Annotated in this window: 47 protein-coding genes (2 of these 47 only partly in view); 26 read left to right on the top strand and 21 right to left on the bottom strand. The window is 73.5% G+C overall.

The annotated features are described in order from the left end of the window. Positions 1 to 52: the 5' end (the start) of an RDD family protein gene (locus ACZ60W_RS08420; RefSeq protein ID WP_469754598.1), read on the bottom strand. Its footprint begins 416 nt before the window's first position; only the first 52 of its 468 coding nucleotides appear in the window; the start codon lies at positions 50 to 52; its stop codon lies beyond the left edge, outside the window. Positions 53 to 285: 233 nt separating this feature from the next. Here ACZ60W_RS08420 and glnA point away from each other — a divergent pair, with 233 nt between their 5' ends. Beyond that, positions 286 to 1,710 carry a type I glutamate--ammonia ligase gene (gene glnA, locus ACZ60W_RS08415; protein ID WP_469754597.1) on the top strand — a complete coding sequence of 475 codons (1,425 nt, stop codon included), beginning with the start codon at positions 286 to 288 and terminating at the stop codon, positions 1,708 to 1,710. Between the two features lie 89 nt (positions 1,711 to 1,799). On the opposite strand, the gene ACZ60W_RS08410 is transcribed toward glnA, so the two are convergent. Next, positions 1,800 to 2,075 (bottom strand): hypothetical protein, encoded by a 276-nt coding sequence (locus tag ACZ60W_RS08410; protein ID WP_469754596.1) that lies wholly within the window; start codon positions 2,073 to 2,075, stop codon positions 1,800 to 1,802. A gap of 149 nt (positions 2,076 to 2,224) precedes the next feature. Here ACZ60W_RS08410 and ACZ60W_RS08405 point away from each other — a divergent pair, with 149 nt between their 5' ends. Both ACZ60W_RS08405 and pdxR read left to right on the top strand, forming a co-directional pair. Further along, the gene (locus ACZ60W_RS08405; RefSeq protein WP_469754595.1) at positions 2,225 to 2,584 is read left to right on the top strand and encodes an arsenate reductase family protein; all 360 of its coding nucleotides are present in this window, start codon (positions 2,225 to 2,227) and stop codon (positions 2,582 to 2,584) included. Between the two features lie 31 nt (positions 2,585 to 2,615). Then, entirely contained in the window at positions 2,616 to 4,061 is a 1,446-nt protein-coding gene (gene pdxR / locus ACZ60W_RS08400; protein ID WP_469754594.1) for a MocR-like pyridoxine biosynthesis transcription factor PdxR, read from the top strand. Positions 4,062 to 4,180: 119 nt separating this feature from the next. Here the strand turns inward: pdxR and ACZ60W_RS08395 are convergent, their stop codons facing one another. Beyond that, positions 4,181 to 5,101 carry a Gfo/Idh/MocA family protein gene (locus ACZ60W_RS08395; protein ID WP_469754593.1) on the bottom strand — a complete coding sequence of 307 codons (921 nt, stop codon included), beginning with the start codon at positions 5,099 to 5,101 and terminating at the stop codon, positions 4,181 to 4,183. A 347-nt stretch (positions 5,102 to 5,448) separates the two neighbouring features. Here ACZ60W_RS08395 and ACZ60W_RS08390 point away from each other — a divergent pair, with 347 nt between their 5' ends. From ACZ60W_RS08390 to ACZ60W_RS08370, 5 genes are all read left to right on the top strand, one after another. Next, complete coding sequence (locus ACZ60W_RS08390) at positions 5,449 to 6,858, top strand: hypothetical protein (RefSeq protein WP_469754592.1); 1,410 nt, start codon at positions 5,449 to 5,451, stop codon at positions 6,856 to 6,858. Further along, positions 6,855 to 8,024 carry an ARPP-2 domain-containing protein gene (locus ACZ60W_RS08385; protein WP_469754591.1) on the top strand — a complete coding sequence of 390 codons (1,170 nt, stop codon included), beginning with the start codon at positions 6,855 to 6,857 and terminating at the stop codon, positions 8,022 to 8,024. Before ACZ60W_RS08390 ends, ACZ60W_RS08385 begins: the two co-directional genes overlap by 4 nt. A 157-nt stretch (positions 8,025 to 8,181) precedes the next feature. Further along, positions 8,182 to 9,213: a glutamine synthetase gene (gene glnII, locus ACZ60W_RS08380; RefSeq protein WP_469754590.1), complete on the top strand. Its 1,032-nt coding sequence runs from the start codon at positions 8,182 to 8,184 to the stop codon at positions 9,211 to 9,213. 142 nt (positions 9,214 to 9,355) lie between these two features. Then, entirely contained in the window at positions 9,356 to 9,541 is a 186-nt protein-coding gene (locus ACZ60W_RS08375) for a hypothetical protein (protein ID WP_469754589.1), read from the top strand. Between the two features lie 105 nt (positions 9,542 to 9,646). Further along, a complete protein-coding gene (locus ACZ60W_RS08370; protein ID WP_469754588.1) occupies positions 9,647 to 10,210 on the top strand; it encodes a winged helix-turn-helix domain-containing protein in 564 nt (187 codons plus the stop codon). A gap of 12 nt (positions 10,211 to 10,222) precedes the next feature. Here the strand turns inward: ACZ60W_RS08370 and ACZ60W_RS08365 are convergent, their stop codons facing one another. After that, a complete protein-coding gene (locus ACZ60W_RS08365; RefSeq protein WP_469754587.1) occupies positions 10,223 to 11,656 on the bottom strand; it encodes a PepSY-associated TM helix domain-containing protein in 1,434 nt (477 codons plus the stop codon). Between the two features lie 50 nt (positions 11,657 to 11,706). Further along, the gene (locus tag ACZ60W_RS08360; RefSeq protein ID WP_469754586.1) at positions 11,707 to 12,600 is read right to left on the bottom strand and encodes a hypothetical protein; all 894 of its coding nucleotides are present in this window, start codon (positions 12,598 to 12,600) and stop codon (positions 11,707 to 11,709) included. Positions 12,601 to 12,733: 133 nt separating this feature from the next. On the opposite strand from ACZ60W_RS08360, the gene ACZ60W_RS08355 reads away from it, so the two are divergent. From ACZ60W_RS08355 to ACZ60W_RS08335, 5 genes are all read left to right on the top strand, one after another. After that, the gene (locus ACZ60W_RS08355; RefSeq protein WP_469754585.1) at positions 12,734 to 13,738 is read left to right on the top strand and encodes an NAD-dependent epimerase/dehydratase family protein; all 1,005 of its coding nucleotides are present in this window, start codon (positions 12,734 to 12,736) and stop codon (positions 13,736 to 13,738) included. Positions 13,739 to 13,901: 163 nt separating this feature from the next. Continuing rightward, complete coding sequence (locus ACZ60W_RS08350) at positions 13,902 to 14,702, top strand: tyrosine-protein phosphatase (RefSeq protein ID WP_469754584.1); 801 nt, start codon at positions 13,902 to 13,904, stop codon at positions 14,700 to 14,702. Positions 14,703 to 14,841: 139 nt separating this feature from the next. Beyond that, on the top strand, positions 14,842 to 16,992 hold the full coding sequence (locus ACZ60W_RS08345) for a hypothetical protein (protein ID WP_469754583.1): 2,151 nt from the start codon (positions 14,842 to 14,844) through the stop codon (positions 16,990 to 16,992). Between the two features lie 272 nt (positions 16,993 to 17,264). Beyond that, positions 17,265 to 18,149, top strand: a complete 885-nt coding sequence (locus ACZ60W_RS08340) for a metal-dependent hydrolase (RefSeq protein ID WP_469754582.1) — start codon at positions 17,265 to 17,267, stop codon at positions 18,147 to 18,149. Beyond that, positions 18,149 to 19,210 carry a PDR/VanB family oxidoreductase gene (locus ACZ60W_RS08335; RefSeq protein WP_469754581.1) on the top strand — a complete coding sequence of 354 codons (1,062 nt, stop codon included), beginning with the start codon at positions 18,149 to 18,151 and terminating at the stop codon, positions 19,208 to 19,210. The genes ACZ60W_RS08340 and ACZ60W_RS08335 overlap by 1 nt, the downstream gene beginning before the upstream one ends. 9 nt (positions 19,211 to 19,219) lie before the next feature. Here the strand turns inward: ACZ60W_RS08335 and ACZ60W_RS08330 are convergent, their stop codons facing one another. After that, positions 19,220 to 19,735, bottom strand: a complete 516-nt coding sequence (locus ACZ60W_RS08330) for a hypothetical protein (protein ID WP_469754580.1) — start codon at positions 19,733 to 19,735, stop codon at positions 19,220 to 19,222. 37 nt (positions 19,736 to 19,772) lie between these two features. Between ACZ60W_RS08330 and ACZ60W_RS08325 the strand changes: the two genes are divergently transcribed. Next, positions 19,773 to 20,504, top strand: a complete 732-nt coding sequence (locus ACZ60W_RS08325; RefSeq protein WP_469754579.1) for a TetR/AcrR family transcriptional regulator — start codon at positions 19,773 to 19,775, stop codon at positions 20,502 to 20,504. On the opposite strand, the gene ACZ60W_RS08320 is transcribed toward ACZ60W_RS08325, so the two are convergent. After that, the gene (locus ACZ60W_RS08320; protein WP_469754578.1) at positions 20,489 to 20,821 is read right to left on the bottom strand and encodes a 5-carboxymethyl-2-hydroxymuconate Delta-isomerase; all 333 of its coding nucleotides are present in this window, start codon (positions 20,819 to 20,821) and stop codon (positions 20,489 to 20,491) included. The two genes, ACZ60W_RS08325 and ACZ60W_RS08320, sit on opposite strands and share 16 nt — an antisense overlap. Before the next feature lie 54 nt (positions 20,822 to 20,875). Between ACZ60W_RS08320 and ACZ60W_RS08315 the strand changes: the two genes are divergently transcribed. After that, positions 20,876 to 21,388 (top strand): GNAT family N-acetyltransferase, encoded by a 513-nt coding sequence (locus ACZ60W_RS08315; RefSeq protein ID WP_469754577.1) that lies wholly within the window; start codon positions 20,876 to 20,878, stop codon positions 21,386 to 21,388. 46 nt (positions 21,389 to 21,434) lie between these two features. Here the strand turns inward: ACZ60W_RS08315 and pulA are convergent, their stop codons facing one another. From pulA to ACZ60W_RS08280, 7 genes are all read right to left on the bottom strand, one after another. Next, positions 21,435 to 26,729, bottom strand: coding sequence for a pullulanase-type alpha-1,6-glucosidase (gene pulA, locus ACZ60W_RS08310; RefSeq protein ID WP_469754576.1), 5,295 nt, complete (start codon positions 26,727 to 26,729; stop codon positions 21,435 to 21,437). An 83-nt stretch (positions 26,730 to 26,812) separates the two neighbouring features. Beyond that, positions 26,813 to 28,543: a carbohydrate-binding module family 20 domain-containing protein gene (locus tag ACZ60W_RS08305; RefSeq protein WP_469754575.1), complete on the bottom strand. Its 1,731-nt coding sequence runs from the start codon at positions 28,541 to 28,543 to the stop codon at positions 26,813 to 26,815. A gap of 123 nt (positions 28,544 to 28,666) precedes the next feature. Then, on the bottom strand, positions 28,667 to 29,743 hold the full coding sequence (locus ACZ60W_RS08300) for a LacI family DNA-binding transcriptional regulator (protein WP_469754574.1): 1,077 nt from the start codon (positions 29,741 to 29,743) through the stop codon (positions 28,667 to 28,669). Then, positions 29,731 to 31,398: a glycoside hydrolase family 13 protein gene (locus ACZ60W_RS08295; RefSeq protein ID WP_469754573.1), complete on the bottom strand. Its 1,668-nt coding sequence runs from the start codon at positions 31,396 to 31,398 to the stop codon at positions 29,731 to 29,733. The genes ACZ60W_RS08300 and ACZ60W_RS08295 overlap by 13 nt, the downstream gene beginning before the upstream one ends. Positions 31,399 to 31,448: 50 nt before the next feature. After that, entirely contained in the window at positions 31,449 to 32,327 is an 879-nt protein-coding gene (locus tag ACZ60W_RS08290) for a sugar ABC transporter permease (protein ID WP_469754617.1), read from the bottom strand. Then, positions 32,321 to 33,331, bottom strand: a complete 1,011-nt coding sequence (locus ACZ60W_RS08285; protein WP_469754572.1) for a carbohydrate ABC transporter permease — start codon at positions 33,329 to 33,331, stop codon at positions 32,321 to 32,323. The genes ACZ60W_RS08290 and ACZ60W_RS08285 overlap by 7 nt, the downstream gene beginning before the upstream one ends. Before the next feature lie 29 nt (positions 33,332 to 33,360). Then, entirely contained in the window at positions 33,361 to 34,638 is a 1,278-nt protein-coding gene (locus ACZ60W_RS08280) for an extracellular solute-binding protein (RefSeq protein ID WP_469754571.1), read from the bottom strand. Positions 34,639 to 35,004: 366 nt separating this feature from the next. On the opposite strand from ACZ60W_RS08280, the gene ACZ60W_RS08275 reads away from it, so the two are divergent. After that, positions 35,005 to 36,039 carry a LacI family DNA-binding transcriptional regulator gene (locus ACZ60W_RS08275; protein WP_469754570.1) on the top strand — a complete coding sequence of 345 codons (1,035 nt, stop codon included), beginning with the start codon at positions 35,005 to 35,007 and terminating at the stop codon, positions 36,037 to 36,039. 75 nt (positions 36,040 to 36,114) lie between these two features. Further along, entirely contained in the window at positions 36,115 to 37,017 is a 903-nt protein-coding gene (locus ACZ60W_RS08270) for a phosphatase PAP2 family protein (RefSeq protein WP_469754569.1), read from the top strand. Here the strand turns inward: ACZ60W_RS08270 and ACZ60W_RS08265 are convergent. Together ACZ60W_RS08265 and ACZ60W_RS08260 are read right to left on the bottom strand one after the other, a co-directional pair. Then, positions 37,001 to 38,569: an amidohydrolase gene (locus ACZ60W_RS08265; protein ID WP_469754568.1), complete on the bottom strand. Its 1,569-nt coding sequence runs from the start codon at positions 38,567 to 38,569 to the stop codon at positions 37,001 to 37,003. The genes ACZ60W_RS08270 and ACZ60W_RS08265 overlap by 17 nt on opposite strands. After that, a complete protein-coding gene (locus tag ACZ60W_RS08260) occupies positions 38,479 to 40,017 on the bottom strand; it encodes an APC family permease (protein WP_469754567.1) in 1,539 nt (512 codons plus the stop codon). Before ACZ60W_RS08260 ends, ACZ60W_RS08265 begins: the two co-directional genes overlap by 91 nt. 105 nt (positions 40,018 to 40,122) lie before the next feature. Here ACZ60W_RS08260 and ACZ60W_RS08255 point away from each other — a divergent pair, with 105 nt between their 5' ends. Then, positions 40,123 to 40,731 carry a TetR/AcrR family transcriptional regulator gene (locus ACZ60W_RS08255; RefSeq protein ID WP_469754566.1) on the top strand — a complete coding sequence of 203 codons (609 nt, stop codon included), beginning with the start codon at positions 40,123 to 40,125 and terminating at the stop codon, positions 40,729 to 40,731. An 89-nt stretch (positions 40,732 to 40,820) separates the two neighbouring features. Here the strand turns inward: ACZ60W_RS08255 and ACZ60W_RS08250 are convergent, their stop codons facing one another. Then, positions 40,821 to 43,808: a bifunctional [glutamine synthetase] adenylyltransferase/[glutamine synthetase]-adenylyl-L-tyrosine phosphorylase gene (locus ACZ60W_RS08250; protein WP_469754565.1), complete on the bottom strand. Its 2,988-nt coding sequence runs from the start codon at positions 43,806 to 43,808 to the stop codon at positions 40,821 to 40,823. 299 nt (positions 43,809 to 44,107) lie between these two features. On the opposite strand from ACZ60W_RS08250, the gene ACZ60W_RS08245 reads away from it, so the two are divergent. Both ACZ60W_RS08245 and ACZ60W_RS08240 read left to right on the top strand, forming a co-directional pair. After that, the gene (locus ACZ60W_RS08245; RefSeq protein WP_469754564.1) at positions 44,108 to 46,159 is read left to right on the top strand and encodes a PIG-L family deacetylase; all 2,052 of its coding nucleotides are present in this window, start codon (positions 44,108 to 44,110) and stop codon (positions 46,157 to 46,159) included. A 46-nt stretch (positions 46,160 to 46,205) separates the two neighbouring features. Beyond that, positions 46,206 to 46,637, top strand: a complete 432-nt coding sequence (locus tag ACZ60W_RS08240; protein WP_469754563.1) for a VOC family protein — start codon at positions 46,206 to 46,208, stop codon at positions 46,635 to 46,637. Positions 46,638 to 46,643: 6 nt separating this feature from the next. Here the strand turns inward: ACZ60W_RS08240 and ACZ60W_RS08235 are convergent, their stop codons facing one another. Further along, positions 46,644 to 47,132, bottom strand: a complete 489-nt coding sequence (locus ACZ60W_RS08235) for a GNAT family N-acetyltransferase (protein ID WP_469754562.1) — start codon at positions 47,130 to 47,132, stop codon at positions 46,644 to 46,646. Between the two features lie 196 nt (positions 47,133 to 47,328). Further along, entirely contained in the window at positions 47,329 to 48,690 is a 1,362-nt protein-coding gene (locus ACZ60W_RS08230; protein WP_469754561.1) for a glutamine synthetase family protein, read from the bottom strand. Between the two features lie 247 nt (positions 48,691 to 48,937). On the opposite strand from ACZ60W_RS08230, the gene ACZ60W_RS08225 reads away from it, so the two are divergent. The 6 genes from ACZ60W_RS08225 (at position 48,938) to ACZ60W_RS08200 (ending at position 54,530) form a co-directional block, all read left to right on the top strand. After that, positions 48,938 to 49,321: a hypothetical protein gene (locus ACZ60W_RS08225; RefSeq protein ID WP_469754560.1), complete on the top strand. Its 384-nt coding sequence runs from the start codon at positions 48,938 to 48,940 to the stop codon at positions 49,319 to 49,321. Between the two features lie 79 nt (positions 49,322 to 49,400). Further along, positions 49,401 to 50,078 carry a DUF3105 domain-containing protein gene (locus tag ACZ60W_RS08220; RefSeq protein ID WP_469754559.1) on the top strand — a complete coding sequence of 226 codons (678 nt, stop codon included), beginning with the start codon at positions 49,401 to 49,403 and terminating at the stop codon, positions 50,076 to 50,078. After that, a complete protein-coding gene (locus ACZ60W_RS08215; protein WP_469754558.1) occupies positions 50,075 to 50,704 on the top strand; it encodes a DUF305 domain-containing protein in 630 nt (209 codons plus the stop codon). Before ACZ60W_RS08220 ends, ACZ60W_RS08215 begins: the two co-directional genes overlap by 4 nt. Before the next feature lie 118 nt (positions 50,705 to 50,822). Beyond that, positions 50,823 to 51,242, top strand: a complete 420-nt coding sequence (locus tag ACZ60W_RS08210) for a CBS domain-containing protein (protein WP_469754557.1) — start codon at positions 50,823 to 50,825, stop codon at positions 51,240 to 51,242. 365 nt (positions 51,243 to 51,607) lie between these two features. Next, positions 51,608 to 52,666 (top strand): DUF4352 domain-containing protein, encoded by a 1,059-nt coding sequence (locus ACZ60W_RS08205; RefSeq protein ID WP_469754556.1) that lies wholly within the window; start codon positions 51,608 to 51,610, stop codon positions 52,664 to 52,666. A gap of 103 nt (positions 52,667 to 52,769) precedes the next feature. Further along, positions 52,770 to 54,530: an NAD+ synthase gene (locus ACZ60W_RS08200; protein WP_469754555.1), complete on the top strand. Its 1,761-nt coding sequence runs from the start codon at positions 52,770 to 52,772 to the stop codon at positions 54,528 to 54,530. Here the strand turns inward: ACZ60W_RS08200 and ACZ60W_RS08195 are convergent. After that, entirely contained in the window at positions 54,496 to 55,737 is a 1,242-nt protein-coding gene (locus tag ACZ60W_RS08195; RefSeq protein WP_469754554.1) for an MFS transporter, read from the bottom strand. The two genes, ACZ60W_RS08200 and ACZ60W_RS08195, sit on opposite strands and share 35 nt — an antisense overlap. A gap of 162 nt (positions 55,738 to 55,899) precedes the next feature. Next, positions 55,900 to 56,919: the 3' portion of an endonuclease/exonuclease/phosphatase family protein gene (locus ACZ60W_RS08190; RefSeq protein ID WP_469754553.1), read on the bottom strand. Its footprint extends 3 nt past the window's final position; the window shows 1,020 of its 1,023 coding nt (coding positions 4-1,023); its start codon lies beyond the right edge, outside the window; its stop codon occupies positions 55,900 to 55,902.

Raw genomic sequence — 56,919 nt, 5'->3', positions numbered from 1 at the left:
CCGCCGCGCGGGGGCCGGAGAGCCAAGATCCGAGTGCTTGCCTGTTGTCCACCCGACCACGGTACTGCGCCCGTTTTTGATCAGTTCGGCCCGGGTACGCGTACGGCGGCACCGCGCGCCCGGGGTGCGCCGCGGCACCCACCCCGGTTAACTTCGACGAAACAATTGGGTCATGCTTGAGAAATCCCGTCTGCCTATGGTCGGGTCCAGCGTGTGCCACCGCACTGGCCGCACGACCGAGCTGCAAACCCCGCCCCTCCCCGGGCCGGGAGTAGGAGGAGTTGGATGTCCGAGAAGCACGGGTTCCAGAACGCCGACGAGGTCCAGAAGTTCATCAAGGACAACGACGTCAAGATGGTCGACGTCCGCTTCTGCGACCTCCCGGGCGTGATGCAGCACTTCACGATCCCGGCGACGGCCTTCGACCCGGCGGAGGAGCTCGCCTTCGACGGCTCGTCGATCCGCGGCTTCCAGGCGATCCACGAGTCCGACATGGCGCTCCGCGCCGACCTGTCGACGGCCCGCGTGGACCCCTTCCGCCGTGACAAGACGCTGAACATCAACTTCTTCATCCACGACCCGATCACGGGCGAGCAGTACAGCCGTGACCCGCGCAACATCGCGAAGAAGGCCGAGGCGTACCTCGCCTCCACCGGCATCGCCGACACCGCGTACTTCGGCCCCGAGGCCGAGTTCTACGTCTTCGACTCGGTCCGCTTCGAGACCTCGGCGAACCAGGGCTTCTACCACATCGACTCCGAGGCCGGCGCCTGGAACACCGGTGCGGAGGAGAACAACCGCGGCTACAAGGTCCGCTACAAGGGCGGCTACTTCCCGGCCCCGCCGGTCGACCACTTCGCCGACCTGCGCTCCGAGATCTCCCTGGAGCTGGAGAACGTCGGCCTCCAGGTCGAGCGCCAGCACCACGAGGTCGGCACCGCCGGCCAGGCCGAGATCAACTACAAGTTCAACACGCTGCTCGCCGCGGCCGACGACCTGATGCTCTTCAAGTACATCGTGAAGAACGTCGCCTGGCGCAACAACAAGACCGCGACCTTCATGCCGAAGCCGATCTTCGGCGACAACGGCTCGGGCATGCACGTGCACCAGTCGCTCTGGTCCAACGGCGACCCGCTGTTCTACGACGAGACCGGCTACGCGGGCCTCTCGGACACCGCCCGCTACTACATCGGCGGCATCCTCAAGCACGCCCCGTCGCTGCTCGCCTTCACCAACCCGACGGTGAACTCGTACCACCGCCTGGTCCCGGGCTTCGAGGCCCCGGTCAACATGGTGTACTCGCAGCGCAACCGCTCCGCCGCCATGCGCATCCCGATCACGGGCTCGAACCCGAAGGCCAAGCGCGTCGAGTTCCGCGCGCCGGACCCGTCCTCGAACCCGTACCTCGCCTTCTCCGCCCTGCTCCTCGCGGGCCTCGACGGCATCAAGAACAAGATCGAGCCCGCGGAGCCGATCGACAAGGACCTGTACGAGCTCGCTCCCGAGGAGCACGCCAACGTCCAGCAGGTCCCGACCAACCTGGAGGCCGTCCTCCGCGCCCTCGAGGACGACAACGAGTACCTCCAGGCCGGCGGTGTCTTCACCTCCGACCTCATCGAGACCTGGATCGACTACAAGCGGACCCACGAGATCGCCCCGATCCAGCTCCGCCCGCACCCCCACGAGTTCGAGCTCTACTTCGACCTCTAGGCCGCACCCCGCACGCACCGAAGGCCGCCACCCCGGAACACCGGGGCGGCGGCCTTCGCCGTCGTCGTGCGGCGGGAGACGGCCCGGGGTCAGCGGCCGTAGCGGATGAGGGCGCGGACCATGCGGCAGGTGGTGTCGGAGGGCGGGTGGATGCCGACGGACTCGGCGGTGGTGCGTATGGTCGCGTTGGTCGCCTTCGACGGGAGGTAGACGCCCGCGTCGAGGAGGGCGATGGCGAGGCGCATGGCCTTGAGACGGCGGTTGTGCGTCACGTACCACTCGCGGGGACGGCCCGCGGGCAGGGGCCTCCGCTGGAGGGGCTTCCAGGGTTCGATGGACGGCGTCCGGATCGCGGCGAGAGCCATGGGCTACCTCCTGACGAACAGTGGGATGGGGGCCCTCCCCGGGACCCTCACCTTCACCCCCTATTTTAGAGGCCCCCACTGACAATCGCCCCTGGCCAGACAGGGTTTGGGGGGTGGTGGACAAGGGCGTGGGGGGTACCGTGTGGGGTATGGAGATCTGGATCAATCCCGCCTGTTCCAAGTGCCGGAGCGCCCTCACCCTGCTCGACGCCGAAGGCGCCGACTACACGGTGCGGCGCTACCTGGAGGACGTGCCCTCGGCCGACGAGATCCGGCAGGTCCTCGGCCGGCTCGGCCTCGAACCGTGGGACATCACCCGGACCCAGGAGGCCGACGCCAAGGAGCTCGGGCTGAAGGAATGGCCCCGGGACGCGGAGCACCGCGACCGGTGGATCGAGGCCCTCGCCGGACACCCCCGGCTCATCCAGCGGCCGATCATCACCGCGGAGGACGGCACCGCCGTCGTGGCCCGCTCCGAGGACGCCGTGCGCGACGCGCTGTCCCGCTGAGACCGCGCCCGGCGAGGAACGAGGGGGCACGGTGAGCGGGGTGGAGGACACGGCGGCCGGCGGGCTCGGGATCGACCTGCACCTGGAGCAGGCCGCGGGCGGAAGCCGGCGGGCCGCGCTGATCCGGGCGCTGCGCGAGGCGGTCCGGAGCGGGCGGCTGGCCCCGGGGACGCGGCTGCCGCCCTATCGGTCGCTCGCCGCCGATCTGGGAGTCGCCCGCAACACGGTCGCCGACGCGTACGCCGAGCTCGTCGCCGAGGGATGGCTCACCGCCCGCCAGGGGTCCGGCACCCGCGTGGCCGACCGGGTCGCCGCACCCGCCCCCGGGCCGACGCGCGCGGCCGCGCCGCCCCCGCCCCCGTACGACCTCGTCCAGGGCAGGCCCGATCCCGGCTCCTTCCCCCGCGGGGCCTGGCTGGCGGCGGCCCGGCGGGCCCTGACGGCGGCGCCGCACGAGGCGTTCGGCATCGGCGACCCGCGCGGCCGCCTCGAACTGCGCCGGGCGCTCGCCGCCTACCTCGCCCGGGCCCGCGGCGTGCGGACCGACCCCGACCGGATCGTCGTCTGCTCCGGCGCCGCCCACGCGCTGCGGCTGCTGGCCCGGGTGACCGGCGCGTCCGGGCCCTGGGCCGTCGAGGCGTACGGACTGCCGTTCCACCGGGGCCTGCTCGCCGAGGCCGGGGTCACCACTCTCCCCGTCCCCGTCGACGCGGACGGGGCCCGGGTCGCCGAGATCCCGCCCTCGGCGGCCGCGGTACTGCTCACCCCCGCCCACCAGTTCCCCACCGGCGGCCCCCTCCACCCGGAGCGGCGCGCGGGCGCCCTGGAGTGGGCGCGCCGGTCCGCCGGGCTCGTCGTGGAGGACGACTACGACGGGGAGTTCCGCTACGACCGGCGGCCCGTCGGCGCCGTCCAGGGTCTCGATCCCGAGCGGACCGTCCTCGTCGGCTCGGTCAGCAAGAGCCTCTCCCCCATGCTGCGGATCGGCTGGATGTGCCTGCCGGCCGCGCTCGTGGACCCCGTCGTCGCGGCCAAGGGGGAACGCGAGCCCTACTCCTCGGCCACGGACCAGCTCACCCTCGCCGACCTCCTCGTCTCCGGCGGCTACGACCGGCACGTCCGCCGCATGCGCCAGCGGCACCGGGCCCGCCGCGACCGGCTCACGGCCGCGCTCGCCGACCACGTCCCGCAGGTGCGGGCGACGGGCATCTCCGCCGGGCTCCACGCCGTCCTGGAGCTGCCGCCCGGCACCGAGCAGGCCGCCCTCGCCGCCGCCGCCCGGCACGGGGTCGCCGTCGACGGCCTGGCCTCCTACCGCCACCCCGACGCGCCCGGCCCCGGCCACCGCGACGGCCTGGTGGTCGGCTACGCGACCCCGCCGGAGCGGCTGTTCGGGGCCGCGCTCACCGCCCTGTGCGCCGCGCTGGCCGAGAGCGTGGGCGGGGGCCGCGGGCAGACGTCCGGGCGACCGGGGTGACGGGCCGGGGGGTGCCGTGCCCGGCCGGGGCGGCGGACCAGGACGACCGGGGCCACCGGCTCCCGGACCGCCTCGACACCGTGACCGGTTCCGGCCCCGGGGGCCGCGCGCACCCGCCGCTACGGCTGCGGCAGGGCCGCCCCGGCGGCCCGGGCCTCCGCCTCCGTCAGGATCTCCGTCAGACGCAGGCCGAAGCGGGCGTCGCAGGGGTGGGGGGTGCCGGTGCGGGCCGCCGTGACGAGGGCGTCGACGGCCGCGCCGAACGCGCCCAGCGCGCCGTCCCACGACGGCATCTCCGCGCGGCCGTCCGTCCCGTACAGGGTGAGGGCCGCCTCCGCCGCCTCCGGCGGCGCTCCGAGGGTGAGGGTGGCCGTGCTGCCGGCGCCCGACGCGTGCCGCAGGACCAGGTGGTGGGTGTCGCCCGGGCCGGGAGCCGCCGTGATCGCCGTGACGTCCCCGAGGACGGGCAGGTAGACCGACAGGACGTGCGGGCCGACGTCCCACAGGCCGCCCTTCTCCCGCCGCCAGGGGGAGGCCGCGTACACGCTGTCGGAACCGGGGCCGTACAGCGAGCCCAGCCAGTGCGCCTCGCCCAGGAACCAGCCGCCCGCCGCCGCCCGCTCCTCGATCCAGCGGGCCGTCGGCTCCGCGAACCTCAGCGTGCAGAAGACGACGGAGGCGACCCCGGCCGCCTCCACCGCCTCGGCCACCGCGCGGGCGCCGTCCACCGTCGTGGCGACCGGCTTGTCCAGGAGGACGTGGCAGCCGGCCTCGGCGGCCCGCACCGCGAGGGGGGCCTGGACGTCCGGCGGGAGCGCCAGCGCGACGGCGTCGCTCACCGCGAGAAGGGCGTCCACCTCGTCGTACGCGCGCGTGCCCGACGCCGCGGCCAGCGCGGCCGCCGCCTCGGGGCGCCTGCCCCACACGCCGCTGAACTCGACGCCGGCGTGCCCGGCGATCGCCGGAGCGTGCGTCCGGGCGGCCCAGGGGCCGGTGCCGAGGAGACCGATACGGGGCTTCGCGCCCAGCTGCTTCGCCATGGGGCCAGTCTGCCGGGTGCCGCCGACAGCCGGTCGGGGTGTCCGGCGGCCGGACCCGGACCCCCGCCGCCGACCCGGCACACGGCACACGGCACACGGCACGGTCATCGGCCCGGCGCACGACCCGCCCGCCGATCCGGCGCACGGCCTGTCCGGCCTGCGGCGCACGCCGCGGCCGGACACCCCTCCGCCCCGAAATGCACTGGCGGGCCTCCCCCGGCCGGGTGGTAGCGTTCCGTGGCCGGCCGCGGGACTCCGGTGCGACTTCCGGAACCTGCCTCTGAAGCAACGTCTTCGCTGTTCGCGCCCTCATTCCCCGGCCGGCCCCCAGGGGGAGGGAGAGGACCGTGTCCGAGCTGGTCGCGGCAGAGGACGTGCTGCTCTTCGTCAACGCGGCCGTGACCGCCACCGGGCAGCGGGAGTTCCGCTCCTCGGCCGCGGAGCAGGGCTTCTCGCTGGGCTTCGTCCACGCGTACGTACGGGTCAACTACCGGCCGGTGTACGCGGCGGCGCTCGCCCTCGACATCAACCACCACAACGCGGCGCTGATCGTCGAGTGGCTGCTGCGCACCGCGGACGAGGCCGGCGGGCCCGAGGAGAAGCGGGCCGAGGGCCGGCTGATCGCGGCGCGGCTGGCGCTGCTGCCGCCGCAGCGGGTGTACCGGCTGTTCCGCGCGCTGCGGGCCGCCGGGGTCAACAACCGGCGGACGCGCGCGATCGTGCGCGGGTGGCTCGCGGCGCGCCCCGATCCGGCGCTGGACGCGGTGAAGTACCGCACGGGGCTGAAGACGGCCGTGCGGCACGTCCACGCCCCGCCGGCCGACGCCGAGACGGGCGACTTCCTCTTCGCTCCGGGCCGCCGGGTCCGGTACGGGAACCCGACGCTGGACGCGCACCGGCGGGCCCACTACGAGCAGTCCGCCCTGTACGAGCTGCCGTTCACGGTCGCCGAGGGGTTCGCGGCGAAGCACGGGGTGCCGCGCGCGCTCTTCCTGGAGCGGATCGCGCCCCGCATGACCCGGCTCGAACGGCTGCGGACCGAGCGGGCGGCGGGCGCGGGGACCGATCTGTCGGTGATGCCGCTGACCCGGCTCGCGCTGTACGTGCTCGCGCTGCCGCTCGCCGAGCGCGTCGCGCGGCGGGCCGGGCTCACGCGGGCGCTGCGCGCCTCGGCGCGGCGTGCGGCGGGGCCGTACGCCGGGAGCTGGGGGCGGGTGGCGGCCGTGCTCGACGACAGTTTCTCCTCGTCCGGTTCGGCGGTGAAGCGGCGCCGTCCGCTGGCCGTGGCGCTGGGCTGCCACTTCCTCCTGGAGGCACTCGCCGCGCCGGGGGCGTACACGGGGCTGTGGACCTCGGGCGGCGACGATCCGCTGATGGTGCGGCCGGCCGGTCCGACGCCGCTCGGGACGCGGATCCTGGACGCCCTGGAGACCGGGCCCGAGCGGCTGGTGGTGGTCTCGGACGGCTGGGACAACGCGCCGCCGGGGCTGGCGGGCGAGGTCCTGCGGGTGTGGCGCACGCGGCTCGACCCGGAGCGGCGGACCAGCGTGGTCCACCTCAACCCCGTATACGACGCCGGGAGCTTCGACGTGCGCCGGCTGGCGCCGAGCGTGCCGACGGCCGGCATCCGGGACGCGGAGGATCTCCCGGCACTGGTGGAGCTGGCGCAGTTCGCGGAGGGCCGCACGGGCTTCGCGGAACTGCGGGCGTATCTGGACCGCCGGGTGGAGCTGTTCCTGAAGGGGGCCGGGGCATGACCCGGATCGATCTGACCGGTCTCGACGCGCGTCCGGCGCAGGTGTGGGGCGGGGTGCGGCTCGTGCCGCTGGTGCGGGCCGAGCCGGTGGCCGGGCTGCGGCTGCACCGGGAGGCGTACGGGGCCGTGTACGGGGGACACGGCCCGGCGACGGTGGACCTCGGCGGCCGGACGGTCTACACGTCGTACGTGCCGCACGGCTTCGTCGCCGACTGGAGCGGCACGGGCAAGGGCGCCGAGCAGGCGGCGTACGGGACGCGACTCGGCGTCGAGGGCGCTCCGCCGGGCATGCCGGTGCGCCGGCTGCACCGGATGGCGAAGCGGCGCCAGGGCGAGCGCCGGCTGCGGTTCCTGCCGCTCCACCTGGCGCTGGAGGGCTACCTCGCGCTGCACTTCGGCGGGCCGTCCGTGGTCTGGGACGACTGGTCGCGGGAGGCGGTGCGGCGCGGTCTCTCGCCGCGCGCGGAGGCGGCGTACGCCGGGTGGGCCGTGCCGGGGCTCGGCGAGGCGCTGCGGATCTTCGAACTCCATCCGGGGCAGTGCGGGCTGCTGCTGTACGTGGCGGACGCGCTGGCCGCGGCCTTCGTCGTGCCGCACCCGGAGGACTACCGGCGGCTGCACCCGACGCTGGTGGAGGACCTGTACGGCGAGCTGGTGCACCAGTACGCGCACTACGGCGCGCCGGTGCCGGAGTTCACGGCCCGGATCCGGGACGGCGTCGGCGGCATCCGCTCCCTCGCGGACCTGCGGGCGGCGGCACGGGAGCAGGAGCGGGCCTGGACGGCGGCGCACGACGGGCTGATGGCGCGGGACCTCCTGGAGACGCCCTACGCCTTCTCGCGCGTGCAGCGGACGGGGCCGTTCGCCCTGTACCGGTTCCTGCCGCCGTTCCTGCGCGGCGGGCAGGAGCAGCACATCGGGGAGCTGATCACCGACCACAAGGGCCGGACGGCGTACCTGAAGACGTTCCGGCTGTCGGAGAACCAGATCCGCAAGGGGTACCTGCTGCGGCGGCTGGACGCGCACGACTGGCACCTGGGGCGGACGGCGGAGGCGCTGGGCACCTCGTACGAGGAGGTCGTGCGCCGGATCCGGTCGGCGGGGCTCGGCGGGCTGCTCGACGCGCACGTGGTCGCACAGCGGCTGCGCGAAAATCAGGAAAGCTGAGTAACACGGGGTTCACAAACGGGCAACCGACGGGAAATCCCGTGTTGCCAAGCTGCGGTCGAACACAAACAGCGCAGTCAGCGCAGAGACCGCAGCTTCTCGCAGTGCCGCGAGCCGCAGCGGAACCCCGCAGCAGCACGCCAAAGGATGAGGCCCCGTGACCTTCAAGGCTGAGTACATCTGGATCGACGGCACCGAGCCGACCGCGAAGCTTCGCTCCAAGACGAAGATCATCGCCGGCGAGGGCCTCGCGCTCGACGAGCTGCCGATCTGGGGCTTCGACGGTTCCAGCACGAACCAGGCCAAGGGCCACGCCTCGGACCGCGTCCTCAAGCCGGTCTTCGTCTGCCCCGACCCGATCCGCGGCGGCAACGACGTCCTCGTCCTGTGCGAGGTCCTCAACACGGACATGACGCCGCACGAGTCGAACACCCGCGCCGCGCTCGCCGAGGTCGCCGCGACCTACGGCGCGCAGGAGCCCATCTTCGGCATCGAGCAGGAGTACACCTTCTTCGAGGGCACCCGCCCGCTCGGCTTCCCGGTCAACGGCTTCCCGGCCCCGCAGGGCGGCTACTACTGCGGCGTCGGCGTGGACGAGATCCACGGCCGCCCGATCGTCGAGGCGCACCTGGAGAACTGCCTGAAGGCCGGTCTCGGCATCTCCGGCATCAACGCCGAGGTCATGCCCGGCCAGTGGGAGTTCCAGGTCGGCCCGCTGTCCCCGCTGGAGGTCTCCGACCAGCTGTGGGTCGCCCGCTGGCTGCTCTACCGCACGTCCGAGGACTTCAACGTCTCCGCCACCCTCGACCCCAAGCCGGTCAAGGGCGACTGGAACGGCGCGGGCGCGCACACCAACTTCTCCACCAAGGCGATGCGCGAGGGCTACGACGCCATCATCACCGCCTGCGAGTCCCTCGGCCAGGGCTCCAAGCCGCTCGACCACGTCAAGAACTACGGCGCCGGCATCGACGAGCGCCTCACCGGCCTCCACGAGACCGCCCCGTGGGACGAGTACTCCTACGGCGTCTCGGACCGCGGCGCCTCGGTCCGCATCCCGTGGCAGGTCGAGCAGGACCAGAAGGGCTACATCGAGGACCGTCGCCCCAACGCCAACGTCGACCCCTACGTCGTCACCCGCCTCATCGTCGACACCTGCTGCGAGGCCCTCGCCAAGGCCGGCCAGGTCTGATCGGCGGATCCCGCGGCCGACCGGCAGCCGGTCCGTCCCCGGTCCACCGCTGACGAGCCGTTGAAGCGCCGCTGAAGCAGGCACTCCGGAAGAGGCGCCCACCGTTCCACACGGTGGGCGCCTCTTCCGTCATGTGGGACGGATGACACCGGGTTCCGCGGTCGAAACGCTCGTCGGGGGCATTCCCTTCTGGTTCAATAGGGATATGGCCATCATGAAGAACGACACCGCGACGGGTCGCCACGACCTGGAGCCGTTCTGGCCCTCCCGACAGCATCATGACTTCGACCGGGTGTGTTGCCGCGCGATGAACGCGTCGGCCCTCTAAAGCCCCGATCGGTACGGTCCGATCCGCGGCCTTCGGCCCACGCGCACGACGAACGACGTACGACGCAAGTCCGTCCTCCTCCTCGCGCGAAAGAGCTGAACTCCCATGGTGCACACCCAGATCGCCTCCTCCGCTCCCTCCCTGACCGCCGTTCGTCCGGGCCGGCACCGACTGCGGGCCGTCGATCCGAACGAGGTGGTGGACTTCTCGCAGGTGGCGAGCTTCCTGCCGCCGGGTGCGACGCTGCTGCCGGCGCCGCAGCACGCCCTGCCGGCCCTGCCGGGCCGGCCGCCGATGGTCGGCTACCTGGTGCTGGTGCCGGCCGACCAGCAGGCGCACCTGCCCGTGGCGCCCGTCCCCGCGCCGGTCGCCGGGGCGGTGGAGGAGCAGGGGCCGGTGAGCATCGACGACGTGCAGAGGGTGGCCGTCGTGGACGGGCAGGCGCTGGACCTGACGTACTTGGAGTTCGAGTTGCTGGCCCATCTGGTGGCACACCCCCACCGGGTGCACACCCGCGACCAGTTGGTCACCACGGTGTGGGGGTACGGGCACGTCGGCGACGGGCGCACGGTGGACGTGCACGTGGCCCGGCTGCGGCGGAAGCTGGGCGCCGAACACCGCCACACGATCCAGACCGTGCGGCGGGTCGGCTACAAGTACACGCCCTGAGCCGGGCGTCCGTCAGGCGGCCCGGCCGGCCCTGGCCCTCATCTTCGCCACCGCGGCGAGGGTGAGGTCCACGGCGAGGAACAGCAGCAGGCTGAGACCGAGCAGCGGGACGAACCAGCCGACGACGGCCGTGGCCGCCGCGAGCGGCAGCACCAGGGTCACCGGGACCTTGCGCCAGGCTCCGCGCGCCACCGGGCGGCCCGGGCGGCGGAGCCACCACATGCGGTAGCCCCAGAGGATCAGCAGGATGAGGGCGAGCGCCAGGGCGGCGAGGGCCAGCTGGTTGAACAGGCCCAGGAAGACGCCGGTGTGGGCGTCGATGCCGACGCGGGTGAGCCGGGCGAGCAGCGGGTAGTCGGCGAAGGCGAGGCGGTCGAGGACGGCCCCGTCGGCCGGGTTCACGGCCACCGAGTCCAGCTGGACCGGGAACTGCGTGTCGGTCTCCTTGACCACGTAGCCCTTGCCCGCGGTGGGCAGGGCGACGGAGATCCGCGGGCTGTCGATGCCGGCCGCGCGGGCCGCCGCGACCGCCGCGTCGAGGCCGATGTCGGCGCCGGGGGCGGTGCCGCCCCCGGTGTGGCCGGCGCCGTGGCCCTCGTGGCCGGTCGGGGCGCCGGAGCCGCCGTCGAGGGTCGCCGAGAGCGTGGGGGTCGCGCCGCCGAGACCGTCCTGGACGGTGCCGATGTTCTCGCCCGCGTACCGCGACCAGGTCAGGCCGGTCGCGGAGAGCAGCACCAGGCCGGTGACCGCCCACAGCCCGACGGAGCCGTGCCAGGACAGGGTGCGGCGGCGGGACTTCGGGCCCCGCTCGGGAAGGACCAGGGCGCGGCGGCCGGCGCGGCGGCGGCCGAGCCAGAGCAGCAGCCCGCCGAGGGCTGTCACCCACAGCCAGCTGGCGGCGAGTTCGCTGTAGTTGCGGCCGAACTCACCGAGGTGCAGGTCGCGGTGGAGCTCGTCCAGCCAGGTGCGCAGCGGCAGGGCTCCCGAGCTGCCGTAGCTGGTCAGCTGTCCGCGCACCTCGCCGGTGTACGGGTCGACGAAGACGGCCGTCGAGGCCTCCTCGGGGACGTCCGGGTCGGCCATGAGGACCCGGGTGGTCGCGCCGGGTTCCGCGCCGGGCCAGACGGCGGTGACGGTGCCGTTCGGGTTGGCCGCGCGGGCGGCCTCCGTCTGCCGTGCGAGCGGCAGGACGCTCTCGCCGACGGGGACCTCCAGCTCGTGCGCGTAGTAGATCTTCTCCGCCTGGAAGGAGAGCGCGTACAGCAGGCCGCTGACGGCGGCGACGAGGAGGAACGGGGCGACGAGCACGCCCGTGTAGAAGTGGAGGCGCAGCAGGAGGGGGCGCAGGGCGCTCCAGGTGCCGGGCCGGCTCGGGGCGGACGTCGGGGGCGTCTTCGCCGGAGGTGCTTCGGGGATGTCGGGGCGTACGGGATCGTCGACGGTCATGACGTGGCTGTCCTCGGAGTTCGGTGCAGACAGGGGAAGGAGACCCCCGGTCAGACGTGTGCTCCGAGGGCCGTGGCGCGGGGTGCGGACAGCCGGGGCGGGCCGCGCCGGGACAGGGTGTGCGCGAGGGTGACGGTGTGGGGGCGCGGGGCGTCGCGGCGCGCCCGGCGGACCGGCGGGCGCGGGGCGTCGGGGACGAGGACGCGCGCGCACCGGGCGCGCAGCGGGGTGAAGGCGTGGGCGAGGGCCGCGCGGGCCACGGTGAAGAAGGCCGCTTCGCCGTGGGCCAGCCAGAGGCCGCAGAGGAGCGCGGCGAGGAGGTGGACGGCGAGCATGCCGGCGCCGGACCCCATGGTGAGGGAGTCCGGGAGGCCGGGCCCCAGGGCGTCGAAGCCCAGGACGTCGAAGCCCAGGGTGTCCGCGCCCGTGGTGGTGAGTCCTGCGGGGTCGAGGACCGTGGTGTCGAGGGCCGTGGGGTCGAGGTTTGCGGGGGTGGCGCCGGTCGCCTCGTGGGCCATGGCTCCGTGGTGCATCGCCTGGTGAGACACGGCCCCATGACCCATGGCCTCGTGCGCCATGGGGCCGTGACCCGTCGCTGCCTGGTCCGCCGGCCCGTGGGCCGTGGCGTGCGGGGTCCCCGGCGGGTCGTGCGCGGACGAGCGGTCCGGGTGGCCGCCGTGGGCGCCGGTGGCGGAGAAGGTCAGGTGAAGGGCGCCCTGGAGGAGGAGAAGGGAGCCCGCGACGGCGGGGGCGCCCCTGCGGCGTCCGGCGGCGGTCCAGGCGACGGCGGCCGTCACGGCGAAGGCGACGAGCAGCGTGGAGGCCGGAAGGTGGTGGGCAGACATGGACGAATGCCCCGCCGCGGCCAAGGTCACGCACACCACCGCGAAGAGCGCGGCTCGGAGGGCGCGCAGCGGCGACCGGACGTCCGTCATCGTCGTCATGGTGTCATCCGGGCCGGACGGCCGGACACACCGGCCCGGACCGTACGGTTCCGGGGCCGTTCCTCCTCTGGCGGAATCCTCCGGGAGCGGAACTCCCTCGCTCCGGCGGCTCCCGCCGGGCAGGCTTCGGATCATGAAGATGCTGATGCTCGGAGGCACGGAGTTCGTCGGTCGCGCGCTCGTGGAGGAGGCGCTCGCGCGGGGCTGGGAGGTGACGGTCTTCCACCGGGGACGGCACGCGCCCCCGGAGGGAGCGGCCTCGCTGATCGGGGACCGTACGACCCCGGAGGGGCTCGCCGTCCTGGCCACGGGGGCGTGGGACGTCGTCGTGGACACCTGGTCGGCCGCGCCGTCGGCGGTGCGGGACGCGGCCCGGCTGCTGGTGGACCGGGTCGGGAGGTACGCGTACGTGTCGAGCCGTTCCGTGTACGCCTGGCCCCCCGCGGCCGGACTGGCGGAGGACGGCCCGCTGGTGGAGGGGTCGCCGGACGACGGGGACGTGCCGTACGCGGAGGCGAAGCGGGGCGGCGAACTGGCCGCCACCGAAGCCTTCGGGGCGGACCGGACGCTGCACGTCCGGGCGGGCCTGATCATCGGTCCGTACGAGAACGTGGGCCGGCTCCCCTGGTGGCTGAACCGGATCGCGCGCGGCGGGCCGGTCCTGGCTCCGGGGCCCCGCGACCTGCCCCTCCAGTACGTCGACGCCCGCGACCTGGCCGTGTGGACGCTGGACGCGGTGGCGGCGGGGCTGTCGGGGCCTTACAACCTCATCTCGCCGGCCGGGCACACGACGACGGGCGAACTCCTCGACGCCTGCGTGCGGGTCACGGGTTCGGACGCCGATCTGCGCTGGACCGCGCCGGAGGCGCTCGTCGCCGCGGGCGTGGAGCCGTGGACGGAGCTGCCGGTGTGGGTGCCGCCGGGCGAGACGTACGACGCGCTGCACGCGGCCGACGTCTCCCGGGCGGTCGCCGCGGGGCTGCGCTGCCGGCCCGTGGAGGAGACGGTCGCCGACACCTGGTCCTGGCTGCGCTCCCTCGGCGGGGTCGCCCCGCAGCGCCCGGACCGGCCGCGGCTCGGCCTCGCGCCCGAGCGGGAGGCCGCCCTGCTGGCGGAGCTGCACGCGTCCGTGGGGTGACGGCTCCGGGCGGGGGCCGCCCGCGCCCCGCGGGTGGACCCGGGTGCGGGGCGACGGCCCTCCGGGGAGGGAGGGCCGCCCGAACGGACTCCTCCCGATCTCCCCGGGCGGGATGATCGCTTACGGTCGGCAGGAACGTGTACGAACCGGAGGAGTCGACGCCATGCCCGCCATCCCCGCCGTCTCCGTCGCCAACCTCCGTGACCTCGGCGGTCTGCCGCTCGGCGGCGGTCGGTCGGTGCGGGCCGGGCTGGTGCTGCGCTCGGCACAGCTCGACCGGCTCGACCCGGAGGAGCCGGCGGTGGCGGAGCTGGGCATCCGCACGGTCGTGGACCTGCGGACGGACCGGGAGCGCGCGGAGCGGCCCGACCGGCTTCCCGACGGTGCGCGGGTGCTCGTCGCGGACGTGCTCTCCGACCAGCTGGCGGGCAGCGGGCTGCCGCCTGCGGCGCGCCTGAAGACACTGCTGGCCGATCCGGCGCTCGCGGAGGAGCACCTGGGCGGGGGCCGGACGCGTGCGGCGTTCGAGCGGACGTACCGGGCCTTCGTCTCGGGCGACTCGGCCCGCGCCTCGTACCGCGCGCTGCTCGGCGAGCTGGGGACGCCGGGGGCCGGGCCGCTGCTCTTCCACTGCTCGGCGGGGAAGGACCGCACGGGCTGGGCGGCGACGGTGGTGCTGTCGCTGCTCGGGGCGGACGAGGAGACGGTGCGGAGCGAGTACCTGGCGGTGAATCCGGCGGTGCGGCAGGCGTTCGCGCCGATGATCGAGGGGTTCACGGCCCAGGGCGGCGACCCGCAGCTGGCGCTCGACCTGATCGGCGTCCTGCCGGAGTACCTGGACGCGGCGCTCGACGAGGTGGCGGTGAAGCACGGTTCGATGGAGAAGTACGTACGGGAGGGGCTCGGCGTCCCGGACGAGGTGACGGCGGTGCTCCGCGAGCGGCTGACGGTCACGGCGGCCTGAGGTCCCGCCGGGGACGTGCGACCCGCGGGCCGTCCCCCGGGTGGCGGAGCCTCGCGGGCGGCGGACCGGCGCCGTCCGGAGCCCCTGCCGCGCCGTGGGCCCGGGGTGACCATCGGAAGAATCGCTCGTTCTGCTGAACGTGAGCACCCAGGATCTCGTCCCCTCGCCCGTGGGCCCCGTCGACGTCGAGCAGGCCGAGGCCGCGCTCGTCGAGCGCTATCCGCGGCTCGTCCGCATCGCCTATCTCGTGCTGCCGCCGTCGCTGGGCCGCAACCGGCGCGTGCTGACCGCGCACGCGCTCGTGCAGCGCTCGCTGCCGCGCCGCCGGGTGCCGGGCCCCGCCGCCGTGCCGGAGCCGCGGCGCGCCGAGGACGCGGTCGATCCCGGATACGCCTACGTCCGGGGCGAGGTGCTGCGGCAGGCGCTGGTCGCCGGGCTTCCGCTGCGGCGGCTCGCGGTGCCGCGCCGTGCCCAGTTCCCGCCCCTGCTGCCGCACGTGTGGGGGCTGCGGCTGTTCCCCCGGGTCGGCGGCGCCGACGAACTGGCCCTGGACCAGCGTCTGTCCCGGCTCTCCGGGCCCGGCCGCGCCGCCTACGTCCTGCGGGGGCTGGAGCGGCAGGGCGATCCCGAGGTGCTGCGCGTCCTCGCCGCCGTCGGTGTCGCCGACCCGGCGGCGGCCTTGGCCGAGGCGGACGCGGTCGACGCCCTGGACGGCACGGGGACCGCGGGCACGGAGGGCGCGAGGGGCGCCTTGGACGCGGGGGACGCCGTCGGCCCCCCGGGTGCCGCCCGGCCCGGCGGCCCCGCGAGCGCGGGCGGGTCCGGCGAGCGGGTCGGCGGGCAGGCGGGGCCGGGGCGGGCGCGGGGCGGGGGGCGGGGGGCCGCGGATCCGGGGTCCCCCGCGGGTGGTCGGGACGGAGCGGCCGAGCGGGGGCGGGTGAGCGGGGCCGCGCTGCTGGAGTCGGACGAGTTCGACCCGTGCGCCCTGCAGGCGCGGCCGACGGATCTGATGCGGCGGCGGCAGCACGGGCGGGCGGTGCTGGTGGCCGCGGCGGCGCTGACGGTGTGCGGGCTTCTGCTGGGGCTGCCGGGGGACGGCTGGGGAAGAAACGGTGCTGCAGCGCCGTCGTACGCCCGGAATCCGGCGGCCGAGGCGGCGCTCGACCCGGCGGCCGTCAAGCGGGTGGCGCCGGCGATGTGGCCCGCCTCGACGCGCCGGGACTTCTCGGTGTGGCCGGCGCGCGGCGCCCTGGTCGGGGACCGCGCGCTGGTGCGGCGGGCACTGGCGGTGTGGGCGCGGCCCGGCCTGTCGGTGCGGTCGTCGGCGACGCCGGGGACGCCGGTGGGACCGCCGATGGGGCCGCCGCAGCTGCTGTTCGCGGGGGTGGTGGACGGGCTGCGGGTGGTGCTCTTCCACGACGGGCTGCGGGCGGTGCGGTACGCGGAGCCGCTGCGGGGCGAGTCCGGGGCGGCGCTGGACTTCGCGCGGACGGACGGGGCCGACGCGGTCGGTTCGGCGGCGCTGGTCGTCTCCCGGGCGTCGGGCAACGTCCGCTATCTGACGGCCCCCTGGGTGGCGGAGACGGCGGTGCGTGACCTCCTGGCGCCCGGGAAGGAGCCGTGGCCGCTGGCGAGGGACGCGGACGGGGTGACGGAACCGATGCCGAGTCCTGCGGAGGCGAAGGGCTGCGTCCGGTGGAACACCCTCCAGGTGCGGGACGGTTCGGGGCTGCGGCTCCTGACGGACCTCGGCGAGCTGGCGCCGGCGCGGCTGCTGTGGGGTGCGCCGGCCGCGCCGGGGGACGCGACGGGGAGCGAGGCGCGGGCGGCGTGGGCGCGGACGGCGTGCGGGCTGACGGCGGTGCGGGCGCAGGGGGTGCGGTCGGTGAACGCCTGGCGGTTCGCGCGGCAGCGGCTGCCGGAGGACGCGGGGCGCGGTACCTGGCTGTGCACGCGCGCGGAGACCTGGCGGGGTACGGGCAGCCGGGTGCTGGCCCAGTTCCTCGTCCCGTCGGCGAAGGTCCCGGCGGCGCTCGCGGCGCGGTCCGAGGGCTCCCCGGCCTGCGGGGTGCGCGACCCGCGGGTGCTGGCGGGAGTGCTGTGGCGGGCGCCGGGCGGCGGCTGGTACGTCCTGGCGGCGGGCAGCCCGGAGTTCACCGCGGTGGAGGTGTCCGGTGGGGTGGAGGGCCGGTCGGACGGCCCGGTGCTGGCGGTCCGCGCGAAGGCGGGGGCGCGGGCGGATCTGGACGGCACGCTGGCGGACGGGACCCGTCGGGACGCACTGCGCTGACGGAGCGGCGCGGGGATGGGACGTGACCCGGGCCCGGGGGCGAGCACAGGGCACGCAGGGGGGACGAACCCGGGGCACCCGCGGGGGGCGGACGCAGGACACCGCGCCGGGCGAGCACAGGGCACGCGCGCAGGGCGGGGCGGGGCCCTGGGCACGCGCGCGGGTACGTCGTCGGGGACGGCGCCCGGGTCGGGGCGCGGGTCGGGGCGCGGGCGTAAAAAGGCGGCGCAAGGGCCTGTTGTCACACCCCTACCCCTCAGTACATTGACGGCATGTCTAATACGCAGCCTGCACCGGTGGCGTCGGAACACGTCGAGCTCAAGGCCCGGAAGGTCTCCTTCGACTGGGAGGAGACCCCGCTCCACTGGGTTCCCGGCGACCCCTTCACCACGCACACGATCAACGTGCTGCACCTGCTGCTCCCCGCCGGGGAACGCTGGTTCGTCCACGTGTACAAGCAGGCGCTGCCATACATCACCGACGACCGGCTGCGCGAGGACGTCATCGGCTTCATCGGCCAGGAGGCCGTCCACTCCCAGGCCCACGACGACGTCCTCCCCCACCTGCGGAAGCTGGGGCTCGACCCCACGCCGTACACCGCGCAGGTCGACTGGTTCTTCGAGAAGCTCCTCGGGGACCGGACCCTGCCGCCGGGCCGGCCGCGCCGCTGGTGGCTGATGGAGCGGGTCGCGATGATCGCCGCGATCGAGCACTACACCGCCTTCCTCGGCAACTGGGTGCTCAACGCCGACGAGCTCGACCGGGTCGGCGCCGACCCGGTCATGCTCGACCTGCTGCGCTGGCACGGGGCGGAGGAGGTCGAGCACCGCTCGGTCGCCTTCGAGCTGTTCATGCACCTCGACGGCGGCTACCGGCGGCGCGCCCGCACCTGGGCGCTCGCCTTCTCCGCGCTGGTCTTCCTCTGGCAGCGGGGCATCCGCTTCTTCATGGAGAACGACCCCGGCCTGCTCGACCCGAAGGCGTCGTTCGCGGACTTCGTCCGCCGGGGCCGGCGGGGGCTGCTGCCCTCCACCCCGGACATGCTGCGCTCGATCCCCCGCTACCTCTCCCGCTCGTACCACCCCTCGCAGGAGGGCGACACGGCGCAGGCGATGGCCTACCTGGCCTCCTCCCCCGGCGCCAACGGAGGCCACTGATGCCCCGGTTCACCACCGTCGCCCTGGTCGCCGGGGCGGCGCTGCTGGTCCGCCGCGCCGTCCGCGGCCGCATGACCACCGCCCCGCTGTGGCCGATGCCCGCCCTCGACGTGCCCGTCTCCGGCTACGGCCGGGGCAACACGGTCCCGCGCAGGGTCCTGGTCGCCGCGCGGACCAGCCCCGCCGAGGGCGTCGTCGAACTGCGCCTGGAGGGTGAGGAGCTGCCCGCCTGGCGGCCCGGCGCCCACGTCGACCTCGTCCTGCCGTCGGGCCTGGTCCGGCAGTACTCGCTCTGCGGCGACCCGGCCGACACCGGCGCGTACACCGTCGCGACGCGCCTGATCGACGAGGAGCAGGGCGGCAGGGGCGGTTCGCGCGAGGTCCACGAGCAGCTCCACGCGGGCGTGGAGATCGGGCTGCGCGGCCCCCGCAACCGGTTCCCGCTGGTCGACGCACCGGCGTACGTCTTCGTCGCCGGCGGCATCGGCATCACCCCGGTCCTGTCGATGGTCCGCGCCGCCGAGGCGGCCGGGGCGGAGTGGCGGCTCGTGTACGGCGGGCGCAGCCGGGCCGCCATGCCGTACCTGGAGGAGCTGGGTCGACTCGGCGGCGACCGGGTGACGGTCGTGCCCGAGGACGAGGCCGGCCACCCCGACCTCGCCTTCCTCGGCCTGCTGCCGGAGGAGACCGTCGTCTACTGCTGCGGCCCCGCCGGGCTGATGGACGCGGTGGGCGCGGCGATGCCGGCGGGCCGGACCCCGCGGTACGAGCGCTTCTCGGCCGCGGCGACCACCGGCGGCACCGCCTTCGAGGTCGAACTGCGGCGCTCCGGGCGGACGGTGACGGTGGCGGCCGACGAGTCGGTCCTGGAGGCGGTGCGCCGGGAGCTGCCCGACCTCACGTACTCCTGCCGGCAGGGCTTCTGCGGGACGTGCAGGCAGCGGGTCGTGGAGGGCGAGGTCGAGCACCGGGACGAGCTGCTCACGGACGCCGAGCGGGACGACTCGATGCTGATCTGCGTCTCCCGCTGCGCGGGCGAGCGGCTCGTCCTGGACCTCTAGGGCCTGTCGTCACGGCAGGATCAGCCAGTCGAAGGCGAGGGCGGCGGCGAGGCCGCCGACCAGGAGCCAGGTGCCGAGCCGGGTGCGGCCGTTGCGGGAGAGCTCGATCACGACTCCGCAGAGGATCATCGCGAGGCCGTACACGCCGACGACCAGGACGGACGTACGGCTCGCGAGGCGGATGACCAGGACGACGGCGAGGGCGACGAGCAGGACGGAGGCGGCGGCGACGCGGAGCCGCCGCGCCTGCTTGGGGGTGAGCCCCTCTCCGGAGCCCTCGTCCTCGTCCTCCGTCTCGTCCTCGTCCTCGTCCTCGTCCTCGTACTCCGTCTCGTCCTCGTCCTCCGGGTCGTCCCCGTCGTCGGCGTCGGCGGCTGCTTCGGCGGCGTGTTCGTCGGCTTCCGGACCGTCGACCTCGGCGTCGGCCGCGTCGGGTTCACCGGTCCCGCCGGTCTCGGGAGCCTCGTCGGTCTGCGTGGTCGCGGGGGTCTTGGCCACCGGGGTGTCCTGGTCGGAAGCGCTCATGGGGCAGGAGCGTAACGGACCCCGTTAGGCTGTTCGTATGACGACCGGGGTACGCCGCAGGATGGGCGTCGAGGAGCGCAAGCAGCAGTTGATCGGGGTCGCCCTCGAACTCTTCAGCCACCGCTCTCCCGACGACGTGTCCATCGACGAGATCGCGGCGGCCGCGGGGATCTCGCGCCCGCTGGTCTACCACTACTTCCCGGGCAAGCAGAGCCTGTACGAAGCGGCGCTGCGGCGGGCAGCCGACGAGCTCGCGGCCCGGTTCGTGGAGCCGGCGCAGGGCCCGCTGGGCGCACGGCTGCTGCGGGTGATGAGCCGGTTCTTCGACTTCGTGGACGACCACGGCCCGGGGTTCGCGGCGCTGATGCGGGGCGGACCGGCCGTCGGCTCCTCGACGACGAACGCGATGATCGACGAGGTGCGGCAGGCCGCCTACGAGCAGATCCTCTCGCACCTGGAGGTCCGGGAGCCCTCGGCCCGGCTGGAGTTGGTCGTCCGGTCGTGGGTGTCGCTCGCCGAGTCGACGGCGCTGCTCTGGCTGGACGGCCGCCGGGTCCCGCGCGCGGAGCTGGAGTTGCAGCTCGTGCACGACTTCGCGGCGCTGGCGGCGGTGAGCGCCGCCTACGACCCGGAGATGGCGGAGGTCCTGGTCGGCATCCTCGCCGACGAGCCGGCCGACGGCCCCTTCGGGGAGCTGGTGGCCCGGCTCGTGGCGCTCGTGCCCCTGGCGTCCGGGGCGCCCGCGGTGCCGGATCAGCGCTTGCGGTAGGACGCCTCCAGCTCGCGGACCTCGGCGAACAGCAGGACGCCGTCGGTGGTCTTGAGGTGGTGCGGCAGCAGGTCGAGGACCGCCTCGGAGAGCCGTGCCTTGGCCTCCTCGGTGCGGCCGGGCAGCAGCGCGATCTCGACGTGGACGCTCGCGGCCTCGGCGGCGCCGTCGCCCGCGACGGTCTCCTCGACCTCGCGGAAGCGGGTCTTGCAGGCCTCGACCTGGGTGTCGACGGTCTCCGCGACGAGCGGGTGGAGCGCACGGGCGAAGCCGCGCCGGTCGAGGGGCGCGGAGTAGTCGACGGTGATCTGCGGCATGGGGGTCACTCCCGGTGGGACGGATGTCAGGGCACACCTTTACGGTGTGGCCCCATGGACGCACAAGTGACCTTCCGGCAGGCGGACGAAGGCGATCTGGACCTTTTGGTGGAGCTGTTCGACGGCGTGGCGCGCTGGATGGTGGCGGGCGGCATCGAGCAGTGGAAGCCGGGGGCGCGCGGGGCCGGCCACTTCCGGGCCCGGATCGCCGAGGGCGAGGTGTGGCTCGCCGCGCGGGAGGGCCGGACCGTGGGCGCCTACGAGCTGTGGTGGGAGGACCGGGAGGTCTGGGGGGCGCAGCCGCCGGAGGCCGGGTACGTGCACCGGCTGATGACCGACCGGGAGACGGCGCCCGCGGGGACGGGCCGGCTGCTGCTCGCGCACGCGGAGGGGCGGATCGCGGCGGGGGGCCGGACGCTGGCCCGGCTCGACTGCGAGGAGCGCAATCCGCGCCTGGGGTCGTACTACCGGGACGCGGGGTACGCGGCCGTCGCCCCGCCGCTGGTCAAGACGGGGGCGGACGGCCGGACGTACGCGGTGACGCGGATGGAGAAGGTCCTGGGGTGAGGTGCGGGCCCCGGCGCCGGGTGGGTCCCGGCGCCGGGGCCCGGGGTCACTTCGCGGCCTTGAAGACCGCGACAGTGCGCGCCGGGACCGTGAAGGTGCCGGTCGCGGCCGCGTAGGAGGCGGTCTTCACCACGGTGTCGGAGCCGGCGGCCTGGACGGGGTGCAGGGCATAGCCCCGGCCGGCCAGGTCGGCGACCTTCTGCGTGGTGCGCTGCGGGGTGGCGTTGAGGACGACGACGAGGTCGCCGAGGCGCATGGTGATCACGCCCGGGGTCTCGTCGGTGCCCGAGAGCGGGAAGCTCAGGGCCGACTGGACCTGTCCCGCGGTGGCCAGGGAGAACACCGGCTCCGTGGTGCGGATCCGCTGGAGGTCCCGGTAGGCGGCGGAGGAGCCGTCGATCTGCTCGCAGCCGACCGTGAGGGCCGGGTTGACGAGCAGCGGCTTGCCGTAGGACCACTTGGCCTTGTTGTCGGCGGCCGGGGGCAGGCCGCGGCCGAAGCCGTTGCCGTCGCGGCAGTCCCAGTGGATCGCGTTGAACCAGTCGCCGCTGTCGAAGGAGTTGCGGTCCAGGGACTTGGAGCGCAGCAGGTCGGAGCCGGCCTGGGAGAGCGCCGGGCCCTGGGAGAGGGTCGCCGTCGCCATGGCGAGGACCTGCATCCGGGCCCGGTCGGCCGGGGTGGTGCCCGCCGGCAGCTTGAAGGCGAGCGCGTCGTAGAGGGACTCGTTGTCGTGGGCGTCGGCGTAGGCGAGGGCGTCGCCGGGCGCCGCGGCGTAGCCGGCGGGGGCGCCGTTGTAGTCGACCTCGGAGCCCTTGACCGTGCGCCCGGAGGTGTCGGTGAAGGAGTAGGAGGCGAGGTTGCCGGTCAGGCCGACCTTGATGAGGTCCTGGTAGTGCAGGAGGCGGGCCTTCTGCTGCTCCGGGGTGCCGTTGGCGGTGGAGGTGTTGGGGTCGGTGAAGAGGCCGGAGGCGAAGCCCTGCACGCCGGGGTCCTCGTCGAAGGGGCCGCCGCCGCGGACGGCGTCGCGGGCCCGGTCGGAGAAGGTGGCGATGCCGGTGCCGGCCATGTTCCGCTGGGTGGCCTGGACGAAGCGGGCGTCGTCGGCGACCTCGCCGAAGTTCCAGCCCTCGCCGTAGAGGACGATCGCCTTGCCGTCGACGCCGTCGCGGGCGACGGTCAGCTCGTCGAGGGCCTTGCGCACGGCCAGGATGTTGGCCTTGGGGTGGTGGCCCATGAGGTCGAAGCGGAAGCCGTCGACCTTGTACTCCTTGGCCCAGGTGACGACCGAGTCGACGACGAGCTTGCCCATCATGGCGTTCTCGGTGGCCGTGTTGGCGCAGCAGGTGGAGGTGGCGACGGAGCCGTCGGCCTGGAGGCGCTGGTAGTAGCCGGGGACGATCCGGTCGAGGATCGACTTGTCGGACTGGCCGGCGGCGACGGTGTGGTTGTAGACGACGTCCATGACGGTGCGCAGTCCGTCGCCGTTGAGGGCCTGGACCATCTGCCGGAACTCGACCGTGCGGCGGGTGCCCTCGGGGTCGGTGGCGTAGGAGCCCTCGGGGACGGTGTAGTGCAGCGGGTCGTAGCCCCAGTTGTAGCCGTCGGCGGCGGCGGCCGCGGTGACGCAGGCCTGCTGCTCCTCGGAGTCGGGGGCGTAGACCTTCAGGTCGCAGGCGGGGGTCTTCTGGTCGGACTTCTTCTCGGGGACGGTGCCGAGGTCGAAGGCGGGCAGGAGGTGGACGTAGGAGGTGCCGGAGGCGGCCAGGTCCTTCAGGTGGCGCGACCCCTTGCTGCCGGCGTCGGTGAAGGCGAGGTAGGTGCCCCGGTGGTCGGCGCGGGCCGTGGGGTCCGCGACGGAGAAGTCGCGGATGTGGAGTTCCTGGATCTGGGCGTCCCGCAGCGGTACGGCGGCGGGCTTCCGCAGGTTCTGCCAGCCCCGGGGGGCGAGCTTCGGGTCGCTGAGGTCGACGGCGAGGCTGCGGGCGGAGTCGGTGGTGAGGGCGGTGGAGTAGGGGTCGGTGACCTTGTTGACCACGACCTTCTGGACGGTGGGCGCCCAGACCTTCACCACGTAGCGGTACGCCTTGCCGGTCCAGGACGCGGGGCCGGTGACGGACCAGACGCCGGAGGCGTCGTCGCGCCGCATGGGCACGGTCCTGCGGTCGAGCTCCAGGGCGACCGACTGGGCGGTGGGGGCCCAGACGGAGAGGGTGGTGCGGCCGCCGCGGAAGGTGGGGCCGAGGTCCGCGCCGGTGGCCCTGGCGGCGTACAGGTCGTCGAGGACGCCGGCGGTCTGGACGCCGGTGGCGGCGAGGAGGGCGCCGTTGGCGGCGCGCTGGGTGGCGATCAGCTGGCCGCGCAGGGAGTCGCGGACGCGGTCGGCGTCGCGCGGGTCGACGGTGAAGGCCGGGTAGGCCGACAGGTGCGGGTACTTCGCCTTCTGGGCGTCGGTGAGCGCGGCGGGGGTGAGCCGGAGCCACTGGCCCTCGGTGTTCAGGGCCCCGTCGGTGACGGTGATGCCGCCGTCCTCGGCGTACACCAGCTGCTGGCTGGTGGCGTCGGTGGTCTTCACCTTCCAGACGACGGTGTCGCGGTCGATCCACTGGGCCTCGGCCTTGGCGAGGTCCAGGGCGGGGGTGCCGCCGACGGTCGGGAGCAGGTACTTCTGCTCGCCGGAGAGCGCCCAGATCTCGTGGCCGTAGGTGGCGAGGTCGAGGGACTGGTCGGTGGGCAGGTCCTTCTGGTCGCCCTTGTGGAGGATGTAGGAGAGGGAGGTGGCGCCCTGGGCGAGGGGCACCTCGTAGACGGCGCCGTAGGCGTCGAAGCGCGCGGGCATCAGCGGCTTGGACCAGTCGGTGGGCTGGGCGGCGCCGGTCCAGGTGTGCAGGCCCCAGCCGTCGTAGTCGCCGTCGGGGCGCTGGTAGTGGAGGACGGCCTTGGCCGTGTCCTGGGGGGCGGGGGCGGGGGCGGTGTCGGACTGGCCGTCCTGGCCCTGGGTGATCCAGACCTCGCCGGTGCGGCCGAGGACGACGGTGCGCTGGGGGCCGTCGGCGGTGCCGTTCCTCTCGACGGTGTAGGCGACGGTGGAGGCGCCTTCGGGGACCTTGACCCAGGCGAAGGCGCCGTGGGCGTCGCGGCCGGTGAACGCGGCCTCCTGGCCGGCGGCCTTCAGCGTCCAGCCGTCGTAGTCGCCGTCCTCGCGCCGGTAGTGCACGACGGCGTGGGTGCGTTCGACGGCGACCGGCTTCTCGGGCGCCGGGGGTGCCCCGGCCGTGGTGGCGGCGGTGGCGCTCGCGGTGCGTCCGGCGCTGTCGACGACGACGGCCTTGTAGCGCAGGGCGGTGCCGGCGGGGGCGGTGACGTACTGGGTGACCTTGTAGGGGGCGTGGTCGGCGGTGCCGAGGGTCTGCCAGGGGCCGTTGCCGACCTGGGCGGCGAAGACGACCCGGTTGAGCCCGCCGCCGGTGACGTCGGCGCCGAGCTCGACGGTGCCGGTGGCTCCGGCGGCCGGGGCCCTGAGGACGAGGTCCGGGCGGGCGGTGGGGGCGGGGAGGGCCCGGTCGGCCTTGAGGACCAGCGAGGAGAGGGCGGGGACGGTGACGGTGACGGACCCGTTCTTCGCCGCGACGGTGCCCTGACCGCCGTACAGGGTGCGGAAGTTCGCGGAGTCGACGGGGAGGGTGACGGTCCGGGGGGTGGTGGCTCCGTTGGCGGCGACGAGGTACTCGGTGCGGGCGGTGGCGTCGGTGCGGGAGAAGGCGTAGACGGAGCCCTGGGCGTACCGTTCCTGCTGGATGCCGTCGCGGAGTGCCGGGTTGTCGCGGGTCAGCTTCGAGAGCGCGGCGATCGACCGGTAGACCGGGTGGGTGGTGTCGTAGGCGTCGCTCGCGTGGGTGCGGGCGGTGCCGATCTGGTCGTCGTCGAGGTAGTCGGCGGCCTGCGAGGCGAAGAGGGGCTGGCGGGCGTCCTTGTCGCCGCCGGCGCCGGTGAAGCCCTGTTCGTCGCCGGAGTAGACGACGGGGTTGCCGCGCGAGAGGAACATCAGCTCGTTGGCGAGCCGGGTGCGGTCGAGGAGTTCGGCGTCGGTCGCCTGCGGGTTGTCCTGCTTGAGGAAGCCTCCGAAGCGGCCCATGTCGTGGTTGCCGAGGAAGGTCACCTGCTCGTAGGCGTTGGCCTTGTCGGTGGTGTACCGGTAGTCCTCGGCGAAGACCTTGGCGAGGCGGTCGGCGCCGGCGCCCTGGGAGGCGAAGGCGCGGGCGGCGTCCTGGAAGGGGAAGTCGAGGGTGGCGTCGAGCCGGCCGCGGGTGACGTAGGGGGCGGTGACGGCGGTGTCGGCGGAGTAGACCTCGCCGAACATGAAGAAGTCCTCGCGTCCCCGCTTCTTGGCGTAGGCGTCGAGGGCGGTGGCCCACTGGGTCCAGAAGTCCAGGTCGACGTGTTTGACGGTGTCGATGCGGAAGCCGTCGATCTTGAAGTCGCGGACCCACTTCTCGTAGATCCGCTTCATGCCCTCGACGACCTCGGGGCGTTCGGTCCACAGGTCGTCCAGGCCGACGAAGTCGCCGTACTCGGCGGACTCTCCGGCCCAGGTGGAGTCGCCGCGGTTGTGGTACATCGTGGGGTCGTTGAGCCAGGCGGGGACCTTGGTGTTCGCCTTCTCGACGGGGGTGTACGGGAAGGAGCCGGCGTCGACGCGGCCGACCGCCTCGCGGTCGTCGAAGGGGCGGCCGTCCTCGTCGAGGTAGGGGTAGGCGCCCTTGGGGCGGTAGCCGTACTTCTTCTCGGCGTAGTCGACGGTGTCGGCGGTGTGGTTGGTGATGACGTCGAAGAAGACCTTCATGCCCTTGGCGTGGGCGGCCGCGATCAGCTTCTCCAGGTCCTCGTTGGTCCCGAAGTGGGGGTCGACCTGGGTGAAGTCGGTGATCCAGTAGCCGTGGTAGCCGGCCGACGCGTCCTTGCCCGTGCCCTGCACGGGCCGGTTCTTGAAGATCGGCGCCATCCAGATGGCGGTGGTGCCCAGGCCCTTGATGTAGTCGAGCCGCCGGGTCAGGCCCTTCAGGTCGCCGCCCTGGTAGAAGCCCTTGTCCGTGGGGTCGAAGCCGGTCTCCGTACGGCTGCCGGTCAGGCCGCCGCGGTCGTTGGACGCGTCGCCGTTGGCGAACCGGTCCGGCAGCACGAAGTAGAACTGCTCGCGGGTGAGGTCCTGGCGGGCGGGCTGCGCGGCGAGCGAGCGGTCCGACGGCGGGGCGGGGGGCCGGGGCGCGGCGGCCGCGGGGACGGCGGGCACGAGGGTCGCGCACAGGGCGGCGGCGATGGCCACCGCCGTTCTCTTGCGTGTCACGGGGTGCTCCCTGGAGGAGGGCGGGACGGGGGTACGGGTGGGAGGGCCGCCCCGGGTGGGGCGGCCCTGGCGGGGAGGTGGGGTCAGCTGCGGAAGGTGTCGTTCAGGACGACCTGGCCCGAGGCGGGCACGGTCGCGGTGCGATTGGCACCGGACTCCCAGGTGACGTTCCCGGCCGCGTCCTTGCGGACGTACTTGTACTCGAAGGACGTTCCGGCGGGCAGGGAGACCGTGAGCTTCCACACCGGGTAGGCGGCCGGGTCGAGCTTGAGGGCGGAGGCCGGGGCCCAGTTGCCGAGCTCGGCGCGGTTGCCGGTGACGTAGATGTTCTGGCCGACGACCGTGGTGGCGTTGACGTTGAACGAGGCGCCCGCGGTGGCGGGCGGGGTGGTCGGCGGGGTCGTGGTCGGCGGCGTGGTGGGGGTGGTGCCGCCGCAGGTGGTGGCGTTCACGTGCAGGGCCAGGGCCGTCTGGGCGCCGAGGGTGGCCGTGAACTGGCCGGACGGGTTCACCGTCACGGCGTTGCCGGACTGCACGTCGCAGTAGGAGCCGGCGGGCAGGGAGGTCTGGAAGGTGCGGGTGAGCGCCGAGGACTCGTGGTTGATGGCCACGTACGCCTTGGAGCCGCGGCCGAACGCGATCGCGTTGCCGGCGTTGTCCCACCAGTTCGTGACGGCCTGTCCGCGGGCGGTGTTGCGGAAGGCGACCATGGAGGAGATCTCGCGCCAGGCGTGCTGACACTTCCAGCCGTCGCTGTAACAGGCGTTCACCTGACCGCCGTTGGGCGGTCCGGCGTCCTTGTCGGTCCACTCGTAGCCGGAGTGGACGTCCGGGGAGCCGTAGGGCCAGGCGAGCATGAAGACGGAGGCGAGGGTGTAGTTCGCGCCGTCCTTGTAGGACAGGGTGTCGCCGCCGCGCTCGGTGTCGTGGTTGTCGACGAAGACGCCGGACTGGCCGGAGGGCATGTAGCCCCACGCCTCGCCGAAGTTCTTCAGGTAGGAGAGCTTCTCGTTCTGCAGGACGCGCTTGAGGTCGCGGGCGTAGCGGAACTCCTGGACGTCGCCCGTGCCGAGGTACTCGCTCGGGGAGACGGCCTCGCCGGCGCCGTGAATCGCCTCCTGCTTCCAGTAGACCCCGGGGTTGGTGAGCCGGGACTTGATGTTGGCGAGGTCGGCGGCCGGCATGTGCTTGGCGGCGTCGATGCGCAGTCCGTCGACGCCGAGGGAGAGCAGGTCGTTGAGGTAGCCGGCTATCTTGCCGCGGACGTAGTCCTCACCGGTGTCGAGGTCGGGGAGCTGGACCAGTTCGCAGTTCTGGACGTTGGCGCGGTCCTGGTAGTTGGAGATCGAGGAGCGGCAGTCGTCCATGTCGGAGCCGGAGTAGAGGCCCGGGTAGTCGTACTTGGAGAACGGGGTCCCGCCCGTTCCCGTCCCGGAGCCGTTCGCCATGTGGTTGATGACGGAGTCGGCGACGACCTTGACGCCGGCCGCGTGGCAGGTGTCGATCATGCTCTTGAAGGCGGTGCGGTCGCCGAGACGTCCGGCGATCTTGTAGCTGACCGGCTGGTACGAGGTCCACCACTGGCCGCCCTGGAGGTGTTCCTGGGGCGGGGAGACCTGGACGTATCCGTATCCGGCGGGGCCGAGGCGCTCGGTGCACTCGCGGGCCACCGAGGCGAAGTTCCATTCGAACATCACCGCGGTGACGTCCTTCTCGCCGGGCGGTGTGGCCTGCGCCGGGGCGTTTCCCGTGACGGCCACAGCGGCAGCTCCCGCCACGAGGGCGAGTGCAGCGGCCACGGTTCTTCTGGCCATGCTTCCTCCTGTACGACGTCCGTGTCGCAAGAAGTTGCCGAAAACTTCAGCAACTGTTTTCAGCCGTGACCGTACGAGCGCCCCGGCGCCCGGTCAACCCTCCGGACACCGCGATGGAAGTTGTTACGAAAGGACGTGCGGCACCTTCGGCGGCTGCGCCGTGGAACCCCGGACCACCAGCTCCGGCTGGAACACGAACTCCGTGCGCTGCACCGGGTTTCCCTCGATCTCCTCCAGGAGCGCGCCGACGGCGGCGGTCGCCATCGCCTGCACCGGCTGGCGCACGGTGGACAGCGGAGGGCTGGTGAAGGCGATCAGCGGGGAGTCGTCGAAGCCCACGACGGAGACGTCGTCGGGCACTTCGAGACCGCGGGCGCGCACGGCCCGGATCACGCCGAGCGCCATCAGGTCGGAGGCGCACACGATGCCCGTGCACCCCTCGGCCAGCAGGATCTCGGCGGCCGCGTGGCCGCCCTCGACGCCGAACAGCGTGGGCCGGATGAACCGTTCGGCGTCGGCCCGCTCCACGCCGAGGAGCTCGTACAGCTCGGCGGCGAAGCCCTCGGCCTTGCGGCGCGAGGGCACGTAGCGGGTCGGGCCGATGGCGAGGCCGATGCGCTCGTGGCCGAGCTCGACCAGGTGCCGGACGGCCATCCGGGCCGCGGCCCGGTCGTCGGGCGAGACGAAGTTGGCGTCGACGTGCTCGTTGTAGCCGTTGATGAGGACGAACGGCACGCCCCGGGCGGCCAGCCGGGCGTAGCGCGCCGGGTCGGCGGTCGCGTCCGCGTGCAGCCCGGAGAGGAAGACGATGCCGGCCACCCCGCGCTCCACGAGCTGCTCGACGAGCTCGTCCTCGGTCGCACCGCCGGGCATCTGGGTGCAGAGCACCGGCGTGTAGCCGTGCCCGGCCAGGACCTGTTCGACGACCTGCGCGAAGGCCGGGAAGATCGGGTTGGTCAGCTCGGGCACGACGAGCCCGACGAGGCCCGCGCTGCGGCGTTTGAGCCGTACGGGACGCTCGTAGCCGAGCACGTCGAGCGCCGCGAGCACCTTGTGCCGGGTCGCGCCGGCCACCCCCGCCTTGCCGTTGAGGACGCGGCTGACGGTGGCCTCGCTGACGCCGGACTGGGCCGCGATGTCCGCGAGCCGCGGAGCGCCGTGTCCGGCGCCCCGCGGCAGGGGGATCGTCACACCGCCCACCAGACGGTGGTGTCGGCGGGGATCTCCGCTTCGTCGTCGACGACGCGGATCTCCTCGCTGGACAGGAGGTACCGGCCGGGCAGCGGGACGGTGATGGCCCGGCCGGTGGTGTTGGCGGTGCAGACGAAACCGTCGCGGCGGAAGGAGAGCACACCCTCGGGTGCCTCCAGCCACTCGACGGTCTCGCCCGCACCGAGTTCGGGGCGCTCGCGGCGCACGGCGAGCGCGCTGCGGTACAGCTCCAGGGTGGAGCCGGGGTCGCCGGTCTGGGCCTCCACGCTCAGTCCGCCCCAGGTGGCGGGCTGCGGCAGCCAGGAGCCGCCGGCGCCGAAGCCGTACGAGGAGCCCTCGACGGTCCACGGGATCGGCACGCGGCAGCCGTCGCGGAAGCCGTCCTGGCCGCTGGCCCGCCAGAAGGACGGGTCCTGGCGGACCTCGTCGGGCAGGTCGGTGACGTCCGGCAGGCCGAGCTCCTCGCCCTGGTAGACGTACGCGGAGCCGGGCAGGGCCAGCATCAGCAGCGACGCGGCACGGGCCCGGCGCAGGCCGAGCGCGCGGTCGCCGGCCTCGCGGAGCTGGGTGCCGAGGCCCGCGGGGTTGGCGAAGCGGGTGGCGTGGCGGGTGACGTCGTGGTTGGACAGCACCCAGGTGGTGGGGGCGCCGACCGGGCGCATCGCGTCGAGCGAGGCGTCGATCACCGTGCGCAGCTCCGTGGCGTCCCAGTGGGTGCCCAGGTACTGGAAGTTGAACGCCTGGTGCATCTCGTCGGGGCGCACGTAGTGGGCGGTGCGGTCGACGGTCGGGGTCCACGCCTCGGCGACGAGGATGCGCTCGCCGTCGTACTCGGCGAGGACGGTGCGCCAGGTGCGGTAGATCTCGTGGACGCCGTCCTGGTCGAAGAAGGGCATGACGTCGTTGCCGAGCAGCTTCAGCTGGTCGTGGGCGCCGATGTCGGGCAGGCCGGCGGCCTTGACCAGGCCGTGGGCGACGTCGACCCGGAAGCCGTCGACGCCCATGTCGAGCCAGAAGCGCAGGATCGAGCGGAACTCGTCGCGGACGGCCGGGTGCTCCCAGTTGAAGTCGGGCTGCTCCGGGGCGAAGAGGTGGAGGTACCAGTCGCCGGGCGTGCCGTCCGGGTTCGCGGTGCGCGTCCAGGCCGGGCCGCCGAAGATGGACTCCCAGTCGTTGGGCGGGAGTTCGCCGTTCTCGCCCTGGCCGGCCTTGAAGTGGTAGCGCTCGCGCAGCGGGGAACCGGGGCCCTCGCGCAGGGCGCGCTGGAACCACTCGTGCTGGTCGGAGGAGTGGTTGGGCACCAGGTCGACGATGATGCGCAGGCCCAGTTCGTGGGCCTCGCGGATCACCGCGTCGGCGTCGAGGAGCGAGCCGAACATCGGGTCGATGGCCCGGTAGTCGGCGACGTCGTAGCCGGCGTCGGCCTGCGGGGAGGCGTAGAACGGCGAGAGCCAGACGGCGTCGACGCCCAGGTCCCTGAGGTACGGCAGCCGGCTGCGGATGCCCTCCAGGTCGCCCATGCCGTCGCCGTTGCCGTCGGCGAAGCTGCGCGGGTAGACCTGGTAGATCACCGCGTCTCTCCACCAGCCCGTGTGCGTGCCGGTGGTGGGGGCGTCGGCCGGGGTGGCGAGATGCTGGGTCATGTCTTCCCTGGGAGGTAAGGAGGTGCGTTCGGGCGGGGTGCTCAGGGCCGTCAGCCCTTGACGGCACCGGCCGACATGCCGGTGACCAGGTGCCGCTGGGCGAAGAGGAACACCAGGGCGGCGGGGACGGCGATCAGCACGGAGGCCGCGGCCATCGGGCCCCACTGCGCCCCGTACTGGTTGACGAACTTCTGCAGTCCGCCGGCGAGCGTCAGGTTCTCGTCGCCGACCATGAAGGCGGAGGCGTAGGCCACCTCGCCCCAGGCGGTGATGAAGGAGTAGAACGCGGTGACGGCGATGCCCGGCTTGGCCAGCGGCAGGATCAGCCGCCAGAAGGTGCCGAAGGGGGTGAGGCCGTCGACGTATCCCGACTCGTCGATCTCGCGCGGGATGGTGTCGAAGAAGCCCTTCATCATCCACGCGCAGAACGGGACGGCGATCGTCAGGTAGGTGACCACCAGGCCGACCGGCTGGTTGAGCAGGCCCATCGACGCCATGATGTTGTAGATCGGCACGATGAGGACGGCGACCGGGAACATCTGGGTGATGAGCAGCGTCCACATCAGTCCGCGCTTGCCGGGGAAGCGGAAGCGGCTCACGGCGTAGCCCGTGGTGGCGGAGACGAAGACGCCGATGACGGTGGTGAGGCCGGCGACGAGCAGCGAGTTGCCGAACCAGGTGAGGAACGGGGTGTCCCGCAGCAGGTTCGTGTAGTTCTCGAGCGTCGTCTCCTTGAAGAAGTCCGTGGTGATCGCGTACTTCGCGGGCTTCAGCGAGGTCAGCAGGACCCACAGGACCGGGAAGACGGCGATCACGGACGCGACGATCAGCGTGGCGTGCAGCGCGACCGAGGCCAGCGGCGAACGGCGGCCGCGGATCGGGGCGTTGGCGGGTGCGGCGTGACGGGCGGGGGTCGTGGTGGTCACCAGACTTCTCCCTGCTTGCGGAGGACTCGCCGGTAGACCGCGGCGAAGATCATCAGGAGGACCAGGATGAGCACGCCCCAGGTGGACGACTGGGCGAAGTCGCGCGGACTGACCTCGAAGGAGAACTTGTAGGCCTGGGTGACGAGGATCTGGGTGGCCTCGCCGGGCCCGCCCCGGGTGAGCAGGAAGATCACCGGGAACATGTTGAAGGTCCAGATGGTCGACAGCAGGATCACCGTCGTCGACACGGAGCTGAGTCCGGGCATGGTGATGTGCCGGAAGCGCTGCCAGGCGTTGGCGCCGTCCATCTCGGCGGCCTCGTACAGCTCGCCGGGGATGGACTGGAGCCCGCCGAGGAGGGCGACCATCATGAACGGGACGCCGAGCCAGACGTTGACGAGGATGACCGACAGCTTGGCCCAGGTGGGGTCGTTCAGCCACGGCACGGCGTCGATGCCGCCGCCCGCGAGGATCTTGTTGAGGAGACCGTTGTCCTGGTTGTAGAGGAAGCGCCAGGCGAAGACGGAGACGAAGCCGGGCACGGCCCACGGCAGGATGAGCATCAGCCGGTAGGCGCCGCGGCCGGCGATCTTGCGGTTGAGGATGTTGGCGAGGGCCAGGCCGAGGGCGAAGGTCACGGAGACGCAGGACACCGTCCACACCAGGGTCCAGCCCAGGGTGGAGAGGAACTGGCCGCCCGTCAGCGCGTCGGCGTAGTTGTCCAGGCCGACGAACTCGTAGCTGGCCGGGATGTGGTTGACGCCGATGGAGCGCTCGACGTTGCGCTCGTTGGCGTCGGTCAGCGACAGGAAGATGCCGCGGACCAGCGGATAGCCGATGATCACGGCGATCACGACGGTGACCGGGGCGACCATCGCCCAGGCGTACCAGTGGGTGGCGAGGGAGCGCTTCGCCGCGCCCCGGGGCTTACCAGTCCCGCGGCTCCGGCCGCGGGCGCTCTCGCCCGCGGCCTTCACCACCGACTGGCTGGGGGTGTCCACAGCCATCAGCCGGCCTGCCTTCCTTCCTCTTCCTGCTACTTCCAGTCCTTCAGGAGCTTGCGGTAGCCGTCACCGGTCGCCTTGGCACCCGCCTCGGGGGTGGTCTGGCCGGTCAGGACCTTGGTGTACTCGGTGACGAGCGGCGCGAAGAGGCTGCCGGTCTCCGGGATCCAGGGGCGCTCGACGGCCTTGTCGACGACCGGCTTGAAGAAGGTGATCATCTCGTTGGTCGCGACGTCCGGCTTGATGTAGACGGACTGGCGGGTCGGGAGGAGGCTGAGCTCCTTCGCGATCGTCGCCTGGGTCTCGACCGAGGTCATGTACTCGGCGAAGGCGTAGGACGCGTCGAGGTTCTTCGACCCGGCGTAGACGGCGAGGTTGTGACCGCCCTGCGGGGCGCCCTGGCCGGCGGAACCGGCGGGGACCGGGGCGATGCCCAGGTTGGCCTTGTCCGCGAACTCCTTGCCGGCGTAGGTGTCGGAGACGGCCCACGGGCCGTTGATCATCATGGCGACCTTGCCGTCCTTGAAGGCCGTCTGCATGTTGTTCCAGCCGTCGGTCGCGTCCGTCTTGGCCGCGCCGGAGTCCACCAGGTCCTTGACCGTCTTGAAGGCCTTCACGCCGGCGGGGCTGTCGACGGTGACCGTCTTCTTCTCGGCGTCGACGAGGTCGCCGCCCTCGCCGTAGAGGAAGGAGAGGAACCAGTAGGCGTCGTCGCCGCGCAGGTAGAGGCCGGTCTTGCCGGTCTTCTTCTTGATGGTGGCGGAGACGGTCTTCAGGTCGGCGATGGTCTTGGGGACCTCGACGCCGGCCTCCTTGAAGATCTTCTTGTTGTAGAAGATGCCCATGGAGTCGATGACCTGCGGGACGGCGTAGGTCTTGCCCTTGTACTGGGTGGAGGCCGACGCCTGCTTGAGGAAGTCGTCGGAGTCCTTGAGGGCGGGGGTGCCGTCGAGCGGGGCGAGGTAGCCGAGGTCCGCGAACTCGGGGGTCCAGGCGACCTCGGAGCGGATGACGTCGGGGGCGCCGGAGCCGGACTGCGCGGCGTTCTTGAACTTGTTCTGCGCCTCACCGAAGGGCACGTTCACGTACTTGACGGTGACCTTGGGGTGCTTCTTCTTGAAGTCCTCGGCGACCTTCTTGAAGACCTTGTCCTCGGAGCCGACCGTGGACGTGTCCCACCAGGTGACCGTGCCGGAGAGCTCGCCCGAGCCCTTCGCGCCGCCGTCCTTCGAACCGCTGTCACTACCGCACGCCGCCAGGGTCACGCCCAAGGCCGCGACCAGCGCGGTGGCCGCTATGCCACGCCGCATGTGAACTCCTTCGATGATCCCGGGGAGACGAGGGGCTGGAACCTTCCTCATGCGACCGCTCCCTCGCGGCGCTCCGGGTTGCCAGGAACGTAACAGGGATGAAAACGAGCCGAAAGAGCTTGCGGGGATTTTCTGCAAGGACCGGCGATCGTTACATCCGCGTGTCCCGAAGGTTGCCGACGGGCTGCTTGACAGGGTCCGTATCGGGCATCTCGCACGCGTATCGACCTCGCGCACCCCTGTCGCCCCCTCGAAAGGTGCCCGCAAGCCCTGCAAGACCTTGCGCAACGGCTCGAACCTTGCGGTCGGGTACGGGTGCGGGGAACCGGTGGGAAATACGCGCTGTGACCGGTACAGTCCTTTCCCATGACCGCGCGGCTCTCCGACATCGCAGCCCAGGCGGGGGTCAGTGAAGCCACAGTCAGCCGCGTGCTCAACGGCAAGCCCGGTGTGGCGGCGGCCACCCGTGAGTCCGTCCTCGCCGCGCTCGACGTGCTCGGCTACGAGCGCCCCGTGCGCCTCCGCCAGCGCAGCGCCGGCCTCGTCGGCCTGATCACCCCCGAACTGGACAACCCGATCTTCCCCGCGCTCGCGCAGGTGATCGGGCAGGCCCTGACCCGGCAGGGGTACACGCCGGTCCTCGCCACCCAGACCCCCGGCGGGTCCACCGAGGACGAGCTCACCGACATGCTGGTGGAGCGCGGCGTCGCCGGCATCATCTTCGTCTCCGGGCTGCACGCCGACACCACCGCCGACATGACGCGCTACGACCAGCTGCGCGGCAAGGGCGTCCCCTACGTCCTCCTCAACGGCTTCTCGCCCAAGGTCCAGGCGCCGTTCGTGTCGCCCGACGACCGGGCGGCGATGCGGCTCGCGGTGACGCACCTGGCGGCCCTCGGCCACACCCGGATCGGGCTGGCCGTCGGACCGAAGCGGTTCGTGCCGGTGCTGCGCAAGATAGAGGGCTTCCAGAAGGGCATGGAGGAGCGGTTCGGCCTCGGCCCCGACGAGTCCGAGGAGCTGATCCAGCACTCCCTCTACACCCTGGAGGGCGGCCAGGCCGCCGCCGGGGCGCTGATCTCCCGCGGCTGCACGGCGGTCGTCTGCGCGAGCGACATGATGGCGCTCGGCGCGATCCGGGCCGCGCGGCAGCAGGGGCTCGACGTGCCGAGGGACGTCTCCGTCGTCGGCTTCGACGACTCCCCGCTCATAGCCTTCACCGACCCGCCGCTGACCACCATCCGCCAGCCGGTGCAGGCGATGGGCCAGGCCGCGGTCCGGGCGCTGCTGGAGGAGGTCGGGGGCACCCCGGCCCCGCACTCCGAGTTCGTCTTCATGCCTGAGCTGGTGGTTCGCGGCTCCACCGCGTCCGCCCCGGCGCCCGCGCGCACTCCTTCCTGAGACGGAGGGGGTGCGCCCCGAACCCGACCGAGGGATGATCGGTCGGGGGGTGGGGATCTGGCAGACTCTCTCCCTATGGGTGAAACGACCGTGAAGAGTTTGGACGACCGGACGACCCCGTCGTCACCCATGGTGGCCGACGGCAGGCTGTCGCGCCTGCGCGGGCGCACGCCCCGGCGCCCCACGATCTGGTTCGAGATCCTGCTGATCGCGGTGAGCTACTGGACCTACTCCCTCATCCGCAACGCGGTGCCGGAGCAGAAGGCCCAGGCGCTCGAGAACGCCGACTGGATCTGGCGCACCGAGGAGTCCCTCGGGCTCGCCTTCGAGCACGCCGTGAACCACGCGGTGAACTCGGTGACCTGGCTCATCGTCTCGATGAACTACTACTACGCGACGCTGCACTTCATCGTGACCATCGGTGTGCTGGTGTGGCTGTACCGGTGGCACCCGGGCCGCTACTCGGCGTTCCGGACCGTCCTGTTCGCCACCACCGGTGTGGCCCTGGTCGGTTACTACCTGTATCCGCTCGCGCCGCCGCGGCTCATGAACGGCCAGGACTTCATCGACACGGTGCTCGTCCACCACACCTGGGGCTCGATGGCCTCGGGCAACCTGAAGCACGTCTCCAACCAGTACGCGGCGATGCCGTCGATGCACATCGGCTGGTCGCTCTGGTGCGGAGTGACGATCTTCCTGCTGGCCAAGGCGCCCTGGGCGAAGATCCTCGGCCTGCTCTACCCGGCGGCCACCCTCGTCGTGATCGTGTCCACCGCCAACCACTTCTGGCTGGACGCGGTCGGCGGCATGATCTGCCTGGCCTTCGGCTTCGGCGTCTCCTACTGCTGGTACGGCTCCCGGCCGCACCGCCTGCCGCGGCTCGTGGAGCCGACCGGCCCCGTCCTGCGGGGCGGTCCGTCCCCGGCGGGGACGGACCGCGCGAGCGACTCCGGGCGGCAGGTCAGCTCCGGTACGTGACGCGGCCGCCGGAGACGGTGAGCCGGATCGGGGCCTGAGCGGCCTCGTCCGCCGGGGCCTCGACCGGGTCCACCGCGAAGGCGGTGAGGTCGGCCCGGAAGCCGGGGGCGATCCGGCCGGCGAGCGCCTCCTCCCCCGCGGCGAACGCCGCGTGCGTGGTCATGCCCTCCAGTGCCATCAGACCCGTCAGTCCGTGACGGGCCGACGCGGCGCCGCGCGGGGCGCGGGCCGTGGCGAGGACCTGCCGGGCGTCGTGGTGGGCGATGGGCCAGTCGGAGCCGAGCGCGAGGTGGGCGCCGGCGTCCCGCAGGTCCCGGCAGCGCCAGGCGCGGGCGGCCCGCTCCTCGCCGAGCCGGCGGGACCACTCGTCGGTGTGGTCGGCCCGCGTGTACGCGGTGTGCGGGGGCTGCATCGAGGCGACGACGCCGAGCGCGGCGAAGCGGCCGAGCTGGTCGTCGGGGACGGTCTCGATGTGCTCGATCCGGTGGCGGGGGCCGCCCGCGCCCAGTCCCTCGACGGTGTCGAGGACGTGACGGACGGCGGCGTCGCCGATCGCGTGGGTGGCGGTGCCGACGCCCGCGCGGTGGAGCCGGCCCACGGCGGCGGAGTACGCCTCGGGGTCCGGCCAGAAGGCGGCGGTGCCCTGCCCGTGGCAGTCGGCGTGCTCCAGCCAGGCGGTGCCGCCCTCGACGGTGCCGTCCATGAAGAACTTCACGCCGCCGACCCGCCACATGCGGCCGGCCCGTTCCTGGAGCCGCACCAGGGCGTCCAGCTCCTCCGCGGTCGCGCCGGGCATGCACCAGGGGGCCAGGCGCAGGCGCAGCGGCAGGTCGCCGTCCTCCTCCAGGGCGCTCAGCAGGCCCGGGACGTCGTGCCCGCCGAGGTCCATGACGTGGGCGGAGGTGAGGCCGGTGGCGGCCATCCCGGCGAGCAGGTCGAGGAGGCGGGCCCGGCGCTCGGCGTACGGGCGGGCGGGCAGCACCGGGGTCATCAGGTCCATGGCCGCGTGCTCGACGAGGTGCCCGGTGGGGCGTCCGTCGGGACCGCAGACGATCTCGGAGTGCTGGGCGAAGGCGCGGGGCCCCTCGATGCCGGCGGCCTTGAGGGCGTTCGCGCTGACGAGGACGGAGTGGCCGTCGTAGAGCCGCAGGTGCGCGGGGGCACCGTCGAGGACGTCGTCGATCAGCGCGTGGTGGACGGGGCGGCCGCCGAAGGCGTTGTGGTCGAGGCCGAAGCCGAGGACCCAGCCGTCGTGGCGTCCGGCGGTGCGCAGGGCCGCACGGAGCCCTTCGAGGTCGGTGACGCCGGACAGGTCGGTGCCGGTGAACATCTCCAGGCCCCACACGGGGTGGCTGTGGGCGTCGGTGAGGCCGGGGGTGAGGGTGGCGCCGGCCAGGTCGACGGTCTCGGTGCCGGGTCCGGCCCAGGCGCGGGCCTCGGCGTCGGCGCCGAGGGCCGTGATCACTCCGCCATGGACGGCGACGGCGGTGTGGCCGGTGGCCCCGGGGTCGCGGACGCGGGCGTTGACGAGGACGAGGTCGGGTGCGGACACGAGGGGTCGGCTCCTTCGGTGGCGGGTTCGGCGGCGAAGCGGGCGTAGGTCCCGGGGCGGGTGCGGCGGAGCCGGAACGCGAGGACGAGGCCCAGGAGGAAGACGGCGGGGACGAGGGAGACGAGCACGGTGTTGACCGTCGTCGAGGCCCCGGTGAACAGCTCGACGTTGGCGGTGACCAGGCCGATCGCCCCGGCGAGCAGGACGAAGGCGACGACGGGGGCGACGACGGTGCGCAGCACGCCCTCCCGGTGGTCGATCCGCCGGAAGAAGCAGGGCACGGCGAGCGCGGCGAGCAGCTGGAGGACCATCAGGCCGATCATGCCGGGGGTGTTCACCCAGAGCAGGAGCTGCTGGTACGGGTCGGCGCCGGCCAGGGCGAAGGCGAGGACGACGACCGCCCCGAGGACGGTCTGGAGGGCTCCGGCCACGTACGGGGAGCGGTGGCGGGGGTGGATCCGGCCCAGTGCCGGGGGCAGCACGCCCTCCTCGGCGAGGGAGAGGGTGTAGCGGTTGATGGCGTTGTGGAAGGCGAGGAGCGAGGCGAGGACGCTGGTGATGATGAGCAGGTGCATCAGGTCGGCGGCCCAGGCTCCGACGTAGGTGGTGATGGCGGCGAAGAAGAGCCCGCCGGGGTCGTCGGCGGCCGCCTGGACGACCTTGTCCTCGCCGAACGCCTGGATCACGGTCCAGACGACGAAGGCGTAGAAGAGGCCGAGGAAGGCGACGGCGATGTAGGTGGCGCGGGGGATGGTGCGCTCGGGGTTCCTGGCCTCGCGCCGGTAGATGACCGTGGACTCGAAGCCGGTGAAGGCGGCGAAGGCGCAGGCGAGGACCGCGGCGGTGCCGCCGGTGAGGACGTGCCCGGGGGCGAGGCCGGCGAGGGAGAGGCCGTGGGCGCCCCCGTCGAGGAGGACGCCGCCGGCGAGGAGGACGAGGATGCCGGTCTCGGCGACCAGGAGGACGCCGAGGACCTTGGCGCCGAAGTCGATGGAGCGGTAGCCGCCGTACCAGACGAGCAGCAGGCCGGCGAGGGAGACGGGCAGCCAGGGGACGTCGTGGCCGAGGGAGGCGGCGGTGTCCGAGGTGGCGGAGCCGAGGAGCCCGTAGACGCCGATCTCCATGCCGTTGTAGCCGAGCATGGCGACGAGGGCGGCGGCGATGCCGATCGGGGTGCCGAGACCGCGGGTGATGTACGCGTAGAAGGCGCCGGCGCTGCGGACGTGGCGGCTCATGGTGGTGAAGCCGACGGCGAAGACGGTGAGGGTGAGGCCGGCGAGGAGGTAGCCGACGGGGGCGCCGATGCCGCCGAGCAGGATCGCGACGGGCGCGACGCCGGCCATGACGGTGAGCGGTGCGGCGGCGGAGACGACGAAGAAGGAGATGTCGGCGGTGGTGAGGGTGCCGCTTCTCAGCCCCGGGGGCTGGTCGGGGGTGGATGTGGACATGACGGGGGAAGCCTTTCCGCGACAGGAAACCTAAAGGCTTTCGGTTTGCGCAATGTAGCCTCGCGTTCATCGATTCGGGAAGACCTGGACAGGGAGTGACGCTTCATGGGCCGGCCGCGCAGACCCCTCCTCGACCGGGAGCGCATCGCCACCACGGCGCTCGACATCGTCGACGAGCAGGGCGAGTTCAGCGTCCCGCAGATCGCCCGGCGCCTCGGGGTGCAGACCGCCTCCGTCTACCACCACGTGGACGGCCGGGACGGGATCGTGGAGCTGCTGCGCGAGCGGGTCTCCGCCGCCATCGCCGACACCACCCTCGACGCGGAGCCGTGGGACGCCGCCCTCACCGCCTGGGCCCGCTCCTACCGGGCCGCCTTCGCCGCCCACCCGCGCGCGATCCCGCTGCTCACCACCTCGCCGGTCCGGGCCCCGAAGGTCCTCCTCCAGTACGAGAAGGCCGTCCGCCGCCTGCTCGACACCGGGTTCGCGCTGCCGGACGTCATGCCCGTCATCATCGCCCTGGAGAACCTCGTCCTCGGCTCGGCGCTCGACCTGGCCGCCCCCGAGGCGATGTGGGAGCTCCCCGACGAGACGGCCACGCCCCACCTCGCCCGCGCCCTCGGCGCGGTCCCCGAGGGCCGCGCCGACCAGGCCTTCGAGCTGGCGCTCACCGGCTACCTCGCGCACGTCCGCACCCTGCTCGACGACGCCTAGCGCGGCCGCCGGGACGACCGGTCCCGGGGGGCGGGGCGGGCCGGTCCCCGGGGGCAGGGGGCCCGGTCCCGGGGGGCCTCACCCACGGCCTAGGCGCCGTAGAAGAGCTCCTCGACGACGGCCCTGGCGCGGCGGGTGATGCGGCGGTAGTCGTCGACCATCTCGCCGACGTGACCGGGGACGTACCCCAGGTACCGTCCGACCGCCGCGAGTTCGCGCGGGTCGGAGGGGAACGTGTCGCCGGGGCGGCCGCGCACCAGCATCACCGCGTTGCGGACGCGGGTGGCGAGCACCCACGCCTCGTCCAGGGTCTGCGCCTCCTCGGTCGGGATCAGACCGGCCGCGTGCGCGGCGGCGAGGGCCTCGCGGGTGCGGGTCGTGCGCAGTCCGGGCTCCGCCCAGCCGTGCCGCATCTGGAGCAGCTGGACCGTCCACTCGACGTCGCTGAGGCCGCCGCGGCCCAGCTTGGCGTGGAGCGTGGGGTCCGCGCCGCGCGGCAGCCGCTCGGACTCCATCCGGGCCTTGAGCCGGCGGATCTCGCGGACGGCGTCCTCGCCGAGGCCCTCCGCGGGATAGCGCAGCGGGTCGACGAGTGCGACGAAGCGGTCGGCGAGGTCCATGTCGCCGGCCATGGGGGCGGCGCGCAGCAGGGCCTGGCTCTCCCAGACCAGGGACCAGCGGCGGTAGTAGGCCGCGTACGACTTCAGGGTGCGGACCAGGGGGCCGCTCTTGCCCTCCGGCCTGAGGTCCGCGTCGATGAGCAACGGCGGGTCGGTGGTGGGGAGCTGGAGCAGCCGGCGCATCTCGGCGACCACGCGGTTCGCGGCCCGGGCGGCCTCCTGCTCGTCGACGCCCTCGCGCGGCTCGTGGACGAACAGGACGTCGGCGTCGGAGCCGTACCCCAGCTCGTGACCGCCGAAGCGGCCCATGCCGATGACCGCGAACCGGGTGGGCAGGGTGTCGCCCCACTCGGCGCGGACGGCGGCCCGCAGGGCGCCGGCGATGGTCGCGGCGTTGAGGTCGGTGACGGCTTCCCCGACCCGGTCGACCAGGGCCCCCGGGTCGGGTTCGCGGGGGCTGTCCTCGGTGCCGTACGAGCCGATGAGGTCGGCCGCGGCGGTGCGGAAGAGCTCCCTGCGGCGCACCCCGCGGGCCGCCGCGACGGCCTGCTCGGCGTCGTCCGCACGGCCCACCGCGGCCAGCACCTCCTGCTCCAGGTGGTCCCGGCCGCGCGGCTTCAGCCCCTCCGGGTCGCCGAGGAGCGCGACCGCCTCGGGGGCGCGCAGCAGCAGGTCGGGGGCGAGGCGCCCGGCGGAGAGCACCCGGGCGAGGTTCTCCGCGGCGGCGCCCTCGTCCCGGAGCAGCCGGAGATACCAGGGCGTCTTGCCGAGGGCGTCCGAGACCCTGCGGAAGCCGAGCAGTCCGGCGTCCGGGTCGGCCGAGTCGGCGAACCAGCCGAGCAGCACGGGCAGGAGCGTCCGCTGGATGGCGGCCTTGCGGCTGACCCCGGAGGCCAGCGCCTCCAGGTGGCGCAGGGCGGCGGCGGGGTCCTGGTAGCCGAGCGCTTCGAGGCGCTGGCCGGCGGCCTTCGGGCTGAGCCGGATCTCGCCGGGGGCGAGCTGGGCGAACGCGTCGAGCAGCGGCCGGTAGAAGAGCTTCTCGTGCAGCCGGCGGACGACGGAGGCGTGCCGCTTCCACTCCTTGTTCAGCTCGGCGACCGGGTCGGTGCGCAGGCCGAGGGAGCGGCCGAGGCGGCGCAGGTCGGACTCGTCCTCGGGCACGAGGTGGGTGCGGCGCAGCCGGTGGAGCTGGATGCGGTGCTCCATGGCGCGCAGGAAGCGGTAGGCCTCGTCGAGCTGGGCCGCGTCGGCCCGGCCGACGTAGCCGCCGGCGGCGAGCGCGGCCAGCGCGTCGAGGGTGGTGCCGCTGTGCAGGGTGGCGTCGCTGCGGCCGTGCACCAGCTGGAGGAGCTGGACGGCGAACTCGACGTCCCGCAGACCGCCGGGGCCGAGCTTCAGCTCGCGCTCGACGTGGGCGACGGGGATGTTGTCGACGACCCGGCGGCGCATCTTCTGGACGTCGGGGACGAAGTTGTCGCGCTCGGCCGCCTGCCAGACGAGCGGCGAGACGGCCTCGATGTACTGGGCGCCGAGCTCCGGGTCGCCGGCGACCGCCCGGGCCTTCAGGAGCGCCTGGAACTCCCAGGTCTTCGCCCAGCGCTGGTAGTAGGCGAGGTGGGAGGAGAGCGTGCGGACGAGGGGGCCGTTGCGGCCCTCGGGACGGAGGTTGGCGTCGACCGGCCAGATGGTGCCTTCGACGGTGGTCTCCGAGCAGATCCGCATCAGGTGGGAGGCGAGCCGGGTCGCGGCCTGGATCGCCTTGCCCTCGTCGGCGCCCTCGACGGGCTCACCGACGAAGATCACGTCGACGTCGGAGACGTAGTTGAGCTCGTGGCCGCCGCACTTGCCCATCGCGATCACGGCGAGCCGGCACTGGGCGGCGTCCGCGGGAGCGGCGGCCCGGGCGATGGCGAGCGCGGCCCGCAGCGTCGCCGTCGCCAGGTCGGCGAGCTCGGCGGCGGCCTGGGCGACGTCGGTGGTGCCGCACACGTCGCGGGCCGCTATGGCCAGCAGGCAGCGGCGGTAGGAGACCCGCAGCGCCACCGCGTCGTCGGCGTCGGAGAGGCCCTGCTCGAACTCGGCGACACCCGGGTGCAGGTCGACCGCCTCGTAGGTGACGAGGGACTCCCAGTCGCGGGGGTGGCGGGCCAGGTGGTCGGCGAGGGCTTCGGAGGCGCCGAGGACGCCGAGGAGGCGGTCGCGGAACGGCTTGGCCGAGAGCAGCGTGGCCGTGAAGGTCTGCCGCTCGGTCTCGGGCTGCGCCTCGGCCAGCCGGACCAGGCCGCGCAGGGCGAGGTCGGGGTCGGCGGTGGCGCCGAGGGAGTCGAGGAGGACGGAGTCGTCGCGCAGCGCGGAGAGCTCCGGCGCGTCGAGGAGCGCCTCGGCTCCCGAGGGGTCGGTGAACCCGTGCCGCAGCAGACGTGAGAACGTGCTGCTCCTGCGTCCCGGCACCGTCATTCCGCCGCTCCCTCCGAGCAGGTCAGCCCCAGGGAACGAGCCTATCCGGCGCGGGGCTCCCGGGCGCCCCCGACCGACGGTCGGCTCGCGTCGGAGTCCGGCCGGCCGGGGGCGGACGTGGCGCACGCCACGGCGTCCCGCGCGTGAGATCCCGCACAGAGATCTCTTTCGGGGCGAATGAACCGTAAATCTAGAAGGTCCGTCTTGTTGCCCGCGGGAGCCTCCCGCCCTCGACGCGGGGTGCCCCGCCGAGGAAGGCGGGTCCCCCGCCCCGCCCGTCAGTGAAAGCGCCGCCGCACATGCCTGTCCGCCTCCGCCGCCCCTCCCGTCGCAGAATCGTTTCTGCGGCCGTCGCCACCGCGCTCGTCGGCGGCACCTTCGCCGCTCTCCTCTCGGTGACGGCGGCGAAGCCGGAGGGACCCCCGGCGCCGCCGCCGGCCCACGAGGCCAAGGCTCCCGCCGCACCGGCGCGGACCCCGCACGCCGCCACCTCCGTGGTGCAGTTCGTCGCCCACCCCGACGACGACCTGTTCTTCATGAACCCGGACATCTCCCAGTCCCTGCGCTCCGGCAGCCCCCTGGCCTCCGTCTACCTCACCGCGGGCGAGTCCGACGGCGTCAACGCCCGCCCCCGCGACGCCGCCGGCGCCGCCCCCGACAAGGCCGGCTACGCCGAGGCCCGGCAGAACGGCATACGCGCCGCCTATGCCGAGATGGCCACCGGCAGCCGGACCGCCGTCTGGGACCGGACCGCGATACCCACGGCCGGCGGCGCCACCGCCGAGCTGGACACCCTGCGCGCCCACCCCCAGGTCAAGCTCGTCTGGCTCCAGCTCCGCGAGGCCGGCTCCATCAGCGACGACCGCCCCGAGAGCCTCAACGGCCTCTGGCACGGCCGGATCGACGCGCTCGCCTCCCAGCGGGCCGCCGGCACCCCCGTCACGGCCGACTTCACGTACACCAGGGACCAGGTCGTCGCCACCGTCGCCGGACTGCTCGAACGCTTCCGGCCGACCTTCGTCCGCATGCAGGACCCCACCCCCGGCACCTGGCCCGGCACCGGCGGCAAGCTCCGCGACCACCAGGACCACCTGTACGGGGCGCGGTTCGTCCAGGCCGCGCTCGCCCGGTACGCGGACACCCCCGGGCACCCCCACGTCGGCGTCCAGAACTACCTGGGCTATCCCACCAGCACCCTGCCCCACACCCTCGACCCCGAGACGGCCGGCGCGAAACTGCGGACCCTGGAGACCTACGCCTGGCTGGACGGGGTCAACGACTGCGGGACCACCGCCGGATGCGGCGACCTGAAGGTGGCCGCGCGGCCCGGCGGCCGGGGCTGGACCCAGACCGTCCGCTACGCCCGGTCCACCTCGACCTCCTGGGTGCAGCGCGACCCCGACGGCGGGCTCCGCGCCTTCGCCGTCCTCGACGGACGCCTCGCCTCCTGGCGCAAGCCCGCCGGCGTCGGCGCCTGGCGCGGACCGGAGCTGCTGCCCGGCGACGGCCTGGACGGCGGCGTCACCTCCGTCGCCCTCCCCGACGGCCGCACGGCGGTCTTCGCCACCCGCACGACGCTGGGCGGCAGCGCCTCCGCCTACCAGCGCGAGGTCGTCACCACCGCGCAGCACGTGCCCGGCGGCGCCTTCGGCCCCTGGCGCTCGCTCGGCACCCCCGAACGCGACGACGCCGACGGCACCTCCGACATCAGCGCGCCCGCCGTGACCGTCGGCCCCGACGGCCGGGCGACCCTGCTCCTGCGCGACAGCGACCACCGCCTCACCGCCCGCGAGCAGCGCGCCGACGGCAGCTGGGGCCCGTGGCGGACGGTCGGCGGCACCGAGGTCTACGGCGACCCGGTGGCGGCGACCGACGCCACCGGCCGCGGGTACGTCTTCGCCAGCACCCCCGACACCGTGCTGACCTGGGCGCAGCAGCGACCCGGCGGCCCCCTCGCAGGTCCCGTGCGGACCGGTCTCCCCCCGACCACCCTGGCCCTCAGCGCGAGCCCCGCGCCGGACGGCGACGGCGTACGCCTCTGGTTCCGCAAGCCGGCCTCCGGCGACCTGCGCAGCGCCGACTTCTCCGGCGCCGGCCCGGTCTCCCCGGTCACCGAGCTGCCCGGCTCCGGCGTCGCGGGCTTCGGCCCCGTCAGCGGCGGCGACGGCATGCTCGCGGTCCGCTCCCGCGCCGGCTTCCTGGCGACCGCCCCCCACGGGCGCGCCGCGGGCGCCCCTCCCGTGTGGACGCTGGAGAAGTTCCTCTTCGCCGGGGCGCCCGCCACCGGCACCGACGGGGTCGCCGCCATCGGCCTCGACGGCCGCCTCCACTGGACGCCCGCCGTCCGCTGACCCGTTCCGGGTGCGCGGGGCCGTCCCGTGCGGGAGGGTTTCCCCCATGAACTGGACCCTGGAAGTCGTCCCCGTGCCCGTCACCGACATGGACCGCGCCAAGGAGTTCTACGGCGAGAAGTGCGGCTTCACCATCGACCTGGACGACGAGGTGGCTCCCGGCGTGCGCATCATCCAGGCCACGCCGCCGGGCTCCCGCTGCTCCGTCGCGCTGCTCGGCGGCATGCCGCCCATGCCCGGCACCAAGGACATGGCACCCGGCACCCTCCACGGCCTCCAGCTCTGCGTCACCGACATCGAGGCCGCCCGCACCGAGCTCGTGGGCCGCGGCGTCGCCGTCTCCGCCGTCCTGCACGTCGGCGCCACGGGCTGGGAGGAAGGCAAGGGCGGCACCTGGAACTCGTTCATGACCTTCGAGGACCCCGACGGCAACGGCTGGGTCGTCCAGGAGGCCCCGTCGGAGCTGTCCGAGCGCTGAGGGCTTCTAGAACCCCCGGTAGAAGTGGCGCAGCGTCCCGCTCACCGCGACGCACGGCATCCCGGCGGCCTCCATCACCCGGTGCGAGGCCACGTTGTCCAGGTCGGCGTCCCCCTTCACCCCGGCGACGCCGGCCACCCGGGCCACTTCGAGCAGCGCGCGCAGCGCCTCCGAGGCGTACCCCTTCCCCCGGGCCCCGGGCAGGAGCCCGTACCCGACGGTCACCACCCCGGTGTCGTCCGGCGGCCCATGGAACCCGATGCCCCCGACGGTCACCCCGTCGACCCGTATCTCGTACGGCCGGAACACCCCCGGATCACCGCGCTCGGCCACCCCCCGCAGGAACCCCGTGGCCGACCGCACGTCCCCGTCCCCCGGGTACCCCTCGGCCCAGCGGTCCTCGTCCCCCGCCTCCCCGGCGACGACCCGCTCCGCCCCCTCGACGCCCAACGGACACAACAGAAGCCGCCCCGTGGCGACAGACCCGATCTTCACGCCCGCAGTCTGAACGCCCCCCACCCGGCGGGCAACGCATTTCCCGCCGCCCCCGAACCCGCCGACGGGCACCGGCGCCGGGCCGTGCGCGGCCGAAGGGGAGACGGCCCCGGGCGGGTGAGACGGCTCAGGGCCGACGGTTAGCCACCGTCGGCCCTGAGCGTCAGTGCCGGACTTTGCCGGCTCTGCACTGCGCTTACAGCACCGGCAGGTTCTTCCGCAGCTCGAAGGCGGTGACCTCGGAGCGGTACTCCTCCCACTCCTGCTTCTTGTTGCGGAGGAAGAAGTCGAAGACGTGCTCGCCGAGGGTCTCGGCGACGAGTTCGCTCTTCTCCATGAGGGAGATGGCCTCGCCGAGGTTCTGGGGCAGGGGCTCGATGCCCATGGCGCGGCGCTCGGAGTCGGAGAGGGCCCAGACGTCGTCGTCGGCGCCGGCGGGGAGCTCGTAGCCCTCCTCGATGCCCTTGAGGCCGGCGGCCAGGAGGACGGCGTAGGTGAGGTAGGGGTTGGCGCCGGAGTCGATGGAGCGGACCTCGACGCGGGAGGAACCGGTCTTGCCGGGCTTGTACATGGGGACGCGGATGAGGGCGGAGCGGTTGTTGTGGCCCCAGCAGATGTAGGAGGGGGCCTCGCCGCCGGAGCCGGCGGTGCGGGAGGAGCCGCCCCAGATGCGCTTGTAGGAGTTGACCCACTGGTTGGTGACGGCGGAGATCTCGCCGGCGTGGCGCAGGAGGCCGGCGATGAAGGAACGGCCGACCTTGGAGAGCTGGTACTCGGCGCCCGACTCGTAGAAGGCGTTGCGGTCGCCCTCGAAGAGGGAGAGGTGGGTGTGCATGCCCGAGCCGGGGTAGTCGGAGAACGGCTTGGGCATGAACGTGGCCTGCACGCCCTGCTCCAGGGCCACCTGCTTCATGACGAGGCGGAAGGTCATGATGTTGTCGGCGGTGGAGAGGGCGTCCGCGTAGCGCAGGTCGATCTCCTGCTGGCCGGGCGCGCCCTCGTGGTGGGAGAACTCCACCGAGATGCCCATCGACTCCAGCATGGTGATGGCCTGTCGGCGGAAGTCCATGCCGACGTTCTGCGGGGTGTGGTCGAAGTAGCCGGAGTTGTCGGCCGGGGTGGGCCGGCTGCCGTCGAGGGGCTTGTCCTTCAGGAGGAAGAACTCGATCTCGGGGTGGGTGTAGAAGGTGAAGCCGAGGTCGGAGGTCTTGGCCAGGGCGCGCTTGAGGACGTAGCGCGGGTCGGCGAAGGACGGCGAGCCGTCGGGCATGAGGATGTCGCAGAACATGCGGGCCGTGCCCGGGGCCTCGGCGCGCCACGGCAGGATCTGGAAGGTGCCCGGATCCGGCTTGGCGATCATGTCCGATTCGTATACGCGGGCGAAGCCCTCGATCGCCGAGCCGTCGAAGCCGATGCCCTCGTCGAAGGCCTGCTCAAGCTCCGCGGGGGCCACGGCCACCGACTTGAGGAAGCCGAGCACGTCGGTGAACCACAGGCGTACGAAGCGGATGTCGCGCTCCTCGAGCGTACGGAGCACGAATTCCTGCTGCTTGTCCATTTCCACACCCATCCTCGCTGGTCAGGCCGCCTGCTCCCACCGCCTCGGGTACATCGGGGGGCACCTGAGCATCCCACCACATGGTTTCGCGCACGTTGCACACCCATACTGCCCGCTCGGGTGTGACACAGGTAACGGGGAGAGGCCGAAAGCGGGTGCCCGTTCCCCCGTCCGGTGCCCGCCGACCGCCGCTCGGTGGTACCCCGTTCGGCCCACGGGGACCCCGCGCCCACTACGATCTGCGCCCATGGGGGCCTCACGGCTCGTACGCCTGTCCCACGACGCGCGTCCCATGGCACTGGCGAGTGCCGTGGCGACGCTCCTCGCCGCGCTCTTCCTCTGTCTGGGGACGGGCCCGGAGCGGCAGGACGCCCACCACGAGGGCGACGGGACCCCCCGGGCGACGGCGGTGGCGGTGGGCGAGTACGTCTGCCCCTACGACCGCGGTGGCTGCTCCCTCTTCCCCTCCCTCTCCCCCGCGGTGCTCAGCGCGCCCCCGCTCGACCCGCCGGTGCAGGCGGAGGGCGGGCTGCCGCGCCTCACGGCGTTCGCGGGAGAGGGCCCCGCGCTCCGTTCCGGTGCCCAGCCGCGCGCTCCGGACCTGCACGTCCTTCAAGTTCTCCGGACGTGACGGCGGCGGGCGCACCGCCCCCGCACGTCACGTGCACCCCCCGAACTCCACCCCACCCCTGAAGAAGGACGACACCACCATGGCCGCCACCCGCTCCTCCAACGCCGACCGCCGCGCCCGAATAGAGGAGATGCGCCGCGCCGAGCAGGCCCGTGAGCGCCGCAACCGCTTCATCACCATCGGCGTCTCCGGCGTCGTCGTCCTCGGCCTGGTCGGCTTCGGCACCTTCGTGCTGATGAAGAAGTCCGACGAACAGGACGCCAAGGACGCCGCCGCCAAGGCGCCCATCGCGGCCGAGAAGTCCTGGGACGTGAAGAAGCTGGGCCGCAACCACGTCGAGACGGCCGTGAAGTACGACATGAAGCCGCCGGTCGGCGGTGACCACAACCCGGTCTGGATGAACTGCGACGGCGTGGTCTACAAGGAGAAGGTCGCCGACGTGAACGCCGTGCACTCGCTGGAGCACGGCGCCGTCTGGGTGACCTACAACAAGTCGGCGCCCGAGGCCGACGTGAAGAAGCTCGCCGACAAGGTCGGCAAGACGAAGTACACGCTGATGAGCCCCGTGGACGACCAGGCCGGCGCGATCATGCTGTCCGCCTGGGGCAAGCAGGTGACCGTGGACGGCGCCGACGACCCGCGGGTCGACGCGTTCTTCACGAAGTACGTGCAGGGTCCGCAGACCCCGGAGCCGGGCGCGGCCTGCACGGGCGGCATCGGTGCGGAGGGCCAGGGCGGCGCGGGGATGGGCCAGTGAGGCTCAACCGCACGCAGGGGGCGGCGGTCAGCGCCGTCGCCCTGGCGCTGCTGTTCGCCGGGGGCGCCGTGACCGTCGCCTCCGCCGACCGCGAGGAGGCGCCCCGCACGCCGGACGCCGCCTCGGCGGACGCCGGCTTCGCGCGGGACATGTCCGTCCACCACCAGCAGGCCGTCGAGATGTCGTTCATCGTCCGGGACCGGACGAAGGACGAGGAGGTCCGCAGGCTGGCGTACGACATCGCCAACACCCAGGCCAACCAGCGGGGCATGATGCTCGGCTGGCTGGACATGTGGGGGCTGCCGAAGGTCCAGTCCGGCGTGGAGCCGATGACCTGGATGGGCATGGGCGGTTCCGGTGACGCGGGTCCGCTGGACGGGGCGCTGATGCCCGGGATGGCGACCAACGCCGATCTGGACCGGCTGCGCGCGGCGAGCGGCCGGGAGGCCGAGGTCCTGTACCTGAAGCTCATGACCGAGCACCACCGGGGCGGCGTCCACATGGCCGAGGGCTGTGTGGAGAAGTGCACCGTGGGGGTCGAGCGCGGTCTCGCACAGGGCATGGTCGACGCCCAGAAGTCGGAGATGGCGCTGATGGCGGACATGCTGAGGAAGCGCGGGGCCTGACCCCGGGCGGTGCCACGGCCCCCGCGACCCGCTGCGGTCGCGGGGGCCGTGGCGTCCGCCGACAATGGGTGGGCTCGGGGACTTCGTACGACGACGTTCGACGAAAGGTACGTACCCCATGACCACGGCGAAGGACATCATGCACTCCGGGGCCCGGTGGATCCCGGCACACGAGACGCTGGACCGCGCCGCGCAGCTGATGCGCGACATGAACGTGGGCGCGCTGCCCATCGCCGACGAGAACGAACGGCTCTGCGGCATCATCACGGACCGCGACATCGTCGTCGGCTGTGTGGCCATGGGCCATGACCCCTCCAAGATCACCTGTGGCGAGATGGCCAAGGGCACGCCGCGCTGGGTCGAGGCGGGCGCGGACGTGGGCGCGGTCCTGGAGGAGATGCAGAGCCACCAGATCCGGCGGCTGCCCGTCATCGAGGGCAAGCGGCTCGTCGGCATGATCAGCGAGGCCGATCTGGCCCAGCACCTGTCGGACGAGCAGATCAAGTCCTTCTGCGCGAGCGTCTACGCCGCTTCCTGACCGGAGCCGAGGACCGCCCGGGCGACGGCGTCCGGGCGGTCCCGCATGCCAGGTGGCCGGAGGGCTCGACCGCCTCGTAGCGGGCGCCGAGCCGTCGGGCGAGGGCGCGCCGGCGGCTCTCCCGGCGGGCGGAGCCGTCGGGTGCGGCGAGGACGGTGACCGGCAGTCCGGGCGGCGGGGGAAGGTGCTCCGCGAGGGCGAGCGGCCCGGCGGCGACGGCAGCGGGGCGCGGGGTGGGCGCACGGGGTGGTGGCGGAGGGAGTCGCGGAGGGGCGGCGGTCGCCCCTGCGCCGATCGAAAAATTGCTGGCCAGAGCCTCGCGTTCGGCTAACGTCGGTCCTTCGGATCAGCTCGGAGGACCTCGCATGACCACGCCCGCAGACCAGCCCGCCACGGCCCCCTGGGCTCCGCCCTCCACGAAGCCGTCCGGGGGCCCCGGGGCCGCCGGGGCACCGGCGCCCGGGCCGGACGCGCTCCCCGGGCCGGACGCGCTCCCCGGGCCGGGCTCGCTCCCCGGGCCGGACGCGTCCCCCGGGCCGGGCACGCCGCCGGAGGCGGAGACGTGGCCGGAGGCGGGGACGTGGCCGGAGGCGGGGACGTCGTCGGGCGCGGCGGCCTGGCCGGGCGCGGGGACGTCCGCGGCACCCCCGTACGCCGCGCCAGCCGTCCGCAGCGGGCTCGGGGTGGGCGCCCTCGTCATCGGTGTCGTGGGGCTGGTGTTCGGGGTGATCCCGTTCCTCTTCTGGCTCGGGGGGATCATGGGCGTCCTGGCGCTGGTCCTCGGCATCGTCGGGTACGGACGCGGTTCGCGGGGCGAGGCGACCGACCGGGGACAGGCGGTCGCCGGGATCGTGCTGGGCACGGTGGCGATCGTCGTCTCGGTGGCGTGGACGACGGCCCTGTTCTTCCTGGTGTGGACGGCCGACGACCACGCGGACTCCTACGACCCCTTCGTCTCCGCCTCGCCGGAGTACGCGGAGCCCACGCCCGAGCCGACGACGCCGTCGCCCTCGCCGACTCCCCCGGCGCCGCTGGCGTTCGGCCGGACGCACACGTACGCGGACGGGGTGAAGGTCACCGTGTCGGTGCCCGCGCCCTACCGGCCGGACGCGTACGCCGCCGGGCACGAGAAGGGCGACACGGCGCTGCGGGTGACGATCACGATCGTCAACGGCAGCGACCGCCCCCTGGACGTCACGACCGCCCTGCCGGACGCGCGCGACGCGGAGGGCGCCCAGGCGAGCACGGTCTTCGACGGCAGCCGGGGCACGGAGATGTTCCGGGGCACGATCCTCCCGGGCAAGCAGGCCAAGGCGGGCTACGCCTTCTCGCTGCCGGCGGACGCGGACGAGGAGTTCCAGCTGGAACTGGCGCCCAAGCTCCTGGAGTACGAGCCGGTGATCTGGACCGGGCGCGTGAAGTAGGGGCGCCGCCCAGGACACCGGTCCCGGGACGAGGGACCGGGACCGCGGCACTCCCGGCCGGGATCCCAGGACATAGCGTCGGTCTGACGATTACACTGGGCGGGTGCCTCAACTACGCCTCGCCCTGAATCAGATCGACTCGACCGTCGGAGACATCGCCGGGAACGCCGAGGCGATCGTGCACTGGACCCGGCACGCCGCCGGGCAGGGCGCGCATCTCGTCGCGTTCCCCGAGATGGCGCTGACCGGATACCCCGTCGAGGACCTCGCCCTGCGTTCCTCCTTCGTCGAGGCGTCCCGGGAGGCCCTGCGGGGGCTCGCCCGGCGCCTGGCGGACGAGGGCTTCGGGGAACTGCCGGTCGTCGTCGGCTACCTCGACCGCTCCGAGCGGGCCGCGCCGAGGCTCGGCCGGCCGGCCGGGTCGCCGGAGAACGCGGCCGCCGTCCTGTACGGCGGCGAGGTGGCGCTGCGCTTCGCCAAGCACCACCTCCCCAACTACGGCGTCTTCGACGAGTACCGCTACTTCGTGCCGGGCGACACGCTGCCGGTCGTGCGGGTGCACGGCGTCGACGTGGCCCTGGCGATCTGCGAGGACCTCTGGCAGGACGGCGGCCGGGTCCCCGCGGCGCGGGCGGCGCGGGCCGGGCTGCTCCTGTCGGTGAACGCCTCGCCGTACGAGCGGAACAAGGACGACACCCGGCTCGAACTGGTCCGCTCGCGGGCCCGGGAGGCGGGCTGCGTCACCGCCTACCTGGCGACCACCGGCGGCCAGGACGAGCTGGTCTTCGACGGCGACTCGATCGTCGTGGACGCGGCCGGCGAGGTGATCGCACGGGCGCCGCAGTTCGTCGAGGGCAGCGTGATCCTCGACCTGGAGCTGCCGGCGGCCGACGCCGACGCGCCCGGGGGCGTGGTCGACGACGGGCTGCGGATCGACCGGGTGGTCCTCTCCGAGGAGCCGCTGCCGGCGTACGAGCCGGAGCTGACGGGCGGCACCGCCCACCGGCTCGACGACGACGAGGAGGTGTACTCGGCGCTGGTGATCGGGCTGCGGGCCTATCTCGCGAAGAACGGTTTCCGCTCGGTCCTGGTCGGCCTGTCCGGCGGCATCGACTCCGCGCTCGTGGCCTCCCTCGCCTGCGACGCGCTGGGCGCGGACCAGGTGTACGGGGTGTCGATGCCGTCGAAGTACTCCTCCGACCACTCGCGCGGCGACGCGGAGGAGCTGGCCCGCCGCACCGGCCTCCACTTCCGCACCGTCTCCATCGAGCCGATGTTCGACGCCTTCATGGGCGCCCTGGGGCTCACCGGGCTCGCCGAGGAGAACCTCCAGTCGCGGCTGCGCGGCACGACCCTGATGGCGCTCTCCAACCAGGAGGGCCACCTCGTCCTGGCGCCCGGCAACAAGTCGGAGCTGGCGGTGGGGTACTCCACGCTGTACGGCGACTCCGTGGGCGCGTTCGGGCCCATCAAGGACGTCTACAAGTCGGACGTCTTCCGGCTCGCGCGCTGGCGCAACCGGGCCGCCGAGGACCGCGGCCAGGTCCCGCCGATCCCGGAGAACTCGATCAGCAAGCCGCCCAGCGCCGAGCTGCGCCCGGGGCAGGTGGACACGGACTCGCTGCCGGACTACGAGGTGCTGGACGCGATCCTCGCGCTGTACGTGGACCAGGACCGGGGCCGGGAGGCGATCGTGGCGGCCGGCTTCGACGACGAGCTGGTGACGCGGACGCTGCGGATGGTGGACACGGCGGAGTACAAGCGGCGCCAGTACCCGCCGGGCACCAAGATCTCGGCGAAGGGCTTCGGCAAGGACCGGCGGCTGCCGGTCACGAACCGCTGGCGGGAGTCGACGACCGGCTGACCTCCGGCGCGACGCCCGTGCGGGAGCCTCCGGCCACGACGCGGGAGGCCCCCTCCGCCGGGCCGCCGGCGCGGTCGAGCAGTCCCGCGGCCACGGCGATCACCAGGCCGACCACGGTGAGCCCGGCGCCGACCAGGGCCGGGGAGGTCCAGCCCCAGCCTGCCGCGACCGCCGCCCCGCCCGCCCATGCGCCGCCCGCGTTGGCGAGGTTGAAGGCGGAGTGGTTGGAGGCGGAGGCAAGCGTGGGGGCGTCCTTCGCCTTGTGCATCACCAGCATCTGGAGCGGGGTGGTCGTCATGAAGCCGACCGCGCCGAGGACGACGACCGTGACCAGGGCCAGCCAGGGCACGTGGACGGTGAAGCGGAAGGCGACCAGGGCCAGGACGAGGGCGGCGAGGGAGCCGTACAGGGTGGGGCGCAGCGCCCGGTCGGTCAGCGGGCCCGCGGCGAGCGCCCCGCCGGTCATGCCGAGGCCGAAGAGGGCGAGCACGATGGTGACGGTGGAGTCCCCGAAGCCCATCACCTCGGTGGTCATCGAGGCCAGGTACGAGTAGACGGCGAAGACGCCGGCGAAGCCGAAGACGGCCGTGAGGAGCCCCAACAGCACCTGGGGGCGGCCGAGGGCGCGCAGCTCGCGGCCGAGGCCCTGGCGTTCGTCGACGGACACGACCGGGACGAGGCGGGCGAGGGCGGCCATGGCGAGCAGGCCGATCGCGGAGACCACCAGGAAGGTGGCCCGCCAGCCGAGGTGCTGGCCGAGGAGCGTGGCGGCCGGTACGCCGAGGATGTTGGCGACGGTGAGGCCGAGGAACATGGTGGCGACCGCGCGGGCCTGCCGGTCCTCGCGCACGAGCCGGGCGGCGACGACCGCGCCGAGGCCGAAGAAGGCGCCGTGCGGGAGGCCGGCGAGGACCCGGCCCGCGACGAGCCAGCCGAAGCCGGGGGCGAGCGCGGAGGCGAGGTTGCCGACCGTGAAGAGGGCCATGAGGAGCAGCAGCATCCGCTTGCGCGGGACGCGGGAGCCGAGGGCGGTGAGCAGCGGGGCGCCGACGACGACCCCGATCGCGTACGCCGAGACGAGGTACCCGGCGGTGGGGACGGAGGTGCCCAGGTCGTCGGCGACCTGGGGCAGGAGGCCCATCATCACGAATTCGGTGGTGCCGATGCCGAAGGCGGAGACGGCGAGCGCGAGCAGCGCCAGGGGCATGGGGAGAGCCTTTCCTGAAGATAGTTCTTCGACGGAACAAAGGCTCTCAGGTGTTTTCTTCCCGCCGGTCGCCGGGGGATGAAGGGCAGGTTTCGGCCGGGCGCCCCGGGGCCGGACGCCCCGCGGCAGGGCACCCCGCGGCCGGACGCCCGCGGCCGGACGTCAGAGCCGTACGCGGGCGGCGATCGGCAGGTGGTCGCTGTCCGTCGCCGGCAGGGCCCAGGAGGAGACGGGCTCGACGCCCTTCACCATGATCTGGTCGATCCGGGCCATCGGGAAGGAGGCCGGCCAGCTGAAGCCGAAGCCGTCGCCGGCGGCGCCCTGGGTGGAGCGCAGCTGGGAGGTGACGGCGTTGAGCGCGCGGTCGTTCATGGTGCCGTTGAGGTCGCCGAGGAGGACGACCCGCTGGTGGGGGTCGTGGGAGATGGCCTCGCCGAGCGCGTTGGCGCTGGTGTCGCGCTGGTTGGCGGTGAAGCCGGCGTTGAGCTTGACCCGGACCGACGGCAGGTGGGCGACGTACACGGCCACCTCGCCCTGGGGGGTCACGACGGTGGCGCGCATGGCGCGGGTCCAGCCCAGCCGGATGTCGACGGGCTGCGCGGCGCGCAGCGGCAGCTTGCTCCACAGGCCGACGGTGCCCTGCACGGAGTGGTGGGGATAGCTCTCCGCGAGACCCCGCTCGTAGGTGGCGACCATGTCGCCCTTGAGCTCCTCCAGGGCGAGCACGTCGGCGCCCGAGGCGGCCAGCGCGCGGGCGGTGCCCTCGGGGTCGGGGTTGTCGGCGTTCACGTTGTGGGTGGCGACGGTCAGGTCTCCGCCGGCGACCGACTTGTCGGCGACGAGGCCGCCGAAGAGGTTGAGCCACACCACGGTCGGCAGCAGCAGGGCGATCAGGGCGGTGGCGGAGCGGCGCACCAGGGCGAGGACGAGCAGCAGCGGCAGGAAGAGGCCGAGCCAGGGCAGGAAGGTCTCGGTGAGGCTGCCGAGGTTGCCGATCTTGTTGGGGATCTCGGCGTGGAACACCATGAGGAGCGTGAGCGCCACCGCCGTGAGGGCGAGCACGATGCCGCGGCGCCAGATCCCCGGATCGCGGCGGAGCCGGCCGAGGGCGGTCCCGAAACGCGACCCGGAGCGGTCGTTCCCCGCGCCGCCGTGTTCGGTCTCCGTCATGTCCACCCGCGC

This window comes from Streptomyces sp. NPDC104202, from assembly GCF_055584185.1.
This window is presented reverse-complemented; position numbering and strand designations above follow the sequence as displayed.

Bases quoted from the DNA above. Each gene is read 5' to 3' on its own strand.
- ACZ60W_RS08385 (WP_469754591.1), top strand. From the start codon at position 6,855: ATGACCCGGATCGATCTGACCGGTCTCGACGCGCGTCCGGCGCAGGTG.
- ACZ60W_RS08330 (WP_469754580.1), bottom strand. From the start codon at position 19,735: ATGAGCGCTTCCGACCAGGACACCCCGGTGGCCAAGACCCCCGCGACC.
- ACZ60W_RS08295 (WP_469754573.1), bottom strand. From the start codon at position 31,398: ATGACCCAGCATCTCGCCACCCCGGCCGACGCCCCCACCACCGGCACG.
- ACZ60W_RS08340 (WP_469754582.1), top strand. From the start codon at position 17,265: ATGTCTAATACGCAGCCTGCACCGGTGGCGTCGGAACACGTCGAGCTC.
- ACZ60W_RS08240 (WP_469754563.1), top strand. From the start codon at position 46,206: ATGAACTGGACCCTGGAAGTCGTCCCCGTGCCCGTCACCGACATGGAC.
- ACZ60W_RS08355 (WP_469754585.1), top strand. From the start codon at position 12,734: ATGAAGATGCTGATGCTCGGAGGCACGGAGTTCGTCGGTCGCGCGCTC.
- ACZ60W_RS08370 (WP_469754588.1), top strand. From the start codon at position 9,647: ATGGTGCACACCCAGATCGCCTCCTCCGCTCCCTCCCTGACCGCCGTT.
- ACZ60W_RS08255 (WP_469754566.1), top strand. From the start codon at position 40,123: ATGGGCCGGCCGCGCAGACCCCTCCTCGACCGGGAGCGCATCGCCACC.
- ACZ60W_RS08375 (WP_469754589.1), top strand. From the start codon at position 9,356: ATGACACCGGGTTCCGCGGTCGAAACGCTCGTCGGGGGCATTCCCTTC.
- glnA (WP_469754597.1), top strand. From the start codon at position 286: ATGTCCGAGAAGCACGGGTTCCAGAACGCCGACGAGGTCCAGAAGTTC.
- ACZ60W_RS08230 (WP_469754561.1), bottom strand. From the start codon at position 48,690: ATGGACAAGCAGCAGGAATTCGTGCTCCGTACGCTCGAGGAGCGCGAC.
- ACZ60W_RS08280 (WP_469754571.1), bottom strand. From the start codon at position 34,638: ATGCGGCGTGGCATAGCGGCCACCGCGCTGGTCGCGGCCTTGGGCGTG.
- ACZ60W_RS08335 (WP_469754581.1), top strand. From the start codon at position 18,149: ATGCCCCGGTTCACCACCGTCGCCCTGGTCGCCGGGGCGGCGCTGCTG.
- ACZ60W_RS08250 (WP_469754565.1), bottom strand. From the start codon at position 43,808: ATGACGGTGCCGGGACGCAGGAGCAGCACGTTCTCACGTCTGCTGCGG.
- ACZ60W_RS08315 (WP_469754577.1), top strand. From the start codon at position 20,876: ATGGACGCACAAGTGACCTTCCGGCAGGCGGACGAAGGCGATCTGGAC.
- ACZ60W_RS08320 (WP_469754578.1), bottom strand. From the start codon at position 20,821: ATGCCGCAGATCACCGTCGACTACTCCGCGCCCCTCGACCGGCGCGGC.
- ACZ60W_RS08225 (WP_469754560.1), top strand. From the start codon at position 48,938: ATGGGGGCCTCACGGCTCGTACGCCTGTCCCACGACGCGCGTCCCATG.
- ACZ60W_RS08195 (WP_469754554.1), bottom strand. From the start codon at position 55,737: ATGCCCCTGGCGCTGCTCGCGCTCGCCGTCTCCGCCTTCGGCATCGGC.
- ACZ60W_RS08270 (WP_469754569.1), top strand. From the start codon at position 36,115: ATGGGTGAAACGACCGTGAAGAGTTTGGACGACCGGACGACCCCGTCG.
- ACZ60W_RS08285 (WP_469754572.1), bottom strand. From the start codon at position 33,331: ATGGCTGTGGACACCCCCAGCCAGTCGGTGGTGAAGGCCGCGGGCGAG.
- ACZ60W_RS08395 (WP_469754593.1), bottom strand. From the start codon at position 5,101: ATGGCGAAGCAGCTGGGCGCGAAGCCCCGTATCGGTCTCCTCGGCACC.
- ACZ60W_RS08360 (WP_469754586.1), bottom strand. From the start codon at position 12,600: ATGACGACGATGACGGACGTCCGGTCGCCGCTGCGCGCCCTCCGAGCC.
- ACZ60W_RS08305 (WP_469754575.1), bottom strand. From the start codon at position 28,543: ATGGCCAGAAGAACCGTGGCCGCTGCACTCGCCCTCGTGGCGGGAGCT.
- ACZ60W_RS08365 (WP_469754587.1), bottom strand. From the start codon at position 11,656: ATGACCGTCGACGATCCCGTACGCCCCGACATCCCCGAAGCACCTCCG.
- ACZ60W_RS08260 (WP_469754567.1), bottom strand. From the start codon at position 40,017: ATGTCCACATCCACCCCCGACCAGCCCCCGGGGCTGAGAAGCGGCACC.
- ACZ60W_RS08350 (WP_469754584.1), top strand. From the start codon at position 13,902: ATGCCCGCCATCCCCGCCGTCTCCGTCGCCAACCTCCGTGACCTCGGC.
- ACZ60W_RS08410 (WP_469754596.1), bottom strand. From the start codon at position 2,075: ATGGCTCTCGCCGCGATCCGGACGCCGTCCATCGAACCCTGGAAGCCC.
- ACZ60W_RS08210 (WP_469754557.1), top strand. From the start codon at position 50,823: ATGACCACGGCGAAGGACATCATGCACTCCGGGGCCCGGTGGATCCCG.
- ACZ60W_RS08205 (WP_469754556.1), top strand. From the start codon at position 51,608: ATGACCACGCCCGCAGACCAGCCCGCCACGGCCCCCTGGGCTCCGCCC.
- ACZ60W_RS08245 (WP_469754564.1), top strand. From the start codon at position 44,108: ATGCCTGTCCGCCTCCGCCGCCCCTCCCGTCGCAGAATCGTTTCTGCG.
- ACZ60W_RS08325 (WP_469754579.1), top strand. From the start codon at position 19,773: ATGACGACCGGGGTACGCCGCAGGATGGGCGTCGAGGAGCGCAAGCAG.
- ACZ60W_RS08220 (WP_469754559.1), top strand. From the start codon at position 49,401: ATGGCCGCCACCCGCTCCTCCAACGCCGACCGCCGCGCCCGAATAGAG.
- ACZ60W_RS08405 (WP_469754595.1), top strand. From the start codon at position 2,225: ATGGAGATCTGGATCAATCCCGCCTGTTCCAAGTGCCGGAGCGCCCTC.
- ACZ60W_RS08275 (WP_469754570.1), top strand. From the start codon at position 35,005: ATGACCGCGCGGCTCTCCGACATCGCAGCCCAGGCGGGGGTCAGTGAA.